The 54,316-nt window shown below is 65.1% G+C and carries 58 protein-coding genes and 1 pseudogene (2 of these 59 only partly in view); 25 read left to right on the top strand and 34 right to left on the bottom strand.

Annotated features, from left to right (window positions below; genetic code table 11):
* A protein-coding gene (locus AB4Z37_RS11595; protein WP_441516878.1) for a tyrosine-type recombinase/integrase crosses the window boundary here: on the top strand, positions 1 to 1,044 show its 3' portion. It extends 237 nt beyond the left edge of the window; 1,044 of the gene's 1,281 nt are visible here — the last part of the coding sequence; its start codon lies beyond the left edge, outside the window; it ends in the stop codon at positions 1,042 to 1,044.
* On the opposite strand, the gene AB4Z37_RS11590 is transcribed toward AB4Z37_RS11595, so the two are convergent.
* The gene (locus AB4Z37_RS11590; protein WP_441516877.1) at positions 974 to 1,270 is read right to left on the bottom strand and encodes a helix-turn-helix transcriptional regulator; all 297 of its coding nucleotides are present in this window, start codon (positions 1,268 to 1,270) and stop codon (positions 974 to 976) included. The two genes, AB4Z37_RS11595 and AB4Z37_RS11590, sit on opposite strands and share 71 nt — an antisense overlap.
* 912 nt (positions 1,271 to 2,182) lie before the next feature.
* On the opposite strand from AB4Z37_RS11590, the gene AB4Z37_RS11585 reads away from it, so the two are divergent.
* Both AB4Z37_RS11585 and AB4Z37_RS11580 read left to right on the top strand, forming a co-directional pair.
* Positions 2,183 to 2,686, top strand: coding sequence for an MgtC/SapB family protein (locus tag AB4Z37_RS11585; RefSeq protein ID WP_441516876.1), 504 nt, complete (start codon positions 2,183 to 2,185; stop codon positions 2,684 to 2,686).
* 226 nt (positions 2,687 to 2,912) lie between these two features.
* Complete coding sequence (locus tag AB4Z37_RS11580; RefSeq protein WP_441517048.1) at positions 2,913 to 3,716, top strand: ion transporter; 804 nt, start codon at positions 2,913 to 2,915, stop codon at positions 3,714 to 3,716.
* Between the two features lie 456 nt (positions 3,717 to 4,172).
* On the opposite strand, the gene nhaR is transcribed toward AB4Z37_RS11580, so the two are convergent.
* Entirely contained in the window at positions 4,173 to 5,096 is a 924-nt protein-coding gene (gene nhaR / locus AB4Z37_RS11575; protein WP_441516875.1) for a transcriptional activator NhaR, read from the bottom strand.
* A 119-nt stretch (positions 5,097 to 5,215) separates the two neighbouring features.
* Here nhaR and AB4Z37_RS11570 point away from each other — a divergent pair, with 119 nt between their 5' ends.
* The 3 genes and pseudogenes from AB4Z37_RS11570 to htpX form a co-directional block, all read left to right on the top strand.
* The gene (locus tag AB4Z37_RS11570) at positions 5,216 to 5,542 is read left to right on the top strand and encodes an HPF/RaiA family ribosome-associated protein (protein WP_441516874.1); all 327 of its coding nucleotides are present in this window, start codon (positions 5,216 to 5,218) and stop codon (positions 5,540 to 5,542) included.
* 7 nt (positions 5,543 to 5,549) lie between these two features.
* Positions 5,550 to 6,140 (top strand): hypothetical protein, encoded by a 591-nt coding sequence (locus tag AB4Z37_RS11565; protein ID WP_441516873.1) that lies wholly within the window; start codon positions 5,550 to 5,552, stop codon positions 6,138 to 6,140.
* A gap of 33 nt (positions 6,141 to 6,173) precedes the next feature.
* A pseudogene (htpX, locus tag AB4Z37_RS11560) lies at positions 6,174 to 6,941 on the top strand (protease HtpX); the annotation flags it as partial.
* On the opposite strand, the gene AB4Z37_RS11555 reads toward htpX, so the two are convergent.
* A complete protein-coding gene (locus AB4Z37_RS11555) occupies positions 6,887 to 7,093 on the bottom strand; it encodes a LysR family transcriptional regulator (protein ID WP_441517047.1) in 207 nt (68 codons plus the stop codon). The pseudogene htpX and the gene AB4Z37_RS11555 sit on opposite strands and share 55 nt — an antisense overlap.
* A gap of 265 nt (positions 7,094 to 7,358) precedes the next feature.
* Between AB4Z37_RS11555 and AB4Z37_RS11550 the strand changes: the two genes are divergently transcribed.
* The 10 genes from AB4Z37_RS11550 to AB4Z37_RS11505 all read left to right on the top strand — a co-directional run bounded on the left by AB4Z37_RS11550 (position 7,359) and on the right by AB4Z37_RS11505 (position 18,621).
* Positions 7,359 to 8,207 carry a universal stress protein gene (locus tag AB4Z37_RS11550; protein WP_441516872.1) on the top strand — a complete coding sequence of 283 codons (849 nt, stop codon included), beginning with the start codon at positions 7,359 to 7,361 and terminating at the stop codon, positions 8,205 to 8,207.
* Positions 8,208 to 8,414: 207 nt separating this feature from the next.
* The gene (locus tag AB4Z37_RS11545) at positions 8,415 to 9,476 is read left to right on the top strand and encodes a TerC family protein (protein WP_441516871.1); all 1,062 of its coding nucleotides are present in this window, start codon (positions 8,415 to 8,417) and stop codon (positions 9,474 to 9,476) included.
* A gap of 174 nt (positions 9,477 to 9,650) precedes the next feature.
* A complete protein-coding gene (locus AB4Z37_RS11540; RefSeq protein WP_441516870.1) occupies positions 9,651 to 10,403 on the top strand; it encodes a tellurite resistance TerB family protein in 753 nt (250 codons plus the stop codon).
* A gap of 38 nt (positions 10,404 to 10,441) precedes the next feature.
* Positions 10,442 to 11,992, top strand: a complete 1,551-nt coding sequence (locus AB4Z37_RS11535; protein WP_441516869.1) for a pyruvate kinase — start codon at positions 10,442 to 10,444, stop codon at positions 11,990 to 11,992.
* Between the two features lie 91 nt (positions 11,993 to 12,083).
* Positions 12,084 to 12,674: a hypothetical protein gene (locus AB4Z37_RS11530; protein WP_441516868.1), complete on the top strand. Its 591-nt coding sequence runs from the start codon at positions 12,084 to 12,086 to the stop codon at positions 12,672 to 12,674.
* A 141-nt stretch (positions 12,675 to 12,815) separates the two neighbouring features.
* Complete coding sequence (locus AB4Z37_RS11525; RefSeq protein WP_441516867.1) at positions 12,816 to 13,193, top strand: tellurite resistance TerB family protein; 378 nt, start codon at positions 12,816 to 12,818, stop codon at positions 13,191 to 13,193.
* A 268-nt stretch (positions 13,194 to 13,461) separates the two neighbouring features.
* Complete coding sequence (gene ilvD, locus AB4Z37_RS11520; protein ID WP_441516866.1) at positions 13,462 to 15,198, top strand: dihydroxy-acid dehydratase; 1,737 nt, start codon at positions 13,462 to 13,464, stop codon at positions 15,196 to 15,198.
* Positions 15,185 to 16,288 (top strand): dihydroorotase, encoded by a 1,104-nt coding sequence (gene pyrC, locus AB4Z37_RS11515; protein ID WP_441516865.1) that lies wholly within the window; start codon positions 15,185 to 15,187, stop codon positions 16,286 to 16,288. Before ilvD ends, pyrC begins: the two co-directional genes overlap by 14 nt.
* Before the next feature lie 58 nt (positions 16,289 to 16,346).
* Positions 16,347 to 17,159: a DUF6671 family protein gene (locus tag AB4Z37_RS11510; RefSeq protein WP_441516864.1), complete on the top strand. Its 813-nt coding sequence runs from the start codon at positions 16,347 to 16,349 to the stop codon at positions 17,157 to 17,159.
* A gap of 160 nt (positions 17,160 to 17,319) precedes the next feature.
* Positions 17,320 to 18,621 (top strand): bifunctional folylpolyglutamate synthase/dihydrofolate synthase, encoded by a 1,302-nt coding sequence (locus AB4Z37_RS11505; protein ID WP_441517046.1) that lies wholly within the window; start codon positions 17,320 to 17,322, stop codon positions 18,619 to 18,621.
* A gap of 43 nt (positions 18,622 to 18,664) precedes the next feature.
* Here AB4Z37_RS11505 and AB4Z37_RS11500 read toward each other — a convergent pair whose 3' ends face one another.
* Positions 18,665 to 19,552 carry a LysR family transcriptional regulator gene (locus tag AB4Z37_RS11500; protein ID WP_441516863.1) on the bottom strand — a complete coding sequence of 296 codons (888 nt, stop codon included), beginning with the start codon at positions 19,550 to 19,552 and terminating at the stop codon, positions 18,665 to 18,667.
* A 100-nt stretch (positions 19,553 to 19,652) separates the two neighbouring features.
* On the opposite strand from AB4Z37_RS11500, the gene AB4Z37_RS11495 reads away from it, so the two are divergent.
* The 6 genes from AB4Z37_RS11495 to AB4Z37_RS11470 all read left to right on the top strand — a co-directional run bounded on the left by AB4Z37_RS11495 (position 19,653) and on the right by AB4Z37_RS11470 (position 26,885).
* Positions 19,653 to 21,278: an NADH-quinone oxidoreductase subunit L gene (locus tag AB4Z37_RS11495; protein ID WP_441516862.1), complete on the top strand. Its 1,626-nt coding sequence runs from the start codon at positions 19,653 to 19,655 to the stop codon at positions 21,276 to 21,278.
* Positions 21,275 to 23,833 carry a YbcC family protein gene (locus AB4Z37_RS11490; protein ID WP_441517045.1) on the top strand — a complete coding sequence of 853 codons (2,559 nt, stop codon included), beginning with the start codon at positions 21,275 to 21,277 and terminating at the stop codon, positions 23,831 to 23,833. Before AB4Z37_RS11495 ends, AB4Z37_RS11490 begins: the two co-directional genes overlap by 4 nt.
* The gene (gene cysD / locus AB4Z37_RS11485) at positions 23,830 to 24,735 is read left to right on the top strand and encodes a sulfate adenylyltransferase subunit CysD (protein ID WP_441516861.1); all 906 of its coding nucleotides are present in this window, start codon (positions 23,830 to 23,832) and stop codon (positions 24,733 to 24,735) included. The genes AB4Z37_RS11490 and cysD overlap by 4 nt, the downstream gene beginning before the upstream one ends.
* Before the next feature lie 2 nt (positions 24,736 to 24,737).
* Positions 24,738 to 25,601, top strand: coding sequence for a DUF6671 family protein (locus AB4Z37_RS11480; protein ID WP_441516860.1), 864 nt, complete (start codon positions 24,738 to 24,740; stop codon positions 25,599 to 25,601).
* Between the two features lie 27 nt (positions 25,602 to 25,628).
* Complete coding sequence (locus tag AB4Z37_RS11475) at positions 25,629 to 25,859, top strand: hypothetical protein (protein WP_441516859.1); 231 nt, start codon at positions 25,629 to 25,631, stop codon at positions 25,857 to 25,859.
* A 78-nt stretch (positions 25,860 to 25,937) separates the two neighbouring features.
* The gene (locus tag AB4Z37_RS11470; protein ID WP_441516858.1) at positions 25,938 to 26,885 is read left to right on the top strand and encodes a LysR family transcriptional regulator; all 948 of its coding nucleotides are present in this window, start codon (positions 25,938 to 25,940) and stop codon (positions 26,883 to 26,885) included.
* Here AB4Z37_RS11470 and AB4Z37_RS11465 read toward each other — a convergent pair.
* The 24 genes from AB4Z37_RS11465 to AB4Z37_RS11350 form a co-directional block, all read right to left on the bottom strand.
* The gene (locus tag AB4Z37_RS11465) at positions 26,800 to 27,054 is read right to left on the bottom strand and encodes a DUF2274 domain-containing protein (protein ID WP_441516857.1); all 255 of its coding nucleotides are present in this window, start codon (positions 27,052 to 27,054) and stop codon (positions 26,800 to 26,802) included. The genes AB4Z37_RS11470 and AB4Z37_RS11465 overlap by 86 nt on opposite strands.
* Before the next feature lie 3 nt (positions 27,055 to 27,057).
* A complete protein-coding gene (locus AB4Z37_RS11460; RefSeq protein ID WP_441516856.1) occupies positions 27,058 to 28,263 on the bottom strand; it encodes a TrbI/VirB10 family protein in 1,206 nt (401 codons plus the stop codon).
* Positions 28,260 to 29,285, bottom strand: coding sequence for a P-type conjugative transfer protein TrbG (trbG, locus tag AB4Z37_RS11455; protein ID WP_441516855.1), 1,026 nt, complete (start codon positions 29,283 to 29,285; stop codon positions 28,260 to 28,262). The genes AB4Z37_RS11460 and trbG overlap by 4 nt, the downstream gene beginning before the upstream one ends.
* Entirely contained in the window at positions 29,282 to 29,965 is a 684-nt protein-coding gene (gene trbF, locus AB4Z37_RS11450) for a conjugal transfer protein TrbF (protein ID WP_441516854.1), read from the bottom strand. The genes trbG and trbF overlap by 4 nt, the downstream gene beginning before the upstream one ends.
* Positions 29,965 to 31,317 (bottom strand): P-type conjugative transfer protein TrbL, encoded by a 1,353-nt coding sequence (trbL, locus tag AB4Z37_RS11445; RefSeq protein WP_441516853.1) that lies wholly within the window; start codon positions 31,315 to 31,317, stop codon positions 29,965 to 29,967. Before trbL ends, trbF begins: the two co-directional genes overlap by 1 nt.
* A gap of 3 nt (positions 31,318 to 31,320) precedes the next feature.
* Entirely contained in the window at positions 31,321 to 31,617 is a 297-nt protein-coding gene (trbK-alt, locus tag AB4Z37_RS11440) for a putative entry exclusion protein TrbK-alt (protein WP_441516852.1), read from the bottom strand.
* Between the two features lie 22 nt (positions 31,618 to 31,639).
* The gene (trbJ, locus tag AB4Z37_RS11435) at positions 31,640 to 32,401 is read right to left on the bottom strand and encodes a P-type conjugative transfer protein TrbJ (protein WP_441516851.1); all 762 of its coding nucleotides are present in this window, start codon (positions 32,399 to 32,401) and stop codon (positions 31,640 to 31,642) included.
* The gene (gene trbE / locus AB4Z37_RS11430; RefSeq protein WP_441516850.1) at positions 32,398 to 34,836 is read right to left on the bottom strand and encodes a conjugal transfer protein TrbE; all 2,439 of its coding nucleotides are present in this window, start codon (positions 34,834 to 34,836) and stop codon (positions 32,398 to 32,400) included. The genes trbJ and trbE overlap by 4 nt, the downstream gene beginning before the upstream one ends.
* A 7-nt stretch (positions 34,837 to 34,843) precedes the next feature.
* Positions 34,844 to 35,125: a VirB3 family type IV secretion system protein gene (locus AB4Z37_RS11425; protein WP_172753685.1), complete on the bottom strand. Its 282-nt coding sequence runs from the start codon at positions 35,123 to 35,125 to the stop codon at positions 34,844 to 34,846.
* Positions 35,125 to 35,457: a TrbC/VirB2 family protein gene (locus AB4Z37_RS11420; protein ID WP_332080546.1), complete on the bottom strand. Its 333-nt coding sequence runs from the start codon at positions 35,455 to 35,457 to the stop codon at positions 35,125 to 35,127. The genes AB4Z37_RS11425 and AB4Z37_RS11420 overlap by 1 nt, the downstream gene beginning before the upstream one ends.
* A complete protein-coding gene (gene trbB / locus AB4Z37_RS11415) occupies positions 35,454 to 36,437 on the bottom strand; it encodes a P-type conjugative transfer ATPase TrbB (protein ID WP_441516849.1) in 984 nt (327 codons plus the stop codon). Before trbB ends, AB4Z37_RS11420 begins: the two co-directional genes overlap by 4 nt.
* 167 nt (positions 36,438 to 36,604) lie before the next feature.
* A complete protein-coding gene (locus tag AB4Z37_RS11410) occupies positions 36,605 to 37,036 on the bottom strand; it encodes a ribbon-helix-helix protein, CopG family (RefSeq protein ID WP_441516848.1) in 432 nt (143 codons plus the stop codon).
* An 11-nt stretch (positions 37,037 to 37,047) separates the two neighbouring features.
* Positions 37,048 to 39,033 carry a conjugal transfer protein TraG gene (locus AB4Z37_RS11405; protein ID WP_441516847.1) on the bottom strand — a complete coding sequence of 662 codons (1,986 nt, stop codon included), beginning with the start codon at positions 39,031 to 39,033 and terminating at the stop codon, positions 37,048 to 37,050.
* Between the two features lie 31 nt (positions 39,034 to 39,064).
* Entirely contained in the window at positions 39,065 to 40,804 is a 1,740-nt protein-coding gene (locus AB4Z37_RS11400; protein WP_441516846.1) for a relaxase/mobilization nuclease domain-containing protein, read from the bottom strand.
* Positions 40,805 to 41,048: 244 nt separating this feature from the next.
* Entirely contained in the window at positions 41,049 to 41,810 is a 762-nt protein-coding gene (locus AB4Z37_RS11395) for a lytic transglycosylase domain-containing protein (protein WP_441516845.1), read from the bottom strand.
* Between the two features lie 3 nt (positions 41,811 to 41,813).
* Entirely contained in the window at positions 41,814 to 42,149 is a 336-nt protein-coding gene (locus AB4Z37_RS11390) for a DUF736 domain-containing protein (RefSeq protein WP_441516844.1), read from the bottom strand.
* 45 nt (positions 42,150 to 42,194) lie between these two features.
* The gene (locus AB4Z37_RS11385; protein ID WP_441516843.1) at positions 42,195 to 42,740 is read right to left on the bottom strand and encodes a S26 family signal peptidase; all 546 of its coding nucleotides are present in this window, start codon (positions 42,738 to 42,740) and stop codon (positions 42,195 to 42,197) included.
* On the bottom strand, positions 42,737 to 43,246 hold the full coding sequence (locus AB4Z37_RS11380) for a DUF2840 domain-containing protein (protein WP_441516842.1): 510 nt from the start codon (positions 43,244 to 43,246) through the stop codon (positions 42,737 to 42,739). The genes AB4Z37_RS11385 and AB4Z37_RS11380 overlap by 4 nt, the downstream gene beginning before the upstream one ends.
* Entirely contained in the window at positions 43,243 to 43,497 is a 255-nt protein-coding gene (locus tag AB4Z37_RS11375; protein WP_441516841.1) for a hypothetical protein, read from the bottom strand. Before AB4Z37_RS11375 ends, AB4Z37_RS11380 begins: the two co-directional genes overlap by 4 nt.
* Positions 43,494 to 44,132 (bottom strand): ParA family partition ATPase, encoded by a 639-nt coding sequence (parA, locus tag AB4Z37_RS11370; protein WP_441516840.1) that lies wholly within the window; start codon positions 44,130 to 44,132, stop codon positions 43,494 to 43,496. Before parA ends, AB4Z37_RS11375 begins: the two co-directional genes overlap by 4 nt.
* Positions 44,129 to 44,419 (bottom strand): helix-turn-helix transcriptional regulator, encoded by a 291-nt coding sequence (locus AB4Z37_RS11365; protein WP_184064166.1) that lies wholly within the window; start codon positions 44,417 to 44,419, stop codon positions 44,129 to 44,131. The genes parA and AB4Z37_RS11365 overlap by 4 nt, the downstream gene beginning before the upstream one ends.
* A gap of 130 nt (positions 44,420 to 44,549) precedes the next feature.
* Entirely contained in the window at positions 44,550 to 45,056 is a 507-nt protein-coding gene (locus AB4Z37_RS11360; RefSeq protein WP_441516839.1) for a DUF2285 domain-containing protein, read from the bottom strand.
* A 43-nt stretch (positions 45,057 to 45,099) separates the two neighbouring features.
* Complete coding sequence (locus AB4Z37_RS11355) at positions 45,100 to 45,327, bottom strand: transcriptional regulator domain-containing protein (protein ID WP_441516838.1); 228 nt, start codon at positions 45,325 to 45,327, stop codon at positions 45,100 to 45,102.
* Between the two features lie 124 nt (positions 45,328 to 45,451).
* Entirely contained in the window at positions 45,452 to 45,715 is a 264-nt protein-coding gene (locus AB4Z37_RS11350) for a DNA -binding domain-containing protein (protein WP_441516837.1), read from the bottom strand.
* A 187-nt stretch (positions 45,716 to 45,902) separates the two neighbouring features.
* Between AB4Z37_RS11350 and AB4Z37_RS11345 the strand changes: the two genes are divergently transcribed.
* A complete protein-coding gene (locus AB4Z37_RS11345; protein WP_441517044.1) occupies positions 45,903 to 46,130 on the top strand; it encodes a helix-turn-helix domain-containing protein in 228 nt (75 codons plus the stop codon).
* A 179-nt stretch (positions 46,131 to 46,309) separates the two neighbouring features.
* Here AB4Z37_RS11345 and AB4Z37_RS11340 read toward each other — a convergent pair whose 3' ends face one another.
* The gene (locus AB4Z37_RS11340) at positions 46,310 to 46,636 is read right to left on the bottom strand and encodes a DUF736 domain-containing protein (protein ID WP_441516836.1); all 327 of its coding nucleotides are present in this window, start codon (positions 46,634 to 46,636) and stop codon (positions 46,310 to 46,312) included.
* A gap of 374 nt (positions 46,637 to 47,010) precedes the next feature.
* Between AB4Z37_RS11340 and AB4Z37_RS11335 the strand changes: the two genes are divergently transcribed.
* Positions 47,011 to 47,169: a hypothetical protein gene (locus tag AB4Z37_RS11335; RefSeq protein WP_441516835.1), complete on the top strand. Its 159-nt coding sequence runs from the start codon at positions 47,011 to 47,013 to the stop codon at positions 47,167 to 47,169.
* Positions 47,170 to 47,223: 54 nt separating this feature from the next.
* On the opposite strand, the gene AB4Z37_RS11330 is transcribed toward AB4Z37_RS11335, so the two are convergent.
* The 5 genes from AB4Z37_RS11330 to AB4Z37_RS11310 form a co-directional block, all read right to left on the bottom strand.
* Positions 47,224 to 47,664, bottom strand: a complete 441-nt coding sequence (locus AB4Z37_RS11330; RefSeq protein WP_441516834.1) for a hypothetical protein — start codon at positions 47,662 to 47,664, stop codon at positions 47,224 to 47,226.
* 146 nt (positions 47,665 to 47,810) lie between these two features.
* Positions 47,811 to 48,737: a DUF2493 domain-containing protein gene (locus tag AB4Z37_RS11325; protein WP_441516833.1), complete on the bottom strand. Its 927-nt coding sequence runs from the start codon at positions 48,735 to 48,737 to the stop codon at positions 47,811 to 47,813.
* Positions 48,738 to 49,051: 314 nt separating this feature from the next.
* Positions 49,052 to 50,095 (bottom strand): DUF7146 domain-containing protein, encoded by a 1,044-nt coding sequence (locus tag AB4Z37_RS11320; protein WP_441516832.1) that lies wholly within the window; start codon positions 50,093 to 50,095, stop codon positions 49,052 to 49,054.
* 69 nt (positions 50,096 to 50,164) lie between these two features.
* Positions 50,165 to 52,297 carry a DNA-binding protein gene (locus AB4Z37_RS11315; protein ID WP_441517043.1) on the bottom strand — a complete coding sequence of 711 codons (2,133 nt, stop codon included), beginning with the start codon at positions 52,295 to 52,297 and terminating at the stop codon, positions 50,165 to 50,167.
* Positions 52,298 to 52,448: 151 nt separating this feature from the next.
* Positions 52,449 to 53,660, bottom strand: a complete 1,212-nt coding sequence (locus tag AB4Z37_RS11310) for a DUF932 domain-containing protein (protein ID WP_441516831.1) — start codon at positions 53,658 to 53,660, stop codon at positions 52,449 to 52,451.
* A 387-nt stretch (positions 53,661 to 54,047) separates the two neighbouring features.
* Between AB4Z37_RS11310 and AB4Z37_RS11305 the strand changes: the two genes are divergently transcribed.
* On the top strand, positions 54,048 to 54,316 hold the start of the coding sequence (locus tag AB4Z37_RS11305) for a type IV toxin-antitoxin system AbiEi family antitoxin domain-containing protein (protein ID WP_441516830.1). Its footprint extends 544 nt past the window's final position; 269 of the gene's 813 nt are visible here — the first part of the coding sequence; it begins with the start codon at positions 54,048 to 54,050; its stop codon lies beyond the right edge, outside the window.

Genomic DNA, 54,316 nt, shown 5'->3' with positions numbered 1-54,316 from the left:
CGGTCGCCGGCGATCGAAAAGCAGCGGGAGAAGCGCCGGCTTCTGGAAGCGAAGAGCTTTGGCGAGTTCGGCGAGAAATGGCTGACCGCGGCGCCGATGGCGGAAAGCACGCGGGCGATGCGCCGATCGATCTTCGAGCGCGATCTGCTACCCAAATGGCGTAATAGGCTTCTGACCGAGATCACGCCCGACGATCTTCGAGCGCATTGCGGCGCCATCGTCGAGCGCGGAGCGCCGGCGACGGCAATTCACGTCCGCGACATCGTCAAGCAGATCTACGGCTTCGCGATCTTGCACGGCGAGAAGGTCGCCAACCCCGCTGACGATGTGGGGCCGTCTTCCATCGCGACCTTCGTGCCGAAGGACCGGTCGCTCTCGCCGACCGAGATCAGGATCATGCTCAAGCTGCTCGAGAAGGTGGCGACGCTGCCGACTATCCGGCTCGGCATGCGTCTCTACCTGCAGACGATGGTGCGCAAGAGCGAACTGCAGGACGCGACCTGGGATGAGGTCGATTTCGAGAACGCCGTCTGGACGATCCCGAAGGAGCGGATGAAGCGCTCGAAAGCACATAACGTCTACCTGTCGCGCCAGGTCCTCGACATCATGATCGCGCTGAAGACCTGCGCCGGGAATTCGAGATACCTGTTGCCGTCGCGCTATGACGCAGACGCCCCGATGTCGCGCGCGACCTTCAATCGCGTTACGTATGCGGTGGTCGAGCAGGCGAAGAAGGAAGGTCTGCCTCTGGAGCCGTTCACGGTTCACGATCTTCGAAGGACGGGATCCACGCTGCTCAATGAACTGGGCTTCAACAGCGATTGGATCGAGAAATGCCTGGCGCATGAGGACGGCCGTTCATCACGCGGAGTCTACAACAAGGCGGAGTACGAAGTGCAGCGCCGCCATATGATGCAGGAGTGGTCGGATATCATCGACGCCTGGGCCGAAGGCAAGAAGCGCATGCCAGTACTCATCCCGCCTTCGATGCCGCTGTTTGAGCCCGACCCAGCTCTCGAACAGGCCGCGACCGCCGGTGCCTGACATCGGGCGATTGCGCGCGGGCAATAGGAGTTGATCGGCGCGAGGCCAGCCAGGCTTCGACCTCCGCCAGATCCCATACGACGCAGCGCGGCGAGAGAGCGAAGCGCCGGGGAAACTCCCCGCGCTGTTCCATCTCGTAAATGGTGCTGTCAGCGAGCGGCACCATTTCGTGTAGTTGGTGTCGACGGATAGTCCGCTTGATCGGGCCGTCATTCCGCTGAGCCATCTTCGTCTCCTCAACTCCTCCTATTGAGGAAATGAGCGCGATAGGCCCCGAAAGGGAAGGGCAGAAATTCAGACGTCGGATAGCAGGATACTGTGGCGTACAGAAAGAAGGTTGTCTGGCCGGTGATCGATGCACTCATCTCCTAAAAGATGCGGCTCCGAAGGTAAGGTCACAAGTTCGAATCGTGTCGGGCGCGGCGCTTCGTGGGAAGACGACTGGATGCAGATGCGCACGGTATCGCATCGTAGGGTTAGCGGTCGCAGCCTAGCGTAGATGGCGCCCCAGCGTAGATGAAAGTGATAACTACGTTTCCGCTGGAGCACTCTGAAAATCTAGCCGTCAATCTGCGAGCCCCGCCGAAAGCATCCGAGACTCACCAAAGCTACTACGACTGATGATACCGGCAAATTCGCCCTTCGGCTGGGCGGATTAGATGAAGGTCGGTCGAACCCAACCCATGGTGTTTACGCCTGCAACTATATCAGCTATATCAGCGGAAAACGTAACCTTTGCTGATCCGCGATGGGCGAGATGTAGGTGGAGACCAGTAGTTGGTGGTGGGGCACTGAGCGGCGATGTTGCGGACGAGAGCGGCCGCTGTGTGATTGCGTGACATTACTTATGCGTTCTCGCCGTCGCTGCTGTTGGGCCTCCACCACCTCCGATCTTACCACCTTGACTCGGCGTCCGTGAAACTGGCAGCAGGCCAGATCGCCGAACTAATTGAGACGGTGTCGCGAGGCCGCACAAACTTCCTGCACCTGCAAGGAAAAGCTCGCCGTGACCGCACCCCCGCTCCTTTAGAGCCGGATTCGAAACTCATGAAGCTCTGGCGATGTGTCGAACAAGGAGCATGATGGAGGCAGCGTAGAGAAAAGCCCTGGCGGAATCGACAGCACAAGGAAATCGACCATGTGGCAGGATATCTGGACAACTATCGCCAGCGAATTTTCCGACATTCCCGATCTGTCCACCATGACCCGCATCACGCTGCGCCTGTTGATGGCCGCGATCCTGGGCGCAATCCTCGGATACGAACGCGAACTGAAGGCAAAAAGCGCCGGCGTGCGGACCCATATGCTGGTGGCCGTCGGCACCGCGCTTTTCGTCATCGGCCCATTGCAGAGCGGCATGCTGCTGTCGGACATGTCGCGGGTCCTGCAAGGTGTGGTCCAGGGCATTGGGTTTCTTGGGGCCGGTGCGATCATCATCGGCACCGTGCAGCAAAGAACCCAAGGGCTGACCACGGCGGCAAGCATCTGGGCAACAGCGGGAATCGGTATGGCCGCGGGGCTTGGGCTGGAGGCCACCGCAGCCCTGTCGACGGTGATCGTGCTGATCGTCCTGGCGGTGATGCCCTACATCTTGCCGTCTACCAAACGGACCAATACCGATCAAAATGGTCCGACACCGTGACCGGGTCTGCCGCACCGGGCAAGACGCGGTCGCAGCTTGGCGAACGCGGACGGACGTCCGGGCGACGGGAACGGGTTTGCATTGACCATGTCGGGGGATGTGCTGGCAACCATTCCAGAACAAGCGCGAAGGATCAAGATTAGTGACCGCAACCAACAAGAAGAAGCGCAGCCAGGAAACCTACCTGCGCCACATTGAGCCGCGCCAGGGCGGATTTCTTGGCAAGATGCAGGGGGTGCTGGAATCGGCGCAGTTCCAGCGTGCCATCATCGCGCTGATTGTGCTCAACGCCATCACGCTGGGCCTCGAGACAAGCTCCAGGGTCATGGCTACGGTCGGACCGCTGTTGCTGTTGTTGGACCGGCTCATCCTTGGGGTATTCGTCGCAGAACTGCTGGCTAAGCTGGTTGTCTACCGCTTGCGGTTCCACAAGGATCCGTGGAACCTGTTCGATCTGGGCATCGTGACAATTGCGCTACTGCCGACGACCGGGGGCCTTGCAGTGCTGCGGGCGCTGCGGATTCTGCGAGTGCTGCGGCTGGTGTCTGCGGTGCCTTCGATGCGGCGGGTGGTCGGGGCCCTCTTGGCCGCCGTGCCCGGAATCGCCTCGATCCTAGGGCTGTTGTCGCTGGTCTATTACGTATTTTCGGTGATGGCGACCAAGCTGTTCGGGGCTGATTTTCCTGAATGGTTTGGCACGATCGGCGCATCGGCCTATTCGCTGTTCCAGATCATGACGCTGGAAAGCTGGTCGATGGGCATCGTCCGCCCGGTGATGCAAACCTATCCCCTGGCATGGGCGTTTTTCGTGCCGTTCATTCTGATCACCTCGTTCACGGTGCTGAATCTGTTCATCGGAATCGTGGTCGATGCGATGCAGCGTCAGCATGAGGCGGGAGAGCCGGATGCGCAGGAAACCACGGCCGAGGAACTCCGGAGCGAACGGTCGGAAATCATGAGCGAATTGCGTGCGCTTCGGCTGGAAGTCGCGCAGCTTGGCGACAAGCCCGGAGCCGATCCGCGCCGATGATGACGGCGCGCGGCCTAGGCGAGATCGAACGCTAAAGTTTGCCACGCGCGTCATCTTTGTAGCCGAAAATTTTCCTTGATCCTAGTCCGATTTAACAAGAAACAACTTTAATCTGTAGGCATTAAAAGGAAGTTGTGCGTCAGCTCAAATTGTTGCGTATTCGAAATTTCCCATTGTTATTGGCGGCAGGTAGTTGCGCGGGGGATATGCCCTCCTATGGATGTCTGATCTTGAGGCCGCTCCTCGCCGTATTTGCTGGCGAGGACAAGCATGTGCCGGTAAACCTAAATCGCCTCGCAGCGACCGAAGCAGCGCTCGTGCTCGGCGCCACTTCCAGCTTTCGGAATTGAACGGCGGAAGATCGGATGGCGTATGCTCAACTCGACTGTTCCCGAGAAGGGTGCTCGCCTTGACGGGCAGCACTCACCTTCGTCTTCGCGATGACGATCGCGAAGATCAGCCCCCTGCTGGGAGCGGAACTCTGTCGTCGACGAACAGGTCCGTCTTCGCTGCTTCGCTGATCGCAACGACGGCAGGATGGGTCAGTTTGCGTTCAACCGAGATGGCGTAATACCTCGCTGCGACGCTGTCGGCACGGCCGATGATCTCGGCTCCGTACTGTTCTCGGATCTCGTCGGCCAATATCGCGGGTGCAGGGAAAATGCCTGCGCCCGCCTTGCCGAAGGCCTTCATCAGCGCGGTGTCGTCGAATTCGCCGACAATGCGCGGCTCGATCTGATGTTCGCTAAACCACCGCGTGAGCGCCCCCCGCATTGTTGCGCCGTCGCTTGGGATCAGCATGGGTGCGCCGTCCAGCGATCGCGGAAAGCCCTCCTGGTACCGCGCGGCAAGTCCGGGCACGGCATAGAAGGCGATAGGTGTGCGCCCGAGAGAGTGGCTGTAGCCTTTCACGCCCAATTCGGAGGGCAGCGGCCGGTCGGCGATCACGAGATCCACCTTGTGAATGGCGAGTTCCGCGAACAGCCGTTCCAGCTTGTCCTCCCGGCAGATAAGCCGCACGCGCCCGGCACTACCCAGTGCCGGGGCCAGCAGCCGATAGGCTACCGACTTGGGAACCACATCGGCCACCCCCACCCGAAACAGCATGTCGCTGCTGCCGGGGCGATTGCGCACAGTTTCTTCCAGCTCTCTGCCGATCTGGAAGATCTCGTCGGCGTAGGAGAGGGTCAACTGCCCCGCCGCGGTCAGTTCCAGTCGCCGCCCGGCGCGGCGGAACAGCTCTGTTCCGAGCGCTTCCTCCAGCGTGCCGATTTGCGCGCTGATGGTCTGTGGCGCGAGGCGTAGTTGCTCGGCGGCTCGCGCGATGCTGCCCGCCTTCGCGACCCTCAAGAAATAGTGCAGCTGCTTGTAGTTCAACACGACTGGTTATCCAATCCGCAGGTTTTTTCGATCAAAGCACACTTAATAATCTGATTTTTTAGGTGATCAATCAAGCCCATATTCTGCACACGCTCAGGATCCGGGTCGGTGGAGGATTGATGAAGATCGATATTCAGGCGCATGGCGTCGAACTCACCGACGGCCTGCGCGGGCATGTCGAGCATCGGCTGGGCTTCGAATTGTCCCAATTTCAGGACCGCATTCGCGGCGTGGTCGTGCGCCTGTCGGATGTCAACGGACCGAAGGGCGGCATAGACCAACGCTGCAATCTGCGAGTTCGTCTGAACGGGCTGCCCGATATCGTCGTCGAGGAAACCGAAGCGGACTTCCATGTCGCGGTAAATCGCGCCGCGGCTCGGGCCAAGCGGACTCTGGCCCGACGCCTGCTGCGCGTGCGCGAAACCTTTAATGACCGGGCTCCGTGAGGTAGTGATGCGCAGACCCCTCCATGAGCACCAGTTCTCGGCGCGGGCCGCCTCGGCTCTGCGCAAGGTGCGTGCGCGCACCTGGCTGATCCTTGGTGCGGCCGTTCTCGGAATCCTCGGTGTGTTTACCTGGGCCGGGATCGCGCTCCTATCCTGGTTGTGGGGGCAGTTTCCGACGGCGACCGAGGCGGGCAAGCGCCTTGCCGGCGAGGCTATGACGCAGATCGAACAGATGGCGCCCGGCGTGAAAGAACAGGTCGGCCAGTGGGTGCCGGGTCTCGTCGGAGAACCGCCGGCGAGCGACGTGAGTGGCGCCGATGTTGGGCCGGTACCGCGCTTTCCCGGTTTGGTGCGCAGCCATTTTGCGCGGGGGGAGAAGACGGTGGAGGTCCGCTACGCGGGGCGCGGGGCGTTCGACTCCGTGCGCGCGCATTACGTTCAAGGCTTCGCTGCGGCGGGATACGCCCAGGAGGTAACGGATGCAACGCTGGAAGCTGAACATCACAGCTTCAGGGCCGGCCAAGAGTCGATCGAGCTCTCGCTGCTGCGCCAAGCGGAAGGGCGCGTGGAAGTTCGATTGAAGGTTCTGGCTCAGTAGGAATTCGGCGAGGAGTACCGCGTAAAACGCACAGCGCTTTTTCTAGCAGCAAACTTGGCCGTGGTGCTGGTGCTGTCGGTCACCCTGCGCTTGCTGGGGGTCGAGCCCTACCTCAATGAACAGGGCCTCAATCTCAACGCTTTGTTCATCTTCGCTGCCGTCTTCGGCTTCGGCGGCGCCTTCATTTCCGTGGCCCTCTCGAAATGGACTGCCAAGAGGGCAGTCGGCGCCCAAGTCATCACCCAGCCGAGCACGCCGACGGAACAATGGCTGGTGCGAACCGTCGCCCGCCAGGCCCAGGCCGCCGGCATCAGGATGCCGGAGGTTGCCGTCTACGAGTCGCCGGAGGTCAACGCTTTCGCCACCGGCATGAACAAGAACGCCTCCCTCATCGCGGTGTCCACCGGGCTGCTGCAGCAGATGAGCCGGGAAGAGGCCGAGGCGGTGCTGGGGCACGAGGTGTCGCACGCCGCCAACGGCGACATGGTGACAATGGCGCTGATCCAAGGCGTGGTGAACACCTTCGTCATGTTCCTGTCCCGGGTCATCGGCCACATGGTGGATCGGGTGGTGTTCAAGACCGAACGCGGCCACGGCCCGGCTTTTTTCGTCACCATGATCGTCGCTGAACTGATGCTGGGCATCCTCGCATCCATCATCGTCGTGTGGTTCTCCCGCCACCGAAAATTCCGCGCCGACCGGGGCGGCGCCGAGCTCGCCGGCCGGCGGCACATGATCGCCGCTCTTCATCGCCTGGCGGCGCTGCACCCGGGCCCTCTTCCCTCGATGAGGTGGTCGTAGGTATCGAATCGAAGACTCGGTTCAAGAGCCAATTGGCCCAGCACGGTCAGCTCCAGTCGTCGCCTCGCGCGGCGGAATAACGCGGTTCCGAGCGCTTCTTTGAGCGTTCCGATCTGGACGCTGATGGTTGGCTGCGCGCGCGACGCTGCCAGTTTTAATGACCCTCCAGAGATAATGCAGCTACCTGTAATTCAACACGACCGGCCATTCCCACCCGCAGTTTTTTTGGATCAAAGCACTACGAATAATCTGCTTTTTTTGATGATCAATTGAGCCCACATTCCGCACATGCTCAGCAATCCGCGCATGGCCAAAGGGACGGGGAGGAACAGACACCATGCGGGCTGACGAACAACGACGGCACAACAGGGCGGTGCCGTCCCGAACCATCAGGACACCCCGCTGGGAGTTGAGAGAATGGCTTTCACCGACGTCATGCTTCCATTGAGCAGCTATCCCGAACCCACCGCAGTTGCGGCGGTCGAGCAAGCGGTCGACTTTGCTGGGGCGCTGGGCGCGAGTATCTCGGCGCTGACTTTCAAAATAGAGATTCCGAATGTCGGCAACGTGCTGGCGAACAAGCTGCTCGACATCCCGGGGATGATTGCGGCCGAGCGGCAGAAAAGTGTGGCGAATGCCCGGGATCTGATCGGTGCGTTCGAAGGCATGGCGACGAAGCGCGGCATTGTACACCCGCCGATCATGGTGTCATGCACCACCTTGCAGATCCCGGGCATCGTGACTGCACGCGCCAGAATGCACGACGTCACGATGATCCCGATCGGCGAGCAGGCAGAGCAACAGCAATATGTCGCCGAGTGCGTGATCTTCGGCTCCGGACGACCGACGATCGTCTTCCCGGAAGTGCCCAAACGTAGCAACTCCCTTTCCCTCGATATCGTCGGCGTGGCGTGGGATTTCAGCCGGCCCGCGGCACGGGCTGTGGCGGATGCCCTCCCGATCCTGCAGCGCGCCAAAACCGTGCGGGTGGTGACGATCACCCCAATAAAAACGATGGACACGAAGAGCTCAGGCGCGGAACTGACGAAGCATCTCGCCTGTCATGGCATCGAAATTGTTCTCGAGGAAGAAGAGGCCGCCGGCCGGACAATCGGGCAGGCTCTCGAAGACTATGCAACCGCGCGCAGCCTCGACCTGCTCGTGATGGGAGCCTACGGGCACTCGCGCATGCGCGACTTCATCCTGGGCGGCGCGACAAAGACCATTGTCGCCAACCCGCCGCTGCCAGTGCTGCTCTCGCATTGAGATGCTGCCTTCACCGCTGCGCAACGGCGAGAACCAGGACGACAACGCCAACAAGAGCCATTGGCGCAATCGCAATTGGGGCCGCTCGCCACCGTCTCAGGCGCTCCCGAAAGGTTCGGGCCCTGCTGGCAATTGAGCATGGACGCAATCTTAGGCCTGTGACGCATTCAACGGGTGCTCCTAAACACCCGAAAAGTAAGGATTACCATGGAACTGCTCGCCGACTTCCTGATCAGCGATTTCCTCGGCAAGTCTGTCTGGCTCTGGTTCGCCTTCCTCGGCATCGTCGGCGCGTTGCTCGCCTTCGACCTCGGCGTTCTTCACAAGCAAGACAAAGAACTCGGTGTCGGCGAAAGCTTGATCTTGTCCGCGTTCTACATCGCGATCGCGCTGGTGTTCGGCGCTTGGCTGTGGTGGTCCATGGGCCCGACCTCGGGCATGGAGTATTTCACGGGCTATGCCCTCGAGAAGGCGCTCTCGATCGACAACGTCTTCGTAATCTCGCTCATCTTCAGCTACTTCGCCATTCCCGCAAAGTACCAATACCGCGCGCTGCTCTGGGGTATCCTCGCGGTGCTGGTCTTGCGCGGCATCATGATCGGGCTCGGCGCGGCGCTCGTGCAGCAGTACGAGTGGGTGCTCTATATCTTCGGCGCCTTCCTGATCGCCACGGGGATCAAGATGCTCGTCATGGGAGAGAGCGAGCAGGACGTGTCGAAGAATCCGATCGTGCGCTTCCTGTCCAAGCGCATGCGTGTCTCGGCCGAGTTGCACGGTTCGCACTTCTTCGTCCGCAAGCTCGATCCGGAGACGGGTAAGCTCGCGCGCTTCGCGACGCCCGTGTTCCTGGCGCTCGTCGTGATCAACATCGCCGACCTCGTGTTCGCGGTCGACTCGGTGCCGGCGATCTTCGCCATCACGACCGACACTTACATCGTGTTCACGGCCAATATCATGGCGATCCTCGGGCTGCGCGCCCTCTATTTCGCCCTCGCCGCCATGGTGCACCGCTTCGAGTATCTGAAATACGCGCTCGCCATCGTCCTCGTCTTCATCGGCGCCAAGATTTTCTGGAACCAGATCGTCGGCAAGGCCGACCCCGCGATCTCGCTCGGCGTGACCTTGTCCCTCATCGCGGGCGGCGTCCTGTTCTCGCTATGGAAAACCCGCACGGCCGCGACAGACGAAGCCGCCATCCACGGCCCGACGTCTCCGCTCCCGGATACCATTGGAACACGGCCCTCCACTCGCCCTGCAGGAGACGATTAATGACCATTGATGTTCCGCCTGCTCTGTCGCGCACATCATTGCACCCTTCGCCGCCCCCGCCTGGTGCATCGATGCCGACACTCATGAAACGTCATCGCCCGCCGCAGCGCGCTCGACGGTAACCCGCAGGATGCCGATAGGCGCGAACCTGCCAGTCCATCACAGGAGAACGATATGATCGATGTGAACAAGCTGTTGACCACCGTGCTGTCGGGAAGCCCGACGACAGGTCAAAGCGGCGTGGAAGGTGCTCAACCGGCCGATCGAGGCGGACGAGCGGGCCTCGGCGATTTCTTCGGTGCCAATGTGGGTGCGCTCGGCACCGGCGCGCTCGCAGGCGGTTTGGCCGGTACGCTCTTGACCTCGAAGCACGCGCGGAAGTTTGCCGGCGGCGCTATGCAAATCGGCGGTGCTGCCCTGCTCGGTGGGCTCGCCTACAAGGCGTACAGCAATTACCGTGCCGGCAAGCCGCTGATACCGCAAAGCGTCAGCGACATGCTTGGTGGCCTCATTCCGGGTCAGGCCGATGCGCCGCAAGAAGCTTCGCGCGGCTTTCTCTCACCTCCGGATGCGATGCCACGGGATGGCACCGTCACTCTCTTGCTACGCGCGATGATCGCTTCGGCTATGGCCGACGGTCGCTTTGACGAAACCGAGCGCGCCCGTCTGGTCGAGCGCGTCGAAGCCAGCGGCCTCTCAAGCGAGGAACGAAGTTATCTTGAGTCCCTGATCGCGCGCCCCGACACACCGGACCAGCTCGCGGCGACCGCGAGAGGTCCAGAGGCGGCCGCACAAGTCTACCTGGCGGCGTTTGTCGCCATCGATGCCGATACACCGACAGAGAGGGCATGGCTCGATGATCTTGCCAGCAAGCTTGAACTTGATCCGGCCCTGCGCAGGAACATCGAGGCCGTCGGCCGCGGATAACTCGAGCAGGCGGCTTGAGCCGCGCGATCGGAGAACTGATGACGCTGAATGCGAACCAACGTTCGAGCTTGAAAGGTCCTTCTGCGCGCCGCTCCCGTGAGGCAGACCGGAAGGTATCCGCGAAGCGCCTCCTGTCCACGATGGTTCGCATCCGAGCTGTCGTCATTCGGGAGAGCCAAACCATTGTGGAGGACTGGACCCCCAAGGTGGCGCGGCGGAGCTTTCTGCCCGGAGCGATCAATCTCGCGCAGTATCTGGCGTTTCGGCGCCATGATTTGAGCGGTCTACAGCATCAGCTCTCGGCGCTTGGACTGACGTCGCTCGGACGGAGTGAGGGACGCGTTATGGCAACACTTGACGCCGTCTGCGCGAGGCTGGCCGAGTTGGCCGGTCAGCCCGCGGTGTCCGATCCCACCCCCTTAGACTTCCTGAACGGAAAGCGAATTTTGAGGCGAGAGCAAGCTAGGATTTTCGGAGACGATCCGCACGGTCCCGGCACGCGGATCATGGTGACCTTGCCGACCAGGGCCGGTCAAGATCGCGCCCTGGTCGCCGATATCATTCGCGCCGGGGCAGATTGCCTGCGCATCAACTGCGCGCATGATGGGCCAGAGATCTGGGCGGCCATGATCGAGAACAGCCGCGCTGCGGCGACCGATCAAGATAGGGGCTGCCGGATCCTCATGGATGTAGCCGGCCCCAAATGCCGGATCGCTGAAGTCTTCGCGCCGAAGAAGACGCGGCTCTACCGCGGTGACCTTCTCCTGTTGGTAGGTCGAATGCCGGCTCAGGTGGAGACTGGCGCCGTCGTCATCCGGATGACGTTCCCGGCGATTCTTGATCAACTTGAGGTCGGAGCACGGATCTTCATCGACGATGGCCGCATCGCAACGCGTGTCGAAAGGCTCGAGCCGGACGGCGCGATGCTTCGCGTCGAGCAGACGCGCAGCAAGGGAGTGAAGCTCAGGCTCAACAAGGGACTGAACTTCCCGGATACCGCGCTCGATCTTCCACCTCTGACCGAGAAGGATTTCCGCGATCTCGATTTCGTTGCAGAGAATGCCGACCTCGTCGGGTTCTCTTTCGTTCAGCGTCCGTCGGACATCACACTTATTCAGCGAGAATTGGCAGCACGACGCGGCGGACGTCCCGTGCAGCCCTTAGTGATCAAGATCGAAACCGCGCTTGCCGTTAGGAGCCTTCCGGGTCTGGTCGTGCAGGGCGCCGGGCAACAGCCACTGGCGGTCATGATCGCGCGAGGAGATCTGGCGGTCGAACTTGGTTTCGAGCGAATCAGCGAAGTCCAAGAGAATATCTTATGGCTCTGCGAGGCAGCCCATGTGCCGGTCATCTGGGCGACCCAGGTCTTGGCCGGCATGGTTGAAGAAGGAGCACCCAGCCGGGCGGAAGTAACCGATGCGGCGATGGCGCAGCGCGCTGAATGCGTGATGCTCAACAAAGGACCATTCATCGTCGAGGCAGTGCGTTTTCTCGACAATGTGCTCCATCGCATGGATCGCCACCATTCGAAGAAGACGGCGAGACTCGAGCCGCTGGCGCTCTGGATCGGACCGAAAGGTGCGCGTTAAACTCGTGAAGCGGGGCGAACGTGACCCTGGTGTGAATGAGATAACGCTCCGTCGACCCGACGACTGGCACGTACACCTTCGGGATGATGCGATGCTGCACATGGCGCTGCCCTGGACGGCGCGCACGTTCGGACGCGCCATCGTCATGCCGAACCTCGATCCACCGTTGAGGACGGCCGCGCGGGCGGCTGCCTATTGCGATCGTATCCGGCGCGTCTTGCCAAGTGGATCCGGATTCGAACCGCTCATGACATGTTTCCTGACCGATGAGACGGAGCCGAAGGACATAGCTCAAGGCTTTGCCGACGGGATCGTCACGGCGGTCAAGATGTACCCGGCGCGCAGCACCACGAAGTCTGCCGCCGGCGTGACAGACGTTCGCCGGGTCTGCCGGGTATTGGGCAGGATGCAGGCCATTGGCATGCTGCTCCTGATACAGGCGGCCGACCAGGAACACAGACGTTTTCGACAGGGAGAAGGCATTATAGACAGGGGTCTTGTTCAGTTGCGAGTGGCGCGCGAGGTCGACCCAAGCGACCCTCGAGCCCAGGCACAACTGGGCGCGACACATTCAATCCGGGACGGTCGCTGCGGCCCGAAGGCCGGCGCAAGTGGAATGACGATGACCACGATTATCGGCGCAAGAAGCGGCGCTCAAGCATGTTCGACCATCCTTGACTAATCCGGCGGACCTAAGCCGAGCCACGAAGACCCCAAAATGAAAGGACAAACCGTGCCCTATCGTCGTTCCCTTCGCCGCTTCTCCAAACGCTCCTGGGAAGACTTCGCAGACGAGGTTCACCGCGCTCAGAACGAGCACCTTATGGAAGGTATCATCGCGGGCTGCGCGCTCGTCGCTTACGCCGATGGCTGGGTGACGGCGGAGGAGCATGATCGGATGCTCGGATTGATCCGCGGCTTCGATCCGATCGCCGCGTTCGGGCTCGACGATGTCATCGCGACCTTCGAAGCGTTGACCAAGCGGTTCGCTACCGACCAGAGGGATGGCGAGGCGGCTGCGTTCGAGGCCGTCGCACGGCTCAAGGGCGCGGCGCGCTACCCCGCGCTGCTGGTCGAGGCCTGCTGCGCGATCGCCGCCGCCGATGGCGGCTTCGATGCCGAGGAGCGCAGAACGGCTATCCGCATCTGCGAGGTGCTTGAGCTCGATCCGGCCGAATTCGATATCGCTGACGCGCCTTAGATCGGCTGTGTCGGCATCAAACGGGTGCTCAACGTCTGAAGGGGCTGACCGGCCGAGCTTTGACGATCACATAAACAGAACGATGCCTTGCAATCTTTGTATTCAACAGAAGGCACGAATTTGTCTACCCTCGGCGCAGATCAGGCTACGAGCTGATTTGGCCTGCTCCGGCATGGATTGCTCGCACCTCAAGACGTTCGGGCTGGTCGTTTTCGGCACACAATCAAGCCGCAGGACCCCTGGGCGTACCTAACGCAGGGGTAAAATCGTGGACGATCATTCTGAAGGAGCTGGAAAGAGCCGAAAAGGACTGCCGAGCCGGCATACGACGGTAGGTCCCGAGCGCGCGCCGCATCGCTCGTTTCTGTACGCCATGGGCCTGTCCCAGCGCGAGATTTCCCAACCGTTCGTTGGCGTCGTAACGACCTGGAATGAGGCGGCTCCCTGCAACATCTCGCTGTCCCGCCAGGCGCAGGCGGTCAAGAAGGGCGTAGCGGCGGCCGGCGGCACGCCGCGCGAGTTCACCACAATCACCGTGACCGACGGCATCGCGATGGGCCATGCCGGCATGAAGGCGTCGCTGGTCAGCCGGGAAGTCATCGCCGACTCGGTCGAACTCTCCGTTCGCGGTCATTGCTACGACGCCCTCGTCGGGGTCGCCGGCTGCGACAAGACCCTGCCGGGACTTATGATGGCGATGCTGCGCCTCAACGTCCCCTCGGTATTCCTCTACGGCGGCTCGATCCTGCCGGGACGGTTCCGCGGAAAGGACGTGACGGTGCTCGACGTGTTTGAGGCGGTCGGAGCCAACGCCGCTGGAACTATGAGTGATGCGGACCTCGCCGAGCTGGAGATGGTCGCATGCCCATCAGCAGGTTCGTGCGGTGGTCAGTATACCGCCAACAGCATGGCCTATGTGTCGGAGGCGATCGGTCTCGCCCTGCCGGGTTCGGCCAGCACGCCTGCGCCTTACGAGTCGCGTGACCGCTTCGCGGACGCGTCCGGTCGCGCGGTGATGGCACTCCTCGAACGGGGCCTCAGGCCGCGCGACATCGTCACGCGCCAGTCACTCGAGAATGCAGCGGCGGTCGTGGCGGCGACGGGGGGATCGACCAACACCGCGCTGCACCTGCCCGCCATGGCGCACGAGGCCGGCATCGCCTTTGATATTTTCGATGTCGCCGCGGTGTTCCGGCGCACGCCGCTGATCGCCGATCTGAAACCCGGCGGACGCTATCTCGCCAAGGACGTGCACGACATTGGCGGCGTGCCGGTGGTGCTGAAAGCCCTCCTCGACGGCGGCTTCCTGCACGGGGATTGTCTGACCGTGACCGGCCGCACCCTGGCCGAGAATTTGGAAGGCGTGCGTGTGCCTGACAATCAGGACGTCGTCCGCCTGGCAACGCAGCCGCTGTCGCCGACCGGCGGCCTGGTCGGCCTTTCCGGAAATCTTGCGCCTGAAGGGGCGATCGTAAAGGTGGCGGGCCTGCGCACGCTTGTCTTCAGCGGTCCGGCGCGCGTGTTTGACCGGGAGGAGGACGCCTTCGCAGCTGTCATGCAGCGGCGCTACCAGGCGGGCGAGGTGCTGGTGATCCGCTATGAGGGGCCGCGGGGCGGGCCCGGCATGCGCGAGATGCTGTCCACCACCTCGGCCATTTATGGCCAGGGCATGGGCGAGGACGTGGCCTTGATCACCGATGGCCGCTTCTCGGGCGCGACGCGCGGCCTATGCGTCGGTCATGTCGGCCCGGAAGCCGCGGTCGGCGGTCCAATCGCGCTAATCGAGGATGGCGATGTGATTGACATCGACGCGGAGCGAGGGACGCTCTCGCTCCGCCTCGATCCCGACGCGCTGGCGGCGCGCCGCGAGCGGTGGCAGCCGCGCCGGCATGCCTTCCAGTCGGGGGCGCTGTGGCGTTACGCTCAGACGGTCGGACCGGCGGGCAAGGGGGCGGTGACCCATCCCGGCGCGGCGGCGGAAGAGCATGTCTATGCGGATATCTGATCCAGGCGCCGGAGCCACGACTAGGGAATCGTCGACCGCGCAACGCCTGGTCCTTCGCCAGCCCGACGATTGGCACGTGCATCTGCGCGACGGCGCGATGCTCGCGGCCGTGGTCAACGAGACCGCCCGTCAGTTCGCCAGGGCAATCATCATGCCGAACCTCGATCCGCCGGTGACGACGGTGGCCGCGGCGCAAGCGTATCGCACCCGCATTCAGGCAGCCGTCGCGCCGGGCCTCGCCTTCACGCCGTTGATGACGGCCTATCTGACCGACGACATCGACCCGGCGGAAATCGAGCGCGGCTTCAAGTCGGGCGTATTCACCGCGGCCAAGCTCTACCCTGCGCATGCGACCACCAACGCCGCGCACGGTGTGACGGACGTGGCTCGCATCGCCCCTGTGCTGAAGGTGATGCAGCGCCTGGGGATGCCGTTGCTGCTGCACGGCGAAGTTACGGACCACGACGTCGATGTTTTCGACCGCGAAGCCGTCTTCATCGACCGTGTGCTTGCGAAGGTCGTCGCAGGCTTCCCCGCTCTCAAGATCGTCCTCGAACACATCACCACCGCCGAAGCCGTGGCCTTCGTCGAGGCCGCCGGGCCGAACGTCGGCGCCACGATCACGCCACACCACCTGATAATCAATCGCAACGCGATGTTCGAGGGCGGCATCAGACCGCATCTCTACTGCCTGCCGGTGGCGAAGCGGGAGCGGCATCGTCTGGCGCTGCGCCGCGCGGCGACCTCGGGAAATCCGAAGTTCTTCCTCGGCACCGATTCAGCGCCGCACGCGGTCCGTGACAAAGAGTCCGCCTGCGGCTGCGCCGGCATCTTCAACGCGCCCGTCGCCCTGCAGAGTTACGCAACGGTGTTTGATGAGGAAGGGGCGCTGGACCGGTTCGAAGGGTTCGCGTCCGAAAATGGCGCCCGCTTCTACGGCCTCCCGCTCAACGCAGGCTCGATCGTCCTTGAACGGACACAATGGCGGGCGCCATCGGTCTTCGCCGCTGCTGGCGACCAAGTCGTGCCGTTCCAGGCCGGCGCGTCCATGGCCTGGACGTATCGGGGATCGATCGATGCGCCGACATGAGCGAGCCGCGATTGATGAACGACGTCCTTACGCAGGTCGTAGCGCCGTTCTCGCTACCATGCATCGCAAGGAAGAGGCGATCGCGCCGGCCCTGAACGCGACCCTTGATCTGGCCGTAGTACCCGCGTCCGGTCTCGATACCGATCAACTCGGGACGTTCTCGGGCGAAATCGCCCGGCAGGGGACGATGCTCGAGGTTGCGGTGCGTAAGGCGAGGCTGGGCATGCGCGGCGCTGGATTACCGCTTGGGCTCGCCAGCGAAGGCTCGTTCGGTCCTCATCCGGCGATCCCGTTCTTCGCCGCGGGCATGGAGCTCCTGGTGTTCATCGATGACGAGAGGGGGATCGTCGTCAGCGAAAGCCTCATCGCCGACGCGACCAACTTCGGCCATCTCGTCGTCTCGCCAGGCGACGCCCTGGACGCGTTCCTCGAAAGGGTCGGCTTCCCGAGCCACGCCCTGATCGTGCGGGCGAATGAGGGTCCGGTGACAGCCGCTCTCGCCAAAGGCATCACCGACCGGGAAAGCCTCGCGCGCGCGATCGCGACGGCCGCTGCCGCATCCTCGGATCGCCGTGCCCGGCTCGAGACCGACATGCGCGCCCACCTCAATCCGACGCGAATGAAGAGCCTCGCGGCGCTGTCGGATCGCCTCGCTCGCCGGCTCGTGACACCGTGCCCTGCGTGTGCCGCGCCCGGCTTCGGCCGTACGGGGTCGCGGGTCGGATTGACGTGCGAGGCCTGCGGCACACCCACCGAGATGGTGCTCGCCGAGGAATACGGCTGTTCGGCGTGCGGTTGTCGTGAGGAACGGCCTCGGTCCGACGGGTTGCTTCGTGCGCCGGCGCAGTATTGCCCGGAGTGCAATCCATGAGGCAGCGGCCGGCTTGTTCCGATTCCAAATCGTCGTCGCGGCGTGATGCTGCTCGGACGGCGTGGTGCAAAGGGCGGACGTGGTGGCCGGCTTTGGTCAGGACTGCCGAAGCCCGAACTTCACCGCCGGTCCCGGTGGACTGTCCCTCGTGACCGACGGTCTGCGAGCTCACGACGCGGCGCTGGAGCGACTGCGCGCGCTGCACCCGCAGCTGATCGATTTGTCGCTTGTTCGCATGGAACGTCTCTGCGCGAAATTGGGAGGCCCTGAGCGTCGTCTGCCACCGGTGATTCATGTGGCGGGGACCAACGGCAAAGGCTCGACCATCGCGTTCCTGCGCGCCATCGCTGAAGCTGGCGGCTTGCGCACGCACGTCTACACCTCACCGCACCTCGTCCGTTTCGCGGAGCGGATCCGGCTGGCCGGGGAACTGATTTCGGAGGAGCATCTGGCCGAGGTGCTGGCGCGGATTGAAACGGCGAACGAGGGAGAGCCGATCACATTCTTCGAGATCACGACGGCGGCGGCGTTGCTGGCGTTCGCGGAGACCCCCGCTGATCTCTGCCTTGTCGAGGTGGGTCTGGGCGGGCGTTATGACGCAACGAACGTCATCGAGCGTCCGGCGATCACGGCCATCGCGCCGGTCGCCTTGGACCACTGCGAGTTTCTTGGCGAGACGATCGCGGAGATCGCTGGGGAAAAGGCCGGCATCATCAAACCCGGCGTTTCCTGCTTTTCCGCTCGCCAGGTCGAGGGCGCCTCGGTCGTCATCAGGCAAGCGGCGGAGAGCGCGCGAGCGCCGCTCATGCTGGCTGGCCGGGACTTCGATTCAAGGACGGAAGGCGACCGCATCCGCTATCAGGACTCTGCTGGCGTCATGGCCTTGCCCCGCGGTCGTCTGGTGGGCGCGCATCAGGTCGCCAACGCCGGGCTCGCGATCGCCGTGGCCCGCAAGTTCGGCCTGCCGGACGCCGCCTTGGAGGACGGACTGAGACGCGCCTCGTGGCCCGCCCGGATGCAGTCCTTGACGGCGGGGCCGCTGGCCACACGAGCGGCAGCACGAGGGGCCGATCTCTGGCTCGATGGCGCCCACAATCCGCATGCGTTTGAATCGCTAGCCCGATCGCTCCGCGACCTCAGAGCGAGCGACGGGCGGCCATTGGCGGTCATTCTCGGCGTCCTCGCCAACAAAGACCTTGAAGGCATCTTCGCGGCGTTGTGTTCGATCGCTCCCCTAAAGCTGTTCCTGGTGGGATTTGATGCGACCGCGGCGGCCGATCGGGCGATCCTGTTGGACGTGGCGCGGCGTGCGGGCCTTTACGCGGAGGTTCGGCCGGACGTTTCGTCGGCTCTCGATTTGGCGCTTTCGGACGCCGGACCGCCACCGCATGTGGTCATCTCCGGCTCGCTCTATCTCGCCGGAGAAGTCTTGGCGATGGACCTGGAAACCTGGCCGAGGTGAAAAGGCTGACGCCGCCGCAGCTGCACCGACCGAAACAGCGGAATCATTTTCCGTTCGCCGCCCGCGTGAGCAACTCCCCGAGCAAGGGATTCGGAAAGCGGCGTTTCTGGGTGATCGCGTAGAACGTCTCGCTGAGGTTCGGGACCGGACAGACCTCGACGAGCAGGCCGGCGGCGAGCTCGTCGCGCACCACGATCGGCGGCACGAGCGCCAGTCCATCGCTGTCGCGAGCCAGTAGCCGCAACATCGCCATGTCGTCCACTTCGGCAAAAACAATAGGGCGCACACCGGCGAGTTCGAGGATCCGATCGAAACCGATGCGGATCTCGCTGTCGAGACTCGGTAACAGGATGGGCTGCGACCGCAGGTCGTCCGGGAAACGGAATGCAAAAGGTTCAGCACTGGGTCGCCTGACAATCGCGACCGGCTGCTGAGCAAGCAGATGGCTGCGAAGATCGGACCGCGCATCGTGCTGTGGCGCGCTGTTGGCGAGCACGACATCGATCGTATGCGTTTCCAGCTGGGCGAGGAGGTCGCGCATGGCGCCCGAGCGGATGATCAGTTCGACGTCGGCCCGACCCACGAGCGGGCTCAGGAACTCCAGTTGGAAGTTGCGGGAGAGCGTGGTCAACGCGCCCACCCGGAACGCCTGCCGCCGATCCACCGGCCGCCCTTTCATCGTGCTCACCAGCTCGTCTCCGGCCTGGAAGACGGTGTCTGCATAGTCGAGGGCGATCCGACCGGCCTCCGTGAGCACGAGGCGCTTGCCGGTTCGGTCGAACAGCGGATGGCCGAGCTGCAGCTCGAGCTTGCCGAGCTGCACCGAGAGGGCCGATTGCGAGAGATTCAGCCGATCGGCAGCGCGGGTGAGGCTGCCCTCATGCGCGATGGCCCAGAAATAGCGCAGGTGGTGATAGTTGAGGGTTGCCATCGCATGGTTTTACAGAAACGAACTAAGTGCTGCAATCTTTGTATTATTAAGAACCCGCACGTGGCGGTAATTGATAGGTCGCTTCTCGCTGGAGACGACCATGACGCCGAACCTGACCTGGTGCCTCGCTCTCGGACCATTCGCGCTCGCCGTCGCCGGAATGGCGACCGGGAGCGTCAAGTCGGGTCAGCGACGGGTCGGCGGCGGCGCCGCCTGGATCGCCGGCTTCGCCCTGGCGCTGGCCGTCGCCGCGGGTGTCTGCGTCGCGGTCAATAGCCCCCTGGTGACCGGCACGGTCGGGGTCGCCGGTGTCGGCCTGGGATTCTACGTCGATACCTTGGCGGCGATCATGTTCGCGCTGGTCGCCTTCGTCGGCCTGATCGTCGTCCTGTATAGCCGCAATTATCTGGACGGCGACCGCGGGCAGGCCCGCTTCACGAAGTGGCTGTGTCTGACGCTCGCGGCGGTGCTGCTGCTGATCATCTCGGGCAATCTGTTCCAATTCGCGCTGGCCTGGATCGCGACCAGCCTCGGGCTCAACAAGCTGCTGTTGTTCTATCCGGAGCGTCAGGCAGCGGTGCTCGCGGCTCGCAAGAAATTCCTCGCGAGCCGGCTCGGCGATCTCTGCCTGATCGCGGCGACGGTGCTGCTCCATCAGGCTTTCGGCAGTCTCGACTATGCGGTCCTCTTCGCGGGCGCGGAGGCGATGCGCGTCGGCGGAGACATTCCCGCTGCGATCCACGCGGTCGCGGTGTTCCTGGTGATCGCAGCGCTGCTCAAGTCGGCGCAGTTCCCGCTGCATGGCTGGCTCACCGAGGTGATGGAGACACCGACGCCTGTGTCGGCGCTCCTCCACGCCGGCGTGATCAACGCTGGCGGCTTCCTCGTGCTGCGTTTCGCCGGCGTCATCTCGCTCTCGTCGCCATCGATGGAAATCTTGGTCATCGTTGGCGGCGTCACCGCGCTGTTCGGGTCGGTCGTCATGCTAACCCAGACCAGCGTCAAGGTTTCGCTGGCCTATTCGACCATCGCCCAGATGGGCTTCATGATGCTGCAATGCGGCCTCGGCGCGTTCGCCGCCGCGCTGCTGCACATCGTCGCCCACTCGCTCTACAAGGCTCACGCCTTCCTCTCGTCGGGCAGCGTCATCGACCTGGCGCGGGCGTCGTGGTCGCCGAGCCCCGGCGGTCAGCCGCACCCGGCCCGGATGGCGATGATCGTCGGCCTGGTCCTGGCCGCGGCTTTGGTCGTGGGGACGCTGTTCGGCGCGACGATCACCGCGCAACCCGGCGTGTTCGCGCTCGGCGCGGTGGTAATGCTGGGTCTCGCGCACCTCATCACCCAGGCCTTCGACGAACGGCCGAGTCTCTATGTCGTCGGCCGGACGGTCGCGCTCGCACTCGTGGTGTCGCTCGCCTATTTCGGACTCCAGTGGGCGGTGGAGCATGTGCTCGCCGGGTCCTTGCCCCCGGTGCAGGCGCTTCGCGGCCCCCTCGACCTCGTCATCGTCGTCCTGGTCGTCCTAGCGTTCGCGGCGGTGACCGTCTTCCAGAGCGTCTTGCCGGGCAAGGCGGACGCGCCGCGCTGGCAGGCGGCCTACGTCCACCTTGCCAACGGCCTCTACGTCAACACGCTCGCCAACCGGCTGGTGCTGCGGTTCTGGCCAAGCCCGCCGCCGCCCCCCGCGATCGTTCCTTCGACCCCTGTCAGCGGAGTTCCCTCATGAGCCATGCCGTCGCCGTCGCGATCGACCCGCCGAGACGGGCGCAAGATGCGGAGCCATTGGCCAACCCGCCACGCCCGGCGATCGACGCCGCCATCGACCGGGCGTGCAATAAGATCGCGCCGCTTTGGCCGCTCAAGCACTTCGTCGCGGTCAATCCGTTTCTCGGCTTCAGCGACCAGAGCTTTTCGGCGACGTGCGCGACGCTGCGCCGGGTCGCCGGCGTCGACATGCTGATGCCGCGTACATTCTACCGCGAAGCGCTGGCGGCCGGAAGGATCGAGGATCGCGATCTGGAGGCGGCGATCGCCGCGACGTCCGGTCATGCGGCGCTGGCGAGCGATGCCGCCGCGCTGCGCCAGTCAGCCACGCGAGATCGGGTGACAAAGAGGCCGACGGCGGTGGTCGCGACCGTCGCCGAGGTTCTCGACGGCCTAGCGGCTGGGGACCGTCAGGCCTCGCGCACGGCCTTCATGATCGACGAGATCTCGAAGTGGTGCGCCGCCTATTTCGACGAAGGTCAGGCCGCCTGGAAACTGCCGTCGCGGGTGCTGCCGCCCTACGCTGCCTGGCGCGCGGCGATGCGCTTCGACCGCAACCCCGAAACGATGGGGATCAAGGGTTTCCGCAAGGCCGTCGCGGCCATGCCGGACGACCCCCGCGAGGCGATCGCCGCGGTCGTCAGCGCGCTCGGCATCCCCGAGCGCGCGGTCGAGGATTATCTGCACCGCGCGCTGATCGATATCGGCGGCTGGGCCGCTTATGCGCGCTACCGCGTCCGGGACAACGCGCTCTACGGGCGCGATGACGACACGCTGGTGCAGCTGCTGGCGATCCGGGTGGTGTGGGGCTATGCGCTGTTCCTCGAACGCGCCGACCCGGATTTTAGGGCGGCATGGTCGAAGGCGATGGCAGAGGCCACCGCGCTGCCGGAGGACGAGCGCCTTGGCGACGATCCGGAGCTGGTCGTCGATCTGATGCTGCACGAAGCCTATGAGGCCGGGTATCAGCGCCAGTTACTGGCGCGGCTCGGGCAGCACCTCGCATCCCCCGTGCCCTCAAAGGCTGTGCGCAAGGCGTTCCAGGCGGCGTTCTGCATCGACGTGCGCTCCGAGGTCTATCGGCGCGCGCTCGAGACGGTCTGCCCCGACGCCGAGACGATCGGCTTCGCCGGCTTCTTCGGCTTCCCAATCGAATATGTGCCGATCGGCCGCGACACCGGCGGCGCGCAATGCCCGGTGCTGCTGAAGCCCGCCTTCGTCGTCTGCGAGGCGGTCGCCGGCGCTTCCGAGCCCGAGGAGGCGGAGATCCTCAACCGGCGCCTGCTGCGCCGCCGCGCGGCGAAGGCGTGGAAGGCGTTCAAGCTCTCGGCGGTGTCTTCCTTCACCTATGTCGAGACGGCGGGGTTGCTGTTCGCCGGCAAGCTCGTCGGCGACAGCGCGCGCCTGACCCGGACGGTCAGCGACCCCAATACCGATGGCCTCGACGAGAGCGTCATCGATCGGGTGGGCCCGCGTCTGGATCCCCGCGCGGTGGCTGGCCGGCTCACCGGCTTCGACGACGCGCAGCGTGTCGCCATGGCCGAGGCCGTCCTGCGCGCGATGTCGATGACGCAAGACTTTGCGCGCCTGGTCCTGCTCACCGGGCACGGCAGCACGACCGTCAACAATCCCCATGCCTCGGGGCTCGATTGCGGCGCGTGCGGCGGCCACACCGGCGAGGCGAACGCACGGGTCGCCGCCGCCATCCTCAACGATCCGGGCGTGCGCAGAGGTCTCGCCGGCAAGGGAATCGATATCCCCGAGGACACCTGGTTCCTGGGCTGCCTGCACGACACCACAACCGACGAGGTCCGCATCTTCGACGCGGACGATCTCCCCGCGTCCCACGCCGCCGATCTCGCCGCTCTGCGCAGGGCGCTGGCGAAGGCTTCGTCGCTGGCGCGCGCCGAACGCGCGCTGGGGCTCGGAATCGACAAGACCAGGGACGTTGATCGTGCGGTGAAGGCGCGTAGCCGCGACTGGGCGCAGGTCCGTCCCGAATGGGGGCTCGCGGGCAACGCCGCCTTCATCGCCGCGCCGCGGTCACGGACGCGCGGGCTCGATCTCGGCGGTCGCGCCTTCCTGCACGACTATGACTGGCGCAAGGACGACGGGTTCGGCGTGCTCGAGCTGATCATGACCGCGCCGATGGTCGTCGCGAGCTGGATCAACCTGCAATATTACGGCTCGACGGTGAACAACCGCGCCTTCGGCAGCGGCAACAAGGTGCTGCACAATGTGGTCGGGCAGCTGGGGGTGCTGGAGGGCAATTCCGGCGACCTCAAGGTGGGATTGCCGTGGCAGTCGGTTCACGACGGTGAGCGCTTCGTGCACGAGCCGCTGCGGCTCAACGTCTTCATCGCAGCCCCCGAGGACGCGATCAACGGCGTCATCGAGAAGCACGCGAGCGTTCGTCATCTCGTCGATAACGGCTGGGTTCACCTCTTCGTTCTTGCCGACGAAGGCCGGATGATCCGCCGCTACGTCGGCGGTCTTCAATGGGAAGCCGCCGCATGACCGCAAGGCTGTCCCACCTCGCTCGACTGGAATCGGAGGCGATCCACATCCTGCGAGAAGCCGTCGCCGAAGCGCGCAAGCCGGTGATGCTGTTCTCGGCCGGCAAGGACTCGACCGTGCTCGCCCACCTCGCCTTGCGCGCGTTCTTCCCAGGAAGGCCTCCGTTCCCGCTGCTCCACATCGACTCCACCTGGGAGTTCCGGTCGCTGCTCGACTTCCGCGACGGCTTCGCGCGCGAGCATGGGTTCGTGCTGATCGTCCATGCCAACGAGGCGGGTCGCGCCGCCGGCCTCAACCCCTTCGATCATGGCGACCGCTATACGCTGGAGATGCGCACCGAGCCGCTCAAAGCCGCGCTCGACCAGGGCGGCTATGACTTTATCTTCGGCGGGGCGCGCCGCGACGAAGAGAAGTCGCGGGCCAAGGAGCGGGTATTTTCAGTTCGGAGCGCCGGCCATGTCTGGGATCCGCGCCAACAGCGGCCCGAGCTCTGGAATCTCTACAACACCCGGCTCGGCAAGGATCAGTCGGCGCGGGTATTCCCGCTGTCGAACTGGACCGAGACGGACGTCTGGACCTATGCGCTCGTCCATGACATCGCGCTGGCGCCGCTGTATTTCGCCGCGCCCCGGCCGGTTGTCGAGAGGGGCGGCGGGCTGATCGTCGTCGATGACGAACCCCGCATCCGGCTGCTGGCCGGCGAAACCGTCCAAACCAAGACTGTGCGTTTTCGGACGCTTGGCTGCTGGCCGGTAACGGCTGCGGTCGAATCCGAAGCGGCGGACCTCCGCTCCGTCGTGCAGGAGACGATGGCGGCGACCGGGTCGGAACGGCAGGGCCGGATCAGCGACGGCGAGGACGGCGGCTCGCTCGAACAGAAAAAGCGCGAGGGGTATTTCTAGCCATGTCGGCTGCTCCACGCCCCTACGACCACGAACTGGCGGTGCTCGCGACGATGCACGCCAAGGAGCGGGTGATCGCGCCGTTGCTGGAGCGCGCGCTTGGCCTGCGGGTCAGGGTGAGCAATGGCATCGATACCGACCGCTTCGGCACCTTCAGCCGGGACGTCGAGCGGACCGGCTCGCAGCTCGATGCGGCGCGGGCCAAGATCGCGGCAGCGTTCGCGGACACGCCCGATGCCCAGGTGGCGTTGGCCAGCGAAGGCACTTTCGGTCCGCACCCGTATATTCCATTCCTCCCGCTTGCCCGTGAAATCGTCGTTCTCGCCGACCGCGCCTCCGGCCTCGAACTGATCGGGCATCATGCGAGTCCGACCACGAACTTCAGCCATGCGGTTGTGTCGGACGTGGGTGCGGCACGCGCTTTCGCGGAGCGCGCGCAGTTCCCTGAGCACGGCGTGATCGTCATGGGCGTCATCGACGGCCAGCCGGCGCCGGCCCGCGCCCTGATCAAGGATATCCGGAACACGGAAGACCTCGAATACGCCGTGACGAAGGTCATCGGGATGTGCGGCGCCGCTTTTGTCGAGACCGACATGCGCGCGCATCGTAATCCGACGCGCATGCGCGCCATCAAGCGCGCGACCCTCGATCTGGTCCGCCGGTTCCGCAGCCCGTGTCCAGTTTGCGCAGCGCCCGGGTTCGCCGTGACCGAACGCCTCGCCGGTCTGCCTTGTTCATGGTGCGGCGGGCCGACCTTGGCGATCAGGGCGGAGGTGCTGTCGTGCTCGGCCTGTGGCCACCGGATCGAGAATTTGGTGCCACCAACAACCGCGGATCCTGGGCAATGCAGCGACTGCAACCCGTGACGCATGGACCGGGGAAAGGAGGTTCGAATGGGCATATCCGAGCTGTCCGGTGATGAGCTGAGCGAGGCTGAGCGACAGATCGAATGGGTATTGGCGCACCCAGGCATGAGCGGGTGGCTTAAGGGCGCGTTGCGGACGGCCCTACATCAGGACCCGGTGCACCTTCTGAATGATCTGGAGATCCTAGGTTTGCTCTTAAGAGCGAGATCGCAAGCAGTCATCGACCAGGCGCTGCGCAATCCTCGACGTCCGTTTTGATCATGCTTCATGTCCAGGCGGAAATCTCAACAAGACGCCAATTGTCAGTTCGGCGCTTAACCGGTGCGCGCGGTAACTATGGCTATTGAGTTCAAGCATCTCCGTTATGCCGAAACGGCAGAACGCTGTGGCAGCTTTCGCAAAGCGGCGGATTTGCTCGGCCTCAAACAGTCGAATCTCAGTCGAAGGGTCAAGCATCTGGAGGAGCAACTTGGGATCAAGTTGTTCGAGCGGACCAATGGCGGAGTGGAGCCGACCGCGGCAGGCCGGGATTTTCTTTGCGGTGTTAGGCGGGTTCTCGATGAATTGCAGATTGTAATTGATGGAACCAAGGCCGTCGGCCGCGGCGAGGCCGGATATCTAACAGTCGGCTTCTACACCTCTCTCTCGGCCGGCAATCTCAGGGCGAGTCTCATCGAGTACGGGCGCCGCTTTCCTCAGGTCGAGATAAGCACAATCGAAGGATCACGTTCGCGCTTGTTTGATGGAATTCAGATTGGCACCATTGATATTGCTGTCGTCACAGGGGAGCCCGCCTCGGATTGCAATCGTTCGATGGTCTTGTGGAGTGAGCGCGTCATCGTCGCTTTACCCGAGGACCATCCGCTGGCCGCGAACGAGATTATCTATTGGACGGACCTGAAACGCGAACGCTTCTTGCTGAGCGAGCGCGATCCCGGCCCGGAGATCCAAGACATACTCGTGGCAAAGCTGTCTTCGCCCGGCGACCTGCCTGACGTCGTTCGGCATGATGTCAGTCCCGAGAATATCAAGAGCCTGGTCGGCACCGGTCGCGGCGTCAGCTTGATGTGTGAGGCCTGCATGGGCGCCAGCTATGCCGGGGTCGTCTACCGCGAAGCGCGCGACGGCAACGGCTCGACCCGGATCGGCTATCGCGCCTATTGGCGAGACGGCAACGAGAATCCGGCGCTCCGAAACTTCATTCGCCTTTTGGAGGAACGCTGCCCGCCGGTCGCGGGCGGGAACCCTGGCGCATCTTCGCAAACCCGCGATCCGTCGCCATGAAGCGCGCGACCATCGGCGCGACCAGTTTGGCGGGCTCAACATCTTGCCCAGTCTCGCGGCCCAGGATCTCCGCATAGGCAAGGAGATCGCGGTGGAGAGCAGCGGGCAGCTCCACCGAAATCTTTACGGGCTTGTCGTCTTCGAGCGGTCCGAGCTTTAGCTTGCCCATCGGTTAGCCTCCATAGGGTTCGAGCACCAGGTCACGCGTAACGATCACGCGCACGAGGAAGCCCGGCCGGATCGTGAGCGTCGGCGCGACGTTGAGCTGGCGGCGCACGATCTGCTGGCCCGCATCATTAATGGTGTCCTGCCCGCCGTTTCGGATCGCTTGGATCAGGCGGTTGTCGTCATTGGTGGCAAGCTCGGCGCCGACGCTCAGCAGTGTCGAGAGGCCCGCCGCCTTCGCGAGATCCCACCAATGGTAATCGACGCCATCTTTAAGGCCCGCATAGCCCTCGACGTCTGCGCCCGGCTGACGCTCGAGCACAACGGAGCGTCCGTTCGGGAAGATCAGCCGGTTCCAGACCAAGAGTACGCGGCTCTGACCGAACTGAACGCTGTTGTTGTATTGACCGATCACGCGTGTGCCTTGGGGCACCAGAAGAACGCGGCCCGTTGGGCTGTCGTAGATATTCTCCGTCACCTGCGCCGTGATCTGGCCTGGAAGATCCGAGTGGATGCCCGTGATGAGCGCCGCTGCGATCACGGCGCCTGCCTGAAGGATGTAAGGCGACGCGGGCGCGGCGACGCGATCCGGCGCGACTGTGCGCCGATCGGCGGCCGCATTGAGGAATGCGAGCTGCCGATCCTGGGCCGATGGCGTGGCGGGTGGCGGCGCGAGGCCGAGGCCAGTGAGGTCCGGCGCCGGTGGCGGCGCGATCGTCGCGCCGCCGGGGCTCGTCGAAGCCATAGGCCGATTCTCGGTACCGCTGAAAAGCCTGCTGACGCGGGCCGTTTCGATCTCCTGCAGGCGCCGTTGCTCCTCCGCGCTGAGGCCGGGATTGGGCTGGTTCGGCAACGGCTGGCCACGATTTTGTGCGCCTAGGATGGGTCGCCCAAGGTCGCCGGGAAGCGGCGGACCCAATTGGGGAACACTGCTGTAATCGCGCGGCAATCCGGCAAGGCCGTCAGCGGTCGAGCGATTGTCGGTCGAATAGAGTTCTTCGGCGGACTTGCCGCCGTCGCGTGATTGGAGCGCATAGATGAGCGCGCCGCCAATGCCCACGCTCGCGACGAGACCGATGCCGGCCAGCACCTTGCGTGAGAGCCGCGTAACGCGCGGCGCTTCGGCACGCAGCCGCATCGGGGCGGCCGCATCGCTGGCCGACCCGGTCAGCGGTGCCTCGTCTTCCTCTTTCCGGGGTTCGGGCTCACTCACGACGCCGGCCTCCCATCGGTGCGGACGATCCGGACGCGCTTCTGGCGGTCGCCGGCGCCGAAGCGCAGCTCGGCGGCGGCGAACAGCCGGTCGACGATCATGTAGTTGGCGCGGACGCGGTAATTCACGAGCTCGGAGGTGTTGCCCTCTGGACCGACGACGAACAGCGGCGGCATCTCGCCCTGGCCGATCCCGCGTGGGAACTCGATGAAGACCTGCCGGCCGTCATCGTAGGCGCGCAGTGGTCGCCACGGCGCACGGTCGCCTTCGATCGCATATCGGAAGTTGATGTTGGCGAGGTCGATGCCGGTGGCGACCGGGCTGGCGGCCTCGGCTTGTGCGTTCTGGCGCCGCAGGGCGATGAGCTGGTCCTGCGGATACTGCCAGGACACCGACGCCATATAGGTGCGTTCGGTCGAGCGCAGCTCCATGTGGTAGGTGCGCAGATTGGTGTTGATGATGAGATTGGTCATCAGCTCGGCGCGGGTCGGCTTCACCAGGATGTGGACTTGGCTGGTCGCGCCCGAGCCGCTCACCGTGTCGCCGATAATCCAGCGAACAGTGTCGCCGGCAGCGACCGGCCCGGAGCCGACCAGTTGCTCGCCCGGCTGAAGCGCGATGTCGGTGATCTGGCCGACCGCGGTGTAGACCTGATAGAGCGCGCCGCCCGTATAGGGATACACCTGCATGGCGTTGATGAAGCCGTCGCGGACCGGCTGCACGCGCGCGGCGGCGTTGGCCTGATTGACGCGCGCGGTCGGATCGGTGGGTTCGGGTGTGCCGCGGGATGGTTCGACAGGCTTCATCTGACCAGGAAGCGGCAGAGGTCGCGGCAGCTCGACCACCCGCACGGGAGCAGGAGGATCGGCGCTCAGGGCCGCCGGCACCGCATCATCATAAGAGATCTCCGGCGGCCTGTTCGCTGTGGCGCAGCCGGCGAGCGCCGATGTCCACAGGAGGAGAACCGCAAATGCGGAAGTGCGAGAAGCCGGGTTTCCAGCTTTACGGATAGACGGCTTCATTGCCCAAGCTCCCGTGACCAGTTGATGGCATTGACGTAGATTCCGAGCGGGTTGGCGCGCAGCCGATCGGCGTTGCGAGGCACCTGCACGACGATGGTGAGGATGGCGGTCCAACGGGTCGTCTCGGCGAGCTGGCCGTTCTCGTAGCGGCGTTCGACCCAGGCGACGCGGAAGCTGTCGGGCGACGCCCGGATAACGCTGGAGACGTCGACAGCGATCTGCTGTCGACCGACCTTGGCGAAAGGGTCGTTCGACCGCGCGTAGTCGTTGAGCGCCATCGCGCCGCGATCGGTCGTGAAATCGTATGCGCGTAGCCAATTCTGCCGGACGATGATGGCGTCGGACGGAATCGAGCGGACCTGCTCGATGAAGCGCGCGAGATGAAAGGCGATCTGGGGATCGGTCGGGCGATAATCGGCGACCGCTGGCGCCACGGCCTGCGCCTGGCCGAGCTTGTCGACCTGCACGACCCAGGGCACGATCGTGCCGCGGGCCGATTGCCAGACCAGCGCCGCCGCGAAGCTGGCGGACAGAAGCAGCGAACCGAACGCCATGAAGCGCCAGTTCTTCGCCTGGACGCGCGCGGTGCCGATGCGCTCGTCCCAGACCTGGGCGGCGCGCTGATAAGGTGTCTCGGGTTCTGGCGCTTTGCCGTAGTGAGTAGAAGGTCGTTTGAACATCAGCGGTCGCCTCCGGAGAGATTGATGGAAGAGCCGCCGCCGTGGCTGTCGCCGCTGCGCACGGCATGGGCGGCCGCGGTCACACCGTGGCTCAAGGCCTGAGAGCGCTTCATCCGCTGGGCCCACGCCGGCGGCCCGTCAGCCGCCGCGGACGGCGCAGCCTCGGACGCGCTCGCGCCGACCGAACCCATGGTCGATGTGCCGCCGGTCGCCGCGAACGCGGATTTGGCGCCTTCTGAGAAGCTCGACTTCATGCTGTCTGCTGCCTTGGAGGCCGTGCGGCGCAGCGGTGAGGTGGCGGCCGCGCCAGCGGCGCGAGCAACGCCACCGAGTCCGGACCCGACGGCGGACGCGCCCGACTGGCCGGCAGCGCCGAGGCTGTAGGCCGTCGAGGCGCCACCGGCCAGGGCCGCTCCCCCTCGAGCGGCAGCGGCAGTTCCGGAAAGCGCAGCGGCGCCGCCGCGCAGGGCCATTCCACCAGCCGCGCCGGCCGCGACCAGAGCCCCGCCCGCGGCGAGCCCGGTTCCGACCGCCGCGCCGGCGCCGAGCTGCGGACCGCCGGAGACGAGGCCGTTGGCGATGCCAGGGCCGAAGATCCCGAGTCCGAGCAGCGAGAGCGCGGCGAGCACGATCGCCATCGCCTGATCGATCGTCGGCGCCTCAGTGCCGAAGCCGGCGGTGAACTGGGAGAACAAGGTTGAGCCGATGCCGATGATGACGGCGAGGACCAGCACCTTGATGCCGCTTGAGATGACGTTGCCGAGAACGCGTTCGGCCATGAACGCCGATTTGCCGAACAGCCCGAACGGGATCAGCACGAAGCCGGCGAGCGTCGTCAGCTTGAACTCGATCAGGGTAACGAAGAGCTGGACGGCGAGAATGAAGAAGGCAAGCAGCACCAGAACCCAGGCGAACAGCAGGCAGACGATCTGGATGAAATTCTCGAAGAAGGCGATCCAGCCCATCAGATTCGAGATGGAATCGAGCAGCGGCCGACCGGCGTCGAGCCCGGTCTGCGCAACACGGCCGGGGCGCATGAGATCTTCGACGGTGAACCCCGTGCCCGAAGCTTTCAGGCCGAGCCCGGCGAAGCTCTCAAAGACGATGCGTGCAAGATTGTTCCAGTTGCCGATGATGTAGGCGAAGACGCCGACGAACAGCGTCTTCTTGACCAGTCGCGCCATGATGTCGTCGTCGGCGCCCCAGCTCCAAAACAGGGCGGCCAACGTCACGTCGATGACGATCAGCGTCGTGGCTATGAACGCCACCTCGCCGCCGAGCAGGCCGAAACCGCTGTCGATGTAGCGGGTGAAGACCTCTAGGAATTGGTCGATGACGCCGGTGCCGCCCATGGATCACCGCCCGTCGTCATGCTGCGGCGGCGTCCGCGTTGGTGCGGGCGCAATGCCGAGGAATCGGTCGCGTGTTTCGGCCCAGGTTCGCAGGCATTCGGCATCGCGCACGGCGGCCTCGCCAAGCAGTTGGCACCGCCGCTGCGCTTCGCGCAGAGGATCCACCGGCGTGTCTTCGCTTGGTCGCGACGCCTGGGCGGGCGGTTCTTCCTCTTTCCGGGTCATCTCGATCGCCGTCGCAGCGATGGCGACGGCGACGAAGACGACGGCGCCAAGGCGCGCCATGAGCTTGCCGTCCATGACACGATCCTCTTCAGGGGCCTTAGTTGTCATTCGGAAACATGCGGGCGTTGCCCGGCTGATAGCCGACGCCGGGCGTCAGGAAGCGGCGGCGTTGCTCGCGACCCTGCTCGGCAGCCGCCGCACGATCCGCTTCGGTCAGCGCTTGCGCCCGTCCGTTCGCAGCGACGACGGCCGTGAGGTCGGCGAGCTGCTGGGCCTGAAGCGCGAGAAGCTGATTTCCGGCCTGCGCCGCCTGCAAGGCGCCGGTCGCTCCCTGGCTTTGGCCGACGAGCGCCGACATCTCGGCGCGATTGGTGTCGATGTTGCCGACGACGCCGGCCTGCACCCGCATAGCGTCCTGCAAGCCGCCGACCGTGTTCTGCCAGCGCTCGCGCGCCTGCGCGACGAGCTGCTGATCGGAGGCAGACATCGACGCATTGCCGTAGGTGGAGGTGAAGGCCTGGTCGATCTGCTGGACGTCGTAGGCGATGCGCTGCGCCTGGCCGAGGAGTTGCTGCGTCCGCTGCACGGACTGTTGCAGGCGTTGAAGCGAAGAGTAAGGCAGGCTCGCGAGGTTTCGCGCCTGGTTGATCAGCATCGTCGCTTCATTCTGAAGCGAGGTGATCTGGTTGTTGATCTGCTCCAGGGCACGAGCGGCGGAGAGAACATTCTGCACGTAGTTCGTCGGGTCGTAGACGATCCATTGCGCGGACGCGGGCTGGACCATCAGGGGCGACATCGCCACGGGGACGGAAAGGATCGACGCGGCAAGAAGCGCCGCGCGTGAGCGACGGAAGATCATGGCTGGGTCTCCAGGTTATTGAGGTTGGGGATGAGGTCGGCGGCCCAGGCGACGCCGCGCAGACGCAGCCAGGCCGGCAGGAAACCTTCGCGGCCGTGCTCTGCGATGACGCGCTCGATCGCGGCCTGATCGGCTTTTGAGGAGGCGGCGCAGAGTGCCAACGCCACGTCGGACAGACCGAGTTCGAAGAGTCGGTTGCCCCGGCGGGATTTGCAGTAGTAGTCGCGCTTCGGCATCGCGCGGGCGAGGATCTCGATCTGGCGATCGTTGAGCCCGAAGCGGCGGTAGATCGCGGTGATCTGCGGTTCGATCGCGCGCTCGTTCGGTAACAGCAGCCGCGTCTGGCAGCTCTCGACAATGGCCGGCGCAATAGCGGAACTGTCGATGTCGGAGAGCGATTGGGTGGCGAAGACGACGGACGCGTTCTTCTTGCGGAGCGTCTTCAGCCACTCGCGGAGCTGGCCGGCGAAATCCTCGTCATCGAGCGCCAGCCAGCCTTCGTCGACGATGAGCAGCGTTGGGCTGCCGTCGAGGCGGTCCTCGATGCGGTGGAAGAGATAAGCGAGGACAGCGGGCGTGGCGGCGGTGCCGATCAGGCCCTCGGTCTCGAACGCCTGCACAACGGCTTCGCCAAGATGCTCGCTCTCAGCGTCGAGCAGCCGGCCATAGGCGCCCCCGACGCAATAGGGCCGCAGCGCCTGTTTGAGATCGTTCGATTGAAGGAGGACGGCGAGTCCGGTCAGGGTGCGCTCGCCGACGGGCGCGCTTGCCAGCGAGGTCAGCGCCGTCCAGATATATTCCTTCACCTCCGGCGCGATCGTCACGCCCTCGCGCTGCAGGATCGCGACGATCCAATCCGCGGCCCACGCGCGTTCCGGCACGTGGTGGATGCCGGCGAGCGGCTGCAGCGAAACGCTGTCAGTTGCGCCTTCGGTCAGGCCGCCGCCGAGATCGTGCCAGTCTCCGCCCATGGCGAGCGCCGCCGCGCGGATGCTTCCCCCGAAGTCGAAGGCGAAGACCTGTGAACCGGGATAGCGCCGGAACTGCAGCGCCATCAGCGCCAGGAGCACGGATTTTCCGGCGCCGGTCGGTCCGACGACAAGCGTGTGGCCGACATCGCCGACATGAAGGGAAAACCGGAACGGGGTCGAGCCTTCGGTCCTGCCGTAAAGCAAGGGGGGCTCACCAAAATGCTCGTCCCGTTCCGGCCCCGCCCACACCGCCGACAGCGGAATCATGTGGGCGAGATTGAGCGTCGAGATCGGCGGCTGCCGGACGTTGGCGTAGACATGGCCCGGCAGCGAGCCAAGCCAGGCGTCGGCGGCGTTGATCGTCTCGGCCATCGCGGTGAAGTCGCGGCCCTGAACGATCTTCTCGACCAGGCGCAGCTTCTCGGCCGCGATGCGAGGGTCGGCGTCCCAGACGGCGACCGTCGCGGTGACATAGGCCTGACCGGCATAGTCGGCGCCGAGCTCCTGCAGCGCGAGGTCGGCATCGGCCGCCTTGTTCGCCGCATCGGTGTCGACGAGCACCGACGCCTCGTTGGTCATCACCTCCTTCAGGATCGCCATGATGCTCTTGCGCTTGGCGAACCATTGCCGGCGGATCCTGGTGAGCAGCCTGGTGGCGTCGGTCTTGTCGAGCAGGATCGCGCGCGTCGACCAGCGATACGGAAAGGCGAGCCGGTTTAAATCGTCGAGCAGCCCGGGCGTAGTCGCGGTCGGAAAGCCGACGATGGTCAGGATGCGCAGATGCGCGTCGCCCAGGCGCGGCTCAAGCCCGCCCGTGAGCGGCTGGTCGGCTAGCAGCGCGTCGAGATACATCGGCGTCTCGGGCACCCGCACGCGGTGGCGCTTGGTCGAGACGGTCGAATGCAGATAAGTCAGCGTCTCGCCGTCATCGAGCCAGGCGCATTCCGGCATGAAGGTCTCGATGAGCTGGAGCACGCGGTCGGTACGATCGGCGAAGCCGCGCAGTACCTCATGCGGGTCGAGACTGTTGTCCGCTTTGCCTTCATAGAGCCAGCTCTCGGCGCGGGCGGCGTCTTCGGCCGGCGGCAGGTAGACGAAGGTCAGGAAGTAGCTGGACTCGAAGTGCGACGCCTCTTCCTCGAAGTCGGCCTTGCGCTCGGCGTCGACCAGCGCCGACGCCGCCTCGGGAAAGCGGCTCAGCGGATAGGCGCCGGCGCCATGGCGCTGTGCTTCGACGAAAATCGCCCAGCCCGACCCAAGGCGGCGGAAGGCGTTGTTGAGCCGGCCGGCGACGGCCACGAGTTCGGCCGGCACCGCGGAATCCAGGTCGGGACCACGAAACCTGGCGGTGCGCTGGAAGCTGCCGTCCTTATTGAGGACGATGCCCTCGCCCGCGAGCGCAGCCCAGGGCAGGAAATCGGCGAGGCGGGTTGAGGTCCGGCGATATTCGGCGAGGTTCATCATTGGGACCTCACGCGCCTAAGAAGCCGGGGATGCGCAGGTGGCGGCGCACCACGTCGACGAACTGCGGATCGCGTTTGGCCGCCCACACCGCCGCGAAATGCCCGATCGCCCAGAGCCCGAGGCCGACCAGCCAGAGGCGCAGGCCAAGGCCGAGCGCCGCCGCCAGCGTGCCGTTAAGGATAGCGATCGAGCGCGGCGCGCCGCCGAGCAGGATGTGCTCGGTGAGGGCGCGATGGACCGGGACGGCATAGCCTGGCACGTCGCCAGCGCTGTCGATCAGGCTCGCCATCAGACGAGCGCTCCGCCGCCGAATGAGAAGAACGACAGGAAGAAGCTTGACGCGGCGAAAGCGATGCTGAGCCCGAAGACGATCTGGATCAGCTTCCGCGCGCCGCCTGATGTGTCGCCGAAGGCAAGTGTCAGACCTGTGATGATGATGATCATCACGGCGATGATCTTGGCCACAGGTCCCTCGATGGATTCGAGAATGGACTGCAGCGGCGCTTCCCACGGCATCGAAGAGCCGGAGGCATGGGCTGCTGGGGCCAGCATCATGCTGACGACGGCGACGGACGCGGCGGTCACGATTTGACGGCGAATACGTAAGGCATAGAGGATCATGCGGAATCTCCTGAAGCAGGTTGGGTTGCGGGGATGACGCGGTAGTCGCCGTCAGACTGGAGGCCCTTGACGCGGGCGAGTTCGGCGAGGCGACGGGTCGAGCCGCGGCCGCTGAGCACGGCGACGAGATCGATGGTCTCGGCGATCAGCGCGCGCGGGACGGTGATGACGGCTTCCTGAATGAGCTGCTCGAGGCGGCGCAGCGCGCCGAGCGCGGTGCCGGCGTGGATCGTGCCGATGCCGCCCGGGTGGCCCGTCCCCCAGGCCTTGAGCAAATCCAGCGCCTCGGCGCCGCGCACCTCTCCGATCGGAATGCGATCGGGGCGCAAGCGAAGCGAGGAGCGGACGAGATCGGAGAGCGATGCGACGCCATCCTTCGTGCGCATGGCGACTAGGTTGGGCGCGGCGCATTGCAGCTCGCGCGTGTCCTCGATCAGCACGACGCGGTCGCAGGTCTTTGACACTTCGGCGAGCAAGGCGTTGATGAGCGTGGTTTTGCCGGTGGAGGTGCCCCCGGCGACGAGGATGTTGCGCCGGTCCGCGACGGCGCGGCTGAGGATCTCAGCCTGTCCGGCCGACATGATCTCGGCGGCGACGTAGTCAGCGAGTGTGAAGACGGCGACGGCAGGCTTGCGGATTGCGAACGCCGGGGCCGCCACGACCGGAGGCAGCAAGCCCTCGAACCGCTCCCCCGTCTCGGGAAGCTCCGCCGACACGCGCGGTGAACCGGAATGAACTTCTGCGCCGACATGATGCGCCACGAGGCGGACGATGCGCTCGCCGTCCGCGGGCGACAGGCGCGCTCCGGTATCAGAAAGTCCATCGGACAGCCGGTCGATCCAGAGCCGCCCGTCGGGATTGAGCATCACCTCGACGATCGACGGGTCTTCCAGGAATCCGGCGATGGCGGGGCCGAGGGCCGTGCGCAACATGCGCGCGCCTCGAAGGATCGCCTCTGATTGCTGGTGAGAAACCGCCATGTCGTCCCCGTTCTGCGCGGGACCGCAAACACGCGGCCCTGGATCGGGGATCAGTAGAAGAGGCAGAAATCAGGTCATGACAACAAGCAGGATGGGGTCGTAGTGCTCTGGCGTACAAAGACAGGGCGACGGCGGAACTGACAAACTCTTGCGATGCGGAGCGACGATTATTCCGCGCCGGGGACACCTGCGATGTCTTCGGAAATCTCCTCACGCACTTTCGGTCCCTTCGCGAGTCGCCGCCCGAGTGCTGCGACGAAGGCTTCGTACCGCTCGCCCGCCTGTGCGCGTGCGGCTGCCTGGGCTGGCTCCGGTAACGGCGGATTGGTGGTGAGCCAGTGGCGGACGAAAACCGCCAGCATTTCCACGGAAATGCCGAGGTCGCGTTCCATGCGCGTCATGCGCCGGTCAAGCTGGTCCAATCGCTTGGTGGTCGCGGCTTCCTGGCGCTCGGCGGCGTCGGGCGACAGGAAGGATGCGATCGCCGCTTCCGCGACCAGGGATCGCGATTGATCGCGACGCGCAGCATAAACGGCGAGCGCCTTCATGATGTCCGGATCGAGATAGACCGAGAGGCGCTGCTTCTTCAGAATCTTCATGACCGCCTCGCTCAGAGGTCCATCCCGTCATTGGGATCGAGCGACACCTGCCGCGCGACGCCCTGCATGACCTGGTTCAGCCTACCTGCGCGCGCAGCGTCGTCATCGGCGTCGTCGGGACCATCGAGGTCGAACTCGTTGTCGATCGGCGCCTTCCTCTCGACAGGCTTCACCGCAGTCAGCTCCGGTTGCTGACGCCGTTCGGAGCCAGTCGAGTCCTCGTCGCCGGTACCGTCCTGCTGCGCGGCTGCATCGAGTTGCGGCCGCGACGGCAATGGCAAGACGCTCCAATCGTCCGGCTTTCCCGCGGCTGGCTTCGCAAGCGCCGGCGACGGCAGCACGCGCTCCTGAAAACGGCGATCCTCGAAGTAGCGCGCCTTCTTCGCTCGGATCGGCGGCGTGCCGGCGACCATAACGATCTCGTCGGCGGGCGGGAGCTGCATCACCTCGCCTGGCGTCAGCAGCGGACGCGCGGTCTCCGATCGCGACACCATCAAATGGCCAAGCCATGGGCTGAGCCGGTGTCCGGCATAGTTGCGCATCGCGCGCATCTCGGTCGCGGTTCCCAGCGCATCGGACACGCGCTTGGCCGTCCGTTCGTCGTTGGTGGCGAAGCTGACGCGGACATGGCAGTTGTCGAGAATCGAATTGTTCGGCCCGTAGGCTTTCTCAATCTGATTCAGCGATTGGGCGATCAGGAAGCTCTTCAGGCCATAGCCAGCCATAAAGGCCAATGCGGATTCGAAGAAGTCGAGCCGCCCGAGCGCCGGAAATTCGTCGAGCATGAGGAGCAGGCGGTGCCGGCCGCCTTTCGCCTGCAGGTCCTCGGTCAGCCGGCGCCCGATCTGGTTGAGGATGAGCCGGATCAGCGGCTTGGTGCGCGCGATGTCGGACGGGGGGACAACGAGATAGAGGGTCGATGGTCGCGTCCCGCCGGCAATGTCGGTGATGCGCCAATCGCAGCGGCAAGTCACTTCGGCCACCACCGGATCGCGGTAGAGCCCGAGGAACGACATGGCGGTGGACAGCACGCCCGATCGCTCATTGTCCGATTTGTTGAGCAGTTCGCGCGCAGCCGATGCGATGACCGGGTGCGGCCCGGCTTCGCCGAGATGGGCGGTCTTCATCATGGCGGCGAGCGTCGACTCGATCGGCCGCCTGGGATCGGACAGGAAGGCGGCGACGCCGGCGAGCGTCTTGTCGGTCTCGGCATATAGGACGTGCAGGATTGCGCCGACCAGCAGCGCATGGCTTGTCTTTTCCCAATGGTTCCGCTTTTCCAGGCTCCCTTCGGGATCGACCAGGATATCGGCGATGTTCTGGACGTCGCGGACTTCCCATTCGCCGCGCCGGACTTCGAGCAACGGGTTATAAGCGGAGGACTTCGCATTGGTCGGATCGAACAGCAGCACGCGGCCGTGCTTCGCGCGGAAGCCGGCGGTGAGCTGCCAGTTCTCTCCTTTGATGTCGTGAACAATGGCGGAGCCGGGCCAGGTCAGCAGCGACGGCACCACCAGGCCGACGCCCTTGCCGGAGCGGGTCGGGGCGAAGCACAGCACATGCTCAGGTCCGTCATGACGAAGATAGGCGCCATCAAACCTGCCGAGCACCACGCCATCGGGTCCGAGCAGGCCGGCCGCCTGGACTTCATCGGCTCGCGCCCACCGCGCCGAGCCATAGGTCTCGACATTCTTGGCCTCGCGCGCGCGCCAGACCGACATGCCGATGGCGACCGCGATGGCGATAAAGCCGCCCGATGCCGCGATATAGGCGCCCTTGACGAAAACGTGCGGCGCATAGGCATCGTAGAAGTACCACCACCAGAAGAAGGCGGGCGGATAATAGACCGGCCAGCCGAACAACTCGAACCATGGCCGGCCGAGCTGCGGCTGGAAGCCGAGCTGCCATGCCGTCCACTGCGTCGCGGCCCAGTTGGTGGCGAGCACAATTAGGGAGACGACAAGGATTTGGCCCCAGAGGATTTTGGTGGCTGACATAGCGGAGTCCTTTCTTGATGAGGTGCGCTGTTCACAGGCCCAGCCCCCGCTTGCGGCCGAAGCTCCAATCGATTCCACCATCGCTCCGGGCGAGGCCGGAGACATGGCGGCCGAGCTGCTTTTCGAGCGAGGGGGACCAGGGCACGAGCTGGAAGCCAATGCCGTCGTCGATCATCGCGAAGCGACCGGAGGCGAGCGCGATGCGCCGCTGGTAGGCGCCAGCGACATACTCACCAGTCCCAGACTTATTGAATGGGCGGCCGATCTCAGCGGCGAGCTTGGCGCCGACGGCATCCAGCTCCTGCCGGCGCAGCATCTCGATCAGGTTGCGGCTGAAGCTGACGCCGCGGTTCTGACGCTCGGCCAAGCCTTGTCCGATCAAGTGCTCGGCACGGTGATCCATGGCCTCGCGCACCTCGGCACCGAAGCCTCCGCCGCCGAGCGCAACCGGCTCGCGGGCAATGGCCTGCCGGTCAAGCCAAGTAGCTCCCGTCGCGGTGATCTGCTGATCGATCGTGAGGTCAGACCGGACTGCCAGTGCTACGCGGCGCTGCCCCTTCGCGTCGTCGAACCTGCGAAGCTCGACGATCGAGCCCGGCGCGCTGTCACCGGCGGCGTCGAGATCGGGCAGCTTGATGTGGTGGGTCCGCCCGTCCACTCCGTCGACCACGGCATAAGCCGTGCCTTTCAACTCGTCGTCGAGGCCGCGAGCCATGAGACGGCCGACGACAGGATCGTCAAGGCTTTCGCCGGCTAGTACGTAGCCGGCCGCGCCGCGCTCGATGCCGCGTTCGGCAAGACCGCGATGGATGCGCTTGATGATGTCGCCGCGTTCGCCGAGATCACGCAACGTCGCCTCGGCACTCTCCGACACAGTCCACTGGCCGGGGCCGACCTGGTCGGCGAGCCCGAGCGATTCCAGCTTGCGAAGGCGCCCGACCTTGAGGGCGTGGAATTCGTCGGGCTGTCGGTTGGGGTGCGGCGCGAGGTCGATGACGCCGGTGCGATAGCCATCGCGCGCGAGCTGGCGATCAAGGTTGGTCCAGCGCTCGGCGTCGACCTGGCGTTCAAGGGTGCGACGGATTTCATGATCGGTGCGCGGTCCGAGTTCTTGGGTGATCAGATCCCGCGCCCGATCCCGCATCCCCTCCTTGATGTAGTCGCGGGAGATGACGAGGTTCTCGCCATCCTCGCGCACCCCGCGAACGATCAGGTGGACGTGGGGATGCTCGGTGTTCCAATGGTCGACGGCGACCCAATCGAGCTCGGTGCCGAGGTCTTTCTCCATCTGCCCGACGAGATCGCGCGCGAAGGTCTTGAGATCCGTCATCTCCACCGCGTCGTCAGGCGATACGATGAACCGAAAATGATGCCGGTCATCCTCGCAGCGCTCGGCGAACGCCTTCGGATCAGAGTCATCGGCACCGGGGCCGAACAGCCTAGCTTTCTCTCCGTCCCGGGTGACGCCCTCGCGGCGCAGATAATTGAGATGGGTGGCGAGCGGCGCGCCGCGTCCGGCGTGACGGACGACGCGCGCCTTGACGACAGCGCCGCGCGAACGGGACGTGATGAGCCGGTTGGCCTGCACCGACGCCCGCTGACCCCGACCGAACCGGGAGCGGTGGCCCGGCCCGATCGTCCCCTTGCGGGAGACCGATCCGCCAGCCCGCTGGGCTGCGGCGAGTGCTTGCGCGATGAACGGTCTGGCGCGCTGCACGCGGCTGGAGCGGATGCGGCCTGGCCGGATGCGGAAATCGATCTCGTCGCTCATAGCGGCAAGACCGCACATCGCGCGATGGCGCTGATTTGCTTATGAAATGGCCGAAGCCGCAGGCTGCGCCGGTCAGGCGCACCTCGCGAAATCGCTGCGTAAGTCCTTGAAAAAGCACAACCGAACCGAGGCGCACATCGCGCCCCTTTATCCTGCCATCGTGCGGTTGTGTTGCCCTGCTTCCCCCTCCACGCACTCCGTGATGCGCTGGAGCCCGCCAAACCGCGATCCGTGCGAAGCGCCGTCATCGCGGGCCTCCACCATCCGAACGCGCCACGAACAGGCCCGAAGATTGCGGGGCCATCACGGAAGTCTCGCGCACCGGAGTTGCTGCCGGAGCCTCGTCCGGAGGGCTTCCCGTCTGCGCTGGATCGACAGCGGTGATGCCGTCAGCCCGCGTGATGAACAACGGCGCGCCAGTCCAGGCGCGAGGATCAGCCGCGGCGACGGTGATTGCACCGGGCAGGTCACCGCCGCCGAAGGAAGGGACCAATGCGGCCACATAGGCGCGGGTCTCAGCCGGCAACGGGCGGCCCGCGAGATATTCTTCGTAGCGCCCTGGTCCCGCGTTATAGGCTGCAAGAAAACCCGGCGAACCGTAGCGATCATACATCTCGCGCAAGTACGCCGCACCGGCCAGGATGTTGTCCCGCGGATCGTAAGGATTACGCCCGAGCCTATGGCGGACGCGCAGCTCCGCCCAGGTATCCGGCATGATCTGCATCAGGCCCATCGCGCCTGCAGAGGAGACCGCACGTACATCACCAGCGCTTTCCGCGTGCATGACGGCGCGAATCCAAGCGGCCGGGATGCCGAAACGCTGTGCGGCCTCCTCAATGTAGGCCGCGAACGGATGGGCCGGCGCCGTGCGCGTGGCCGGTGCATTCTGCGCGTTCGCTGTGGCGCTGAGCGGCACGGCGAGGAGCAGGCCGGAAAGGAGAAGGAAGGCTGTCAGTCGGACGGCGTTTGGCCGCCCGACGACAGTTTGGTGGCGCGGGCCAGACACCGTTCAGTCCCGCTCGCCGCGCTTGGGCGGACGATTCCAGTGTAGGTTCCACGCGGATTTGTCCTCGGTCGATTGGAACAGGTTCGCGCGGATCGGCTGGGCCAACGTGGGATCATCGATCTGCAGGGAGACATAATCGCCTGCCTTTTCACCGGTCCGCTTCCATCCGGCGCCGATCTCAGGCCCATCATCACTGCCGTGGTGAACACGATAGTCCGGCGCATTCTCGGCGTCGGTGTGCTCAGCGGGGATGAGCACGATCTCGGCGTCGAGCGAGAGCGTGCGGATGTGGCCGGCGTAGCCATTCTTTGTGCGCTTGAATTCGCCGATCTGCGGCATGAGAAGACTCCTTTGCTATGCGGTGAGGTCGGGTAAGCGCGTCGTTCACCGCGTCGCGGCGCGCCATTCGAAGCGGCCGCTACCGTCTTCATCGGTCCACACGGGTGTTGCGCGGCCGATGATCGAGCGGGTGGAAATCGGACCGAAGTAGCGACCGTCGAGGCTGTCCTCGACGGACCAGTTCATGAGGAGAATCTCGCCGTCGGCGATGCGCTGGCAGCCCTGCCAAACGGGAAGATCGCGGCCGAGACGATCGTGCGTCAGCGCTTCGCCCATCGCGATGCCATCGACGGTGACGTGTGCGCCGGTACGGCAGACCTGCTGCCCGGGAAGAGCGGCGACACGTTTCATGAGGGGGACGCCGCGCGGCACGTAGCCACGTTCGGCGAGGAACGATGCGAGCGGCTCCGGGGCGTCTACGGCGACGAGATCGGTCACTTCAAGGCGTGGCAACCGCTCGAGCGAATAGAGTCCGATCGGGGTGCTGGCGGACGCGTTCCAGATCAGCCTGGGCGTGATGTGGGTGAAGGAGAGGCCACCGATCAGCATCACGGTGAAGTACGTCGTCATGACGTAGCCAAAGCGGGTCATGGCTCGACCCCGCGGCGCAGAAGGATGGCGCGATGCTGCTCGACCGTGTAGCTGCGTGGCTCCTGGCCGGCAGCGAGACGATTGTGAACGTGCCGCCAATGATGCGGCGAGACCTCGGCGGGATTGATGCCGATCGCCTCGATGGCGTCGACGATCTGCAGAACGCGCTCGACCTTCGGCCAGCCGTCCATCCGCAGCAGAATGTCGCCGCCGGGGCGCACGAAGGGGAGCGTCTGATAGGGTTCGCCCGGCGAGATCGCGCGCACGATGTCGATGCGTGAGATGATCGTGCCGAAGTCGTTGGCCGCCCAGCGGACAAAGGCGAAGACGCTATGGGGCGGGAAGCTGACCACGCGTCGGCGGCGGTCAAGAATCTGTTCGTGGACGTCCTGGCCGAACCTGACCCAGTATTCGATCTTCTTCTCAATCCAGGTCAGCTCGACGCGGGTCAGACCGTCGAAGAGGAGCGCCGGCGGCACGCGGCGCAAATGAGGAGCGCCGTTCATGGCGTGTCTCCGTCGGCTGGGGGAAATTCGCGGGCGAGCAGTTCGCGCAGCATGTCGGCGACGGTGACGCCGCGCTGGAACGCGACGATTTTGATCTGACCGCGCATGCCGGGCGTGACGTCGATAGTGAGGCGTGCGGTGAAATTGGCGGCTTCGCCGCCGCGCGCAGGGCGCGGATCGGGGGCTTTCACCCAGCTCTCAGGATCGGCTGGACGTGCAGTGAAGGCACGTTTCTGGGATCGCTCCGTCATGGCGCGATCCTTCCGATCTCGGCGCAGAGCGCGACGATTTCGCGCGCGGCGGGGCTGCGTCCGTTGATTTCGGAGACCAGCCGGCCGGAGCGCGCCGCGTCGGCGAAGGTGACGCGCTGGCCGACGGTGCTGGTGAGTACGGGCGGATCGTGATCGGCGAGCGTCTCGGCCGTCTCGCGGGCAATGACCGTGCGTGCTCCACACCGATTCAGCACGAAGCGGGCGGCGAGCTGGGGGCGGTAGATCCGCGCCTCGCCGAGCAGCGAGAGCATCTCCGCCGAGGCCCAGCCATCGAAAGGCGATGGCTGCACCGGAACCAGCACCAGGTCGGCGGCAAGCAGCGCGGACCGCATCAGGCTGGCGACGCGCGGTGGCCCGTCGATCACCACATGATCGGCGCCGCGCGCCAGTTCCGGCGCTTCGCTATGAAGCGTATCTCGCGCCAGACCGACGACACCAAACAGGCGCGGCAGGCCTTCGCGCCCTCGCTGCTGCGACCAGTCGAGCGCCGAGCCTTGGGGATCGGCGTCGATGAGAACGACGCGCTTCCCTCGCCGAGCCCATTCACCGGCGAGATGCAGCGCGAGCGTCGTCTTGCCGACGCCGCCCTTCTGATTGAGGAGCGCGACGATCATGACGCGCCGCCGCGTCGCACGGGCATTCCCCCGGCGGGAGTCGCCTGCCGTTTTGCAGGGTGGACAACGCCGTGGCCCGGATCAGACGTCGACTGCCTTGTGCCGCGATCGGCCCAGGCCTGCAGATCGTCGAGGGCGTAGACGATACGGCCGCCGAGCTTGCGATACACCGGTCCGGTGCCATAGGTGCGATGTTTCTCGAGCGTGCGACCCGACAGGCCGAGGAAGCGCGCTGCCTCGGGCGTGCGCAGATAGCGTGGCGGTGGGTCGAGTCGCGCTGCTGACATGGTCTCCTCCGGAGCTGCGGCCGCGCCGTCGGCGTGCGATGGCGAAGCAGCGATCACGATGGCGAACCACCGGCGTCCGGGTGGATGACGGAGTGAGACCCCTCTGTGCGCGTACCCCAGGGAATGCGGGTCAGCGGCCTGCAAGCAGGCGGAGATAGCCGCCGTGCATCATCGTCTGCCCGTCCTTGACCAAGCGGATCGTCTGGGCGCGGATGGACGACGTTTTCCATTCGGTGGCGGTCTGCTGGTGCGACTCGAACAGCACGCCGGCGATTTCGCGGTAGGTGGCGCCTGAGGATCTGCCGTCCAGCGCGCGCACCATCCGCACCAGCCGTTGACGGTGACGCGGCGTGAGCGCGAGCGCGCGCGGCAGCGGGCCGGCGGCGCGTCCGAACAGACGGCGCTGGAATCGCAACGCCGCTTCGGCGCGGATGTGGAAGTCGTCGTCGAGCGGCAGCAACACGGCGAGCGGCTGGGCGGAGTCGATGGCGCTGGCGACCAGATGATGATCACCGTCGGGATCGGCCAGTAGGATCGCTGGTCCACTGCCGGGCTGCGCGTGCAGCATGGCGTGGGTCAGGTCGAGTTGTTCGAGCCGTCGCGCCGATCGAAACACTGCCGGCGCAGCTTCAAGCAACAGTACGCTGGGGATTAGTTCGGGCCGCCAATAAATCGCGGTCTCATGAGCGGAGAGGTCGGGGTTGAGCAGGAAAGCGTAACCCCCATTGCGGAGGAGCGCTCCTCAGCAACGAAACGTCTCGCCGACTCGGCGGCGTACTGTGCAGGCGGTCATAGTCGCTGCGATAGTCGGGATTCCGCCGCAGAAACTCCCATGCGAACCCTTGCCGCTCCAGTCGGTTCAGCGCGCGTTCGGTTGTCTGCAATCGCCAATCCGGCGGCTCGGCCATACGCGTCTCCTCGTCCGCGCTTTGAGTAGCCCCCTACGCGAAGCCTTGCCGCCGACAAGGCGCGGCGGAAGCCCCCAAAACCGCGCGGCGTGATGCCTCGCACAACCGGGAGGAGTGTCCTGTTTTATGACACGCGGGGGCGGAGGAGCTCGCGATAGCCCGTGGTGGTCATCCAGCGGGCGCGGGCGAGATGGCTGTCATGAACCATCCGGGCGCGGCCGGGATCGCGATCGGGATCGAGCCCGAAAAGAATCCGCACCGCCTCACGCCAGTCGGCACCCTCGGCGGCAGCGTCCAGGAGCCGAATATAGAGAGCAAGATGGCTTTCGTCGTAGCCCGTCAGGTGGTCGCCTTCGGGCGGGCGGTCCTGGAAAGCAATGACGGTCATCGATGCGCCCATCTTCTTTGGTTAATTGATCGTATCCGCATCGCCAATGCAAACCAGACCGATAGCTGAAATTTTCCCGATGCTTTTCAAGCATCGCGCGGTCCCACTGGCGGCATCGCACGCTGGCTTCGCGGCCGTGTATTATAACACGTAGCGCTATAATGCACGATTGCCTCCTATCCTGCGGATGGACATTCGCAGAACTTTTGGAGCCAACGTCAGGAGGTATCGCGTCGCGGCCGGTCTGAGCCAGGAGGCGGTCGCCGTGAAAATGGGTGTGGACCGCGCCTATGTGAGCGGCATGGAGCGGGGCCAGCAGAACGTCACGCTGTTGACGATGTGGCATTTGTCGGAAGCGTTGGGCGTGAGACCTGCCGACCTTCTCGATGAGGCGGTGGAGGACACTGAGACATGAGTCTCGGTGAGTCGCGGTCGGACCCAACTTGCGCGCACGGTCTATACGGCCGGATCGGCGGAAACCTGCAGAGCGGTCGAGCCGCCACCACGTAAAGCCGGCAATTCGCAAAACAACGAGCACCCTGAGGGGGACTTGCCCCGCCCGACGATCGGGCGGGGCAAGTCCTGAGCCAGGCGTCAATCCGCGTTGCGGCGGCTCGGGCGGGACCAGATGAGGCTGTAGCCCTCGCCGCCTTCGTCGTCGAAGAGGTTGGCGAAGATCGGGGCGGTGAAGCTCGGATCGTCGAGCTTGAGGCCCAGATAGTCACGGCCTTCGTTCGAGCGCTTGGACCAGGCTGCGCCGATCTCGGCGCGGCCGACGAAGACGCGGTGGCTGGGAGCGTTCTCGGTTGAGCGGTTGCTCTCCGGGACGATGCGGACGTTTCTGGCCTGGACCGAGAGGGTGACGATTTCGCCGACGTATTCGTTGGTGCCGGTCTTCTTGAAGGTGCCGATGGTCGCCATGGTAGTTCTCCTTGAACTCTGTTCCGAGCCCGCACCATTGCGGCCTCGATGGCGATCGGCAGGCCGAAGGCGATCGACGCGGCATCGCTTGCGACCGCAGCGCAGCGGAGGATGGCAGCCAGGCGACTTTGTTGTTTCGCGAGGAATGACGGCGCAGCCGGCAGGGGAAGAAAGTCGATCGGCGCCATTGCCGTATAGGCGATCGAGGCGCAGCCGGCCTTCGGCCAGATCAGCCCATTGAAGAGGCCGTTTTGGAGCGGTCGGTTAGACAGAGATTGATCAAGGAGAACGTGGCCGAGCGCGCGCTGCCGTCGCGATCCCGGCAATAACGCGGCCGGCGATTCCACGCGACCGTCCAGGCCTGACGCATCTCGATGCCGACACCGCTCTGGCAAGAAAGCCAGCGCACCGATGTTTTGATCGCGCGACCCAATGGCGTCACACTGCTCCAGCAGGACACTGCGATGACGCGACACGGGGTGGCCGAAGCTAAGGTCGAAGCAGCGCTGACCGCCATCCAATGGTTTCGATGACGAGAGCGGCGCTGCGGAGGTCAGCCGCTGGTCCCGCCTTTGCTGCTGATGGCGTCAGGCGCGCGCTAAGCCCCGCCCGGACGGTTCGGGCGCTGCCATAGCCGTCACCCGGACGAACGCCGTGATGCCGACCGCAATTGCGCCGATGACGGAAAAGACGATCTGCCACGTGTCGGAAGGCATCGTGTGCTTCACGATACCATGGGTGGCGTGATAGCCGGCGAGAGCGGCGGGCGCGACAAAGACCATCGCGACCGCGAGGCGCAGCCAGAGCGGCCGCGCGAAGACGAGTATGAACTGACCGATGCCGAGCGTCAGCGCGGCGGCGACAAAGCCGACGATGATCCCGCCAGTCCAGCCTGCGCCGGTCTGATAAGCCCAAGCGCCAGCGGTGGCGCCGGCAAAGACCGGGAGCGCAAATACGGCGAGTGTGAACAAGAGCCAGCAGAGCGTGCCGATGGCTGCGATGCTGGCGAGGATGCCAATGAAGATCATGGCGATGGTCTCCCGTGAGAAAAGGTCTGACGGTCGCCTTCCACCACCACCATGGCGCGACCTGAGCATAGCTGAAATTGAGCGAAAACGGGAGTGGAAATCCGGCTGGACTTCCGCTCCCGCGAGCAGGTTGCGTTGGAAGGCGCTCACGCGCCGCCGAACTTCCAAACTGGGATGCCGAGCTTACGAGCCTTGTCCGCAAGGTTGCCCTGGATGCCGGTTCCCGGAAATACCATGGCGCCAATGGGCAGGACTTCGAGTATCTGATCGTTGCGCTTGAACGGTGCGGCCTTGGCGTGTTTCGTCCAGTCGGGTTTGAAGGCGACCTGCGGAACCTTGCGATGGTCGGCCCAGCGGGCGGCGATGCGCTCGGCGCCCTTGGGCGATCCGCCATGCAGCAGCACCATGTCCGGATGCTTGGCGTGCACCTGATCGAGCTTGGCCCAGATCAGCCGGTGGTCGTTGAAGTCAAGACCGCCGGTGAAGGCGATCTTCGGACCGGCCGGCAGCATCACTTCGGTTTCTGCGCGGCGCTTGGCGGCGAGAAAATCACGGCTGTCGATCATGGCCGAGGTCATGGTGCGGTGGTTGACCATCGATCCGCTGTGCGGCCGCCAGGATGATCCGGCATGGCGCTCGAAGTGCTCGGCGGCCTGGTCGCGCATCAATTCGAAGGCGTCACGGCGTTCGATCAGCGTCTGGCCCTCAGCGGTAAGCCGCTCCAGCTCGACGGACTTCACCTCGGAGCAGTCCTGTTCCCGCTGGCTCCGCCGCTGCGCCTGCTCGTTGTCGTCGAGTTCGCGTTCGATCCGGCCGGTGGCGCGATGGAAGAGATTGACGGTCGACCAGAGCAGATCGTCGAGGTCGGGCTCGAGGCGGGTGTCCTGCAAGGCGACAATCAGCGCATCGAAGATGTCGGCGATGGCGCCGGCAACGGCGTTCCCCTCGGGAAGCGGCCTCGGGTCGAGCTCGTCCTGAAAGGGACGGAAGCCGTAAAGCTGGAGTTCGGTGAGAACGTGGTCGGTAGGCGATGAAGCGTGATGGGGCTCGAAGTCGTCGCGATCGCTCGTCATGGGATGCTCCTTCGTCGGTCTGACCGCGACCTTCGCGGCCTTCTGGCGACGAAAGCCGTCGGGCGGGCCGGACCAGCACCCGGAGCGAAGCGCAGGGCCGAAGCGTCAGCGGAGGATGGCGAAGCCGGTTGTTTTGCTTCGCGATGCAAAGGCCCGGAGGGCCGGCGGAAAAGAACCGGGCGCAGCCATTGCGGCGCCGGACCGTTTGACGGCCGATCGCCCTCTTGAAGGCCGGGTCGCGGTCTCTCCGGCGAGATGGGAAGCAGCCAGAGCGGTCGCGCTGACAGCGCTGCCGCTATCCCTCCCGTCCCCGACTACATCGCTTCTGCCGCCATGAAGCGTGCGACATCTTCCGGGGCGAGCTGGACACGGACGTTGGACCGGAGCGCAACGATGCCAATCAGCCTGAGATCCTCGTTGAAATCCCCGAGCGTCGGCGACAGGACAATCGCCTCGATCCCGACGGCGTTCGCCCGTTCGATCAGGCTGTCGCGCGCACCATCGCCGGCCGGATCGTCGTCACGCACGATATAGAGTCGGCGGAGCGTCGCCGGGAACAGGATGACTGCGAGGTGCGCGGCTGATAGAGCGGCGACCATCGGCATGCGGGGCGCCGCCAATCGCAGCGACAGAATGGTTTCGATGCCTTCGCCGGCCGCCATTATGTCATGCGCCACACCGAACCGGACCGCGTGGCCGAGGAGGTCGCCCATCGCCCGCCTTGGCGTGTCGACCGGCGCCTTGCCGCTGCCGTCGGGTGCGAGCCATGTGCGATGCGCGCCGGTGATCCGGCCGCCAAGATCGGTGACGGATGCGATCATCGCCGGCCAGCTCTCGGTCGGGCTATGCTCATCCCGCCGGTAGTAGCATCGCGGGTGAAAGCGCAGCGATCCGGTTTCGTGCAAAGCCGCGATGCCGCGTTGGCGTAAGTACGTTTCCACGACCGTGCCCGGTATCGGTTCCGACATGGTGAAGAGCCGGCATGCGGCCTCCGGCGAGCCGGTCGGGGCTGGCGCGTGCCGCGGACTTGATTGCCGCTCAGGCTCGGGATGCGGGAGACTGAGGAAGGTCCGGGCCTCGTCGGCGACGTCCTTGAAGTTGACAAGGCCGCGGCTCTCGCGAATGACGTCGAGCAGATCGCCGTGTTCGCCAGTCGCGGCGTCGGTCCATTTGCCCGCGGCGCCCTTGCCGGATTCGGCGCCCTTCAGGCGGACGAACATGGACCGTCCCGGCGTGTTGCGGGCATCGCCGACCAGCCAGTAGCGTCCTTCACGGCGGCCGTTGGAAAGATAATGACGGCAGATCGCCTCAGCCTGTCCGGCCAATCGGCGCGCAAGATCGGATGCATTGTCCGACATCGTGTTCTCCAAGACGAAAAAGGGCCCGCCATCGCTGGCGGGCCCCTGGCAGTGCCGTTGGCTTCTTCGTTATTCGGCCGCGGTCGCGTGGGCTTCGAGCGCGACCGAGTCATCCTCGGCCACTTCCTCATCTTCCACCACGGCCGTTTCGCCGCCGTCGGCCGCCGTTTCTTCGCCCGCCGCATCGGCGCCTGCTTGCGCAGCGTCGATGGCGCCGGCCTCAGCGGCGTTCGGCACACCGCGGTCGGGGGTGCGCAACGGCTCCGGAAGCCATCCCGACCCGGCGAGCAGCGTTTCCGCTTGCTCCGCCATCTCGGCCTTCTTCAGGTGCTCGATGCGGTCGCCCGCCCGCGCACCTTTCGCCTCCCGTACTGCTGCGAGGATGCGGGCCTTGGTCACCCGGCCGAGATAGTTGCCGATCGTCGGCGTCCAGCCGGCCGCGACCATGTCGAGATCGACGGCCTGGGCGATGCGGTCGGCATGGGCCAGCGCGCGGGGCTTGCGATTGTAGGCCTCGTAGATCGCGTTGACCGACAGCGAGACGCAGTGCGCGAAGAGCGCCTGGCGGCTGTCGCTGTCGAACGCGATCAGCGCGTCCCAGAGCTCGGCCGGCTCCTTGGGCAGCGCGGCGAGCCAGGCCTGATGCCGGGCGTCGAAAGCGACAGCGAGCGTGCTGTCCGCGAGGCCCGGCGCCTGAGCGCTGAAACCGGCGCTCTTCAGGTCGAGCTCCAAACAGGTGTCCTGCCCGTAGCGGTAGAACACCTTGAGGCAGAGGGCGTGAAGCGCGGCGACGAACGCGATGTCGGGATTCTCGCCCAGCGCATGGCGAAGGGCGAGGGTCCGATGAGCGGTCAGCTCGGTCATCAGCCGGTCGGGGATCGGCCTGATGCCGTCGTCTTCCTCGGGCTCATCCGCAGGAGACTCCGCACCGGCGATCACGCTCGTGCCGTCATAGTCGGCTCGCGCCGCGATCGTCGGCTCGTCTGCTGGATCGGTCTCGACATCGGGCTCCGGGTCGACCGGACGCTCGTCCTCGGGACGGACATAGCCGCGTTCGACCCGCAAGCCGCCCGAGCCGTCGATGCTGACGAAGGCGCCAGCGCGCGCGATCTCCTCGGGGTCGAAGACCTGCGGGCGATCGTCGAGCTGGTCGAGCGCCGTCTCGATCTCGCCGAGCCGCTGATCGACTTCCTCTGGCAGCTCGTCGGCCTCGGCGTAGGTCTCCTCCAGACCGTCCATCTCGGCCTGCAGCGCATCGCGCGCCGCCTGCTCCTCGCCGGTGAGCGGACGCTGCTCGCCGCGCAGCTGCCGCAGGCCGTAGGTGTGGCCATAGGCGAACTCGGGCGCGACATCGATCCACTTCCAGCCCTCGGCGCGGATCGCCTCGGACTGCTCGCGCAGCTTCTCGACCACCAGCATGTCGAGGAGACCGGCATCCTGCAGCCAGCCGCCGTCGTCGCCCTGGAAGAGATCGCGCAGGATCACGCCGCCGGCCTCGATGTAGGCGTCGAGCCCGACGAACTGCGCGCGCTTGTCCGATGCCCGCACGGCGCCCTCGGTGAGCATCCGGCGGATGACATGCGGCTCCTTGGAGTAGGACTGGCTCAGGCGCTCGAACACCTGCTCCTGACGCTCGTGGTCGCCGTTGACGGTGAACGCCATCAGCTGGTCGAGGGTCATGCCGTCGTCGGCATAAACGTCGAGCAGCTTAGGCGAGACTGAGGCAAGGCGCAGGCGCTGCTTGACGATCGGCACGGCGACGAAGAACGCCGCGGCGATGTCCTCCTCGGACTGGCCCTTCTCGCGCAGCGCCAGGAACGCCCGGAACTGGTCGAGCGGATGCAGCGGCGCGCGCTGGACGTTCTCGGCGAGGCTGTCTTCCTCGGGAATGCCGTCCTCGCGCACGACGCAGGGCACGGGCGCGGTCTTGGCCAAGCGCTTTTGCTTGACCAGAAGTTCGAGCGCGCGGAAGCGGCGGCCGCCGGCCGGCACCTCGAACATGCCGGTCTCGACACCGTCGGCGTCGCAGACCGGCCGCACGGTGATGCTCTGCAAGAGCGTGCGTCGCGCGATGTCCTCGGCCAGCTCTTCGATCGAGACGCCGGCCTTGATCCGTCGGACGTTGGACTGGCTCAGCACCAGCTTATTGAACGGGATGTCCCGCGACGAGGACAGGATGATCTTCTTAACAGCAGTAGCCATCGGATGTACTCCGCGACGGGCGGCCGAAAGCCTCTCTCTCGGCCTCCAACCCGTCACGAAGCAGGCGCAGCCCTCTTCCTCTAGGAGGCTGGGGCCGCGCAGAAGCGTAAAGGCGTGGAGCCGTGGATCCGGCTCCACATCTCCCCCGGTATTACCGGACGCTGGAAAGGAGTTTCGCGGCCTTGCCCTCCAGCTCCAGCCGAGCATCCTGATGCGGCTTGGCGCGGGCGAGCGCCGTGATTCCCTGGACGAAATCGAAGATCGACTCCGGCGGTCGCCCTTCCTCCTCCAGCACGGTGGCGATGATCTTCTCCGTCTCGGGACGCGAGAAGCCGCGCTTGCGCAAGAAGCTCTCGCGATCCTCGTCCTTGCGGGCGACAATCTGCTCGCGAGCCGCCCTGATCCCCGCCAGAAACGGCGCCGGTGACGATGTGGCGAAGCGTTCCAGCGCCGGCGCCGCCTGATGCGCAAAGCGATGGCTGGCAAACTTGCTGTGACGGATCGAGATCTCCTCGAAGCCCTCGGCGCCCCAGATATTGCGATTCATGCAGACGGCGCGGAGATAGAAAGACGCCATGCCGAGCGTCTTGGAACCCACCTCGCTGTTCCAGCAATAGAAGCCCCGGAAGTAGAGGTCGGGATCGCCGTTGGGGAGGCGGCCGGCTTCGATCGGGTGGGCGTCGTCGACCAGAAAGAGGAAGACATCGCGATCGGAGGCATAGAGGGTGGTCGTATCCTTGGTCACCTCGACGAACGGGTTGTGGGTCATGGTCGACCAATCGAGCAGGCCCGGCACCTTCCAGCGCGTATCACCCGTGCCTTCGCCGGCGATCTTCACAACCGCAGCGACTAGCTCATGGTCCCAGATGCGGCCATAGTCGGGGCCGGTGACGGCGCGCAGTTCGATCCGCCCGTCGTCCGCCTCCAGCGTCTTCACCAGCTCGGCCCGATGCGAAAGCAGCCCGTGCTGCATGTTGATGCCGGCAAGCGGCGCGGGGAGCTGCCGCATATAGCCGGCGGGCGCGCCGACCAGGCTGCACATCTGGCCGAATGACCAGTGCGTTGGAGCGATGGGCTCCTCGCGACCGGGCACGATCAGGGCCAGGCGTTCGGCGTTATCACGACTCGCCTCGACGCGAAGGGTCCGGGTCTCGACGGTGCGGGCGGTGGCACGGTCGGCGCGTGCGCGAACGGCGGCGTAGAGGGCGCTGAGCGACAGATAGCGCTCGTCGTCGGGCCGCGAGAACCATTCGGACGACACCCGCCCGATCCGTTCGCCGCGCGAGATGTCGACTTTATAACCGGCCGAAACCGGCGGGGCGCCGAAGGCGTCTTGCTCGGCGAGAATGCTTGTCTGGGTCATGGCAAAATCTCCATGACGAGCCGGCCGGGAGCCTCTCTCTCGACCCTCAACCCGTCACGGAAACCCCGTCCGCACTCTGACTCTCGGGGCGTTGCGGGGTTTCCCCGCAGAAGGGGTCGGCCGAGACCCTAGGCTCGGCCGCAGGGGAAGGCCTTCCCCTCAGACTTGCGTATTCGGGGGCCTATGTCGAGGCCACGGGTTCGATGACGCGTAGGGTCGCTTTGTTCTTGAAAATGCGTTGGAAGGGGCATTTTATACCCTGTGCGGCACTTTTTTCGCGACTGATAGGACGGTACCGGCGGTTCGTCCGCCGAGAGGACTTTGTTGACAAATATGCGTCAGAATGGCTATTTACTGCCCACTTTGACGCAGAATCACAGATCCACTATGCAACCTCGCCAACACAAAACGGCCAGTTTCCTGTCGGCTCATCCGGTGTTCACCCGGGCTGAGTTCGCGGCGGCCTTCGGCCACCCCGCGGGCGGGGCCAATGTTACGAGCCTGCTCCGGCATCATCTGCGGGCCGGCAACATCAAGCGCGTCAGTCGCGAGGTGTTTGCCGCGGTACCCGCCCATCTGCCGGCGGAGCGGATGGTGATCGACCGCTTCACCGCGGCGAGCAAGCTGCGCCCCGATGGCGTCTTGGGGTTTCACTC

This window comes from Bradyrhizobium sp. 2TAF24, from assembly GCF_052115025.1.
Lineage (GTDB): Bacteria > Pseudomonadota > Alphaproteobacteria > Rhizobiales > Xanthobacteraceae > Bradyrhizobium_A.
This window is presented reverse-complemented; position numbering and strand designations above follow the sequence as displayed.

What these genes read in the sequence shown, in the direction of transcription:
- AB4Z37_RS11405 (WP_441516847.1), bottom strand. Translation starts at nt 39,033, where the DNA reads ATGTCAGCCACCAAAATCCTCTGGGGCCAAATCCTTGTCGTCTCCCTA.
- parA (WP_441516840.1), bottom strand. Translation starts at nt 44,132, where the DNA reads ATGATCGTCGCGCTCCTCAATCAGAAGGGCGGCGTCGGCAAGACGACG.
- trbK-alt (WP_441516852.1), bottom strand. Translation starts at nt 31,617, where the DNA reads ATGGACGGCAAGCTCATGGCGCGCCTTGGCGCCGTCGTCTTCGTCGCC.
- AB4Z37_RS11565 (WP_441516873.1), top strand. Translation starts at nt 5,550, where the DNA reads ATGCGCAGACCCCTCCATGAGCACCAGTTCTCGGCGCGGGCCGCCTCG.
- AB4Z37_RS11365 (WP_184064166.1), bottom strand. Translation starts at nt 44,419, where the DNA reads ATGTCAGCAGCGCGACTCGACCCACCGCCACGCTATCTGCGCACGCCC.
- trbE (WP_441516850.1), bottom strand. Translation starts at nt 34,836, where the DNA reads ATGATGAACCTCGCCGAATATCGCCGGACCTCAACCCGCCTCGCCGAT.
- AB4Z37_RS11510 (WP_441516864.1), top strand. Translation starts at nt 16,347, where the DNA reads ATGCATCGCAAGGAAGAGGCGATCGCGCCGGCCCTGAACGCGACCCTT.
- AB4Z37_RS11385 (WP_441516843.1), bottom strand. Translation starts at nt 42,740, where the DNA reads ATGACCCGCTTTGGCTACGTCATGACGACGTACTTCACCGTGATGCTG.
- trbL (WP_441516853.1), bottom strand. Translation starts at nt 31,317, where the DNA reads ATGGGCGGCACCGGCGTCATCGACCAATTCCTAGAGGTCTTCACCCGC.
- AB4Z37_RS11570 (WP_441516874.1), top strand. Translation starts at nt 5,216, where the DNA reads ATGAAGATCGATATTCAGGCGCATGGCGTCGAACTCACCGACGGCCTG.
- AB4Z37_RS11525 (WP_441516867.1), top strand. Translation starts at nt 12,816, where the DNA reads ATGGAAGGTATCATCGCGGGCTGCGCGCTCGTCGCTTACGCCGATGGC.
- AB4Z37_RS11500 (WP_441516863.1), bottom strand. Translation starts at nt 19,552, where the DNA reads ATGGCAACCCTCAACTATCACCACCTGCGCTATTTCTGGGCCATCGCG.
- AB4Z37_RS11495 (WP_441516862.1), top strand. Translation starts at nt 19,653, where the DNA reads ATGACGCCGAACCTGACCTGGTGCCTCGCTCTCGGACCATTCGCGCTC.
- AB4Z37_RS11585 (WP_441516876.1), top strand. Translation starts at nt 2,183, where the DNA reads ATGTGGCAGGATATCTGGACAACTATCGCCAGCGAATTTTCCGACATT.
- trbB (WP_441516849.1), bottom strand. Translation starts at nt 36,437, where the DNA reads ATGGCGGTTTCTCACCAGCAATCAGAGGCGATCCTTCGAGGCGCGCGC.
- AB4Z37_RS11410 (WP_441516848.1), bottom strand. Translation starts at nt 37,036, where the DNA reads ATGAAGATTCTGAAGAAGCAGCGCCTCTCGGTCTATCTCGATCCGGAC.
- AB4Z37_RS11390 (WP_441516844.1), bottom strand. Translation starts at nt 42,149, where the DNA reads ATGCCGCAGATCGGCGAATTCAAGCGCACAAAGAATGGCTACGCCGGC.
- AB4Z37_RS11335 (WP_441516835.1), top strand. Translation starts at nt 47,011, where the DNA reads ATGCCGACACCGCTCTGGCAAGAAAGCCAGCGCACCGATGTTTTGATC.
- AB4Z37_RS11380 (WP_441516842.1), bottom strand. Translation starts at nt 43,246, where the DNA reads ATGAACGGCGCTCCTCATTTGCGCCGCGTGCCGCCGGCGCTCCTCTTC.
- trbF (WP_441516854.1), bottom strand. Translation starts at nt 29,965, where the DNA reads ATGTTCAAACGACCTTCTACTCACTACGGCAAAGCGCCAGAACCCGAG.
- cysD (WP_441516861.1), top strand. Translation starts at nt 23,830, where the DNA reads ATGACCGCAAGGCTGTCCCACCTCGCTCGACTGGAATCGGAGGCGATC.
- trbJ (WP_441516851.1), bottom strand. Translation starts at nt 32,401, where the DNA reads ATGATCTTCCGTCGCTCACGCGCGGCGCTTCTTGCCGCGTCGATCCTT.
- trbG (WP_441516855.1), bottom strand. Translation starts at nt 29,285, where the DNA reads ATGAAGCCGTCTATCCGTAAAGCTGGAAACCCGGCTTCTCGCACTTCC.
- AB4Z37_RS11590 (WP_441516877.1), bottom strand. Translation starts at nt 1,270, where the DNA reads ATGGCTCAGCGGAATGACGGCCCGATCAAGCGGACTATCCGTCGACAC.
- AB4Z37_RS11530 (WP_441516868.1), top strand. Translation starts at nt 12,084, where the DNA reads ATGCTGCACATGGCGCTGCCCTGGACGGCGCGCACGTTCGGACGCGCC.
- AB4Z37_RS11375 (WP_441516841.1), bottom strand. Translation starts at nt 43,497, where the DNA reads ATGACGGAGCGATCCCAGAAACGTGCCTTCACTGCACGTCCAGCCGAT.
- AB4Z37_RS11330 (WP_441516834.1), bottom strand. Translation starts at nt 47,664, where the DNA reads ATGATCTTCATTGGCATCCTCGCCAGCATCGCAGCCATCGGCACGCTC.
- AB4Z37_RS11580 (WP_441517048.1), top strand. Translation starts at nt 2,913, where the DNA reads ATGCAGGGGGTGCTGGAATCGGCGCAGTTCCAGCGTGCCATCATCGCG.
- AB4Z37_RS11540 (WP_441516870.1), top strand. Translation starts at nt 9,651, where the DNA reads ATGATCGATGTGAACAAGCTGTTGACCACCGTGCTGTCGGGAAGCCCG.
- pyrC (WP_441516865.1), top strand. Translation starts at nt 15,185, where the DNA reads ATGCGGATATCTGATCCAGGCGCCGGAGCCACGACTAGGGAATCGTCG.
- AB4Z37_RS11545 (WP_441516871.1), top strand. Translation starts at nt 8,415, where the DNA reads ATGGAACTGCTCGCCGACTTCCTGATCAGCGATTTCCTCGGCAAGTCT.
- AB4Z37_RS11480 (WP_441516860.1), top strand. Translation starts at nt 24,738, where the DNA reads ATGTCGGCTGCTCCACGCCCCTACGACCACGAACTGGCGGTGCTCGCG.
- AB4Z37_RS11490 (WP_441517045.1), top strand. Translation starts at nt 21,275, where the DNA reads ATGAGCCATGCCGTCGCCGTCGCGATCGACCCGCCGAGACGGGCGCAA.
- AB4Z37_RS11420 (WP_332080546.1), bottom strand. Translation starts at nt 35,457, where the DNA reads ATGATCCTCTATGCCTTACGTATTCGCCGTCAAATCGTGACCGCCGCG.
- AB4Z37_RS11535 (WP_441516869.1), top strand. Translation starts at nt 10,442, where the DNA reads ATGACGCTGAATGCGAACCAACGTTCGAGCTTGAAAGGTCCTTCTGCG.
- AB4Z37_RS11350 (WP_441516837.1), bottom strand. Translation starts at nt 45,715, where the DNA reads ATGACCGTCATTGCTTTCCAGGACCGCCCGCCCGAAGGCGACCACCTG.
- AB4Z37_RS11320 (WP_441516832.1), bottom strand. Translation starts at nt 50,095, where the DNA reads ATGTCGGACAATGCATCCGATCTTGCGCGCCGATTGGCCGGACAGGCT.
- AB4Z37_RS11475 (WP_441516859.1), top strand. Translation starts at nt 25,629, where the DNA reads ATGGGCATATCCGAGCTGTCCGGTGATGAGCTGAGCGAGGCTGAGCGA.
- AB4Z37_RS11425 (WP_172753685.1), bottom strand. Translation starts at nt 35,125, where the DNA reads ATGGCGAGCCTGATCGACAGCGCTGGCGACGTGCCAGGCTATGCCGTC.
- AB4Z37_RS11310 (WP_441516831.1), bottom strand. Translation starts at nt 53,660, where the DNA reads ATGACCCAGACAAGCATTCTCGCCGAGCAAGACGCCTTCGGCGCCCCG.
- AB4Z37_RS11470 (WP_441516858.1), top strand. Translation starts at nt 25,938, where the DNA reads ATGGCTATTGAGTTCAAGCATCTCCGTTATGCCGAAACGGCAGAACGC.
- AB4Z37_RS11315 (WP_441517043.1), bottom strand. Translation starts at nt 52,297, where the DNA reads ATGGCTACTGCTGTTAAGAAGATCATCCTGTCCTCGTCGCGGGACATC.
- AB4Z37_RS11400 (WP_441516846.1), bottom strand. Translation starts at nt 40,804, where the DNA reads ATGAGCGACGAGATCGATTTCCGCATCCGGCCAGGCCGCATCCGCTCC.
- AB4Z37_RS11340 (WP_441516836.1), bottom strand. Translation starts at nt 46,636, where the DNA reads ATGGCGACCATCGGCACCTTCAAGAAGACCGGCACCAACGAATACGTC.
- AB4Z37_RS11325 (WP_441516833.1), bottom strand. Translation starts at nt 48,737, where the DNA reads ATGACGAGCGATCGCGACGACTTCGAGCCCCATCACGCTTCATCGCCT.
- AB4Z37_RS11550 (WP_441516872.1), top strand. Translation starts at nt 7,359, where the DNA reads ATGGCTTTCACCGACGTCATGCTTCCATTGAGCAGCTATCCCGAACCC.
- AB4Z37_RS11465 (WP_441516857.1), bottom strand. Translation starts at nt 27,054, where the DNA reads ATGGGCAAGCTAAAGCTCGGACCGCTCGAAGACGACAAGCCCGTAAAG.
- AB4Z37_RS11345 (WP_441517044.1), top strand. Translation starts at nt 45,903, where the DNA reads ATGGACATTCGCAGAACTTTTGGAGCCAACGTCAGGAGGTATCGCGTC.
- AB4Z37_RS11355 (WP_441516838.1), bottom strand. Translation starts at nt 45,327, where the DNA reads ATGGCCGAGCCGCCGGATTGGCGATTGCAGACAACCGAACGCGCGCTG.